The organism is Senegalimassilia sp., from assembly GCF_977052095.1.
Map to the genome: position 1 here is coordinate 26,012 of NZ_CDRSTZ010000001.1, position 57,145 is coordinate 83,156.

Genomic DNA, 57,145 nt, shown 5'->3' on the forward strand with positions numbered 1-57,145 from the left:
CAACGAGGCCATGGTGGGGTGGATGTAGCTGCCGCCTGCGGCAATGTCGTGCACGGCTTGGCGCAGCTGTTCGGGCGTCGAGTTTTTCAGCACGTAGCCCGCCGCGCCGCCGCGCAGGGTGTACAGCAGGTATTCCGGCTCGGCGAACATGGTGAGGATGATCACTTTCGTGTCGGGAAAGTCGCGGGCCACTTTTTCGCAGGCCACAAGTCCGCTTTGCCCGGGCGGCATGGAGATGTCAAGCAGCAGCACTTGCGGTTTGTGCTGCGCCACAAGCGAATAGGCTTGCGTTCCTTCGGCGGCTTCCGCCACCACGGCGATGTCAGGGTCCGCTTCAAGCAGAAGCTTAATGCCGGTGCGCACCACCTCGTGGTCGTCGGCAAGAATCACGTTGATCATTGCGGTTCCTCCTGGGCGCGCATGGGCGTGACCAGCGTGACGCGCGTGCCGGCAGCGCCTGATTCGATGGAAAGCGTGGCGCCGACCTGGTTTGCGCGTTCTTGCATGCCCAAAAGCCCGCAGCCGCTGCCTTTGATGGTGGGGTGGGCAACGTCGAAGCCGCATCCGTCGTCGGAAATGCAGATGTGCAGCCAGTCGCTTGCGGCCTCAACCTGCACGCGCACCGTGTCGGAGCCCGAATACTTGCAAGCATTCGTCATGGCTTCTTGGCAGATTCGGTAGGCCTGCGTTTCCAGCGCGCGGTCGAAACGCGGCAGCGTCAAATCGCCCTCGAACGCAACGGCCGAGCCATACGTTTGCTCAAGCACCAGCGCTTGGCTGCGCAGCGCGGGCACGAAGCCAAGGTGGTCAAGCGCGCTGGGGCGCAGCATGACGGAGATGTTGTGCAGCTCGTCGAGCACGGCGTTGATGCCGCCGTGAGCCTCGTCGAGGATGGCAATCCCCTCGTCGTCGAGGTGCTCGCGAAGCCGCTGCAGCGAAAACGTGACGGTGAGTAGCTCTTGTGCAACGCCGTCGTGCAATTCGCGCGATATGCGCCGGCGCTCATCCTCTTGAGCGCCGATGATGCGCGCAAGGTCGCTGCGAATAAGCCGTGGAGAGCCATCGTTTTTCGCGGGGCTGCTTTCGCCGCTATCGCCCGCCCGCCCAGACAAGATGCTGGCATCGTCGTGCAGGCTTGCGTCGAACCCGATGAATCCTTCGGAAACAACGGCCAGCTCGCAAAACGTTCCGCGCAGTTCATCGGCGATAAGCGAACGAAATGCCTGGGCGTGGCTTTCGCTGACATCGCGGAACGCGCATAGCAGCACGGCGATGACGTGGTGGTTGCGTTTGAGGGGCAGCGCGCACAGGCTGCGCAAGTCTTCGGCGAACACGATGGGGTAGGACGAGTATTCGCGTGGGTCAAGCTCGGAATCGATGTCGGTGAACAGCATGGGCTTGCCGGACTTCAGCACGATGCCGCCTACACCATGGCCGGGCGCCAACGCGATGCGCCGGTGCCGGTTGCTTGTTTCGCCGGCGCTGTACACCCACTTCAGCGGTGCGCCGACGAATGCGGTGATGCCCATGGTGACGAAGTCGAAGTTAAGTCGCGCGCGAAGCCGCTCGACGGCGCGTTGGAACGCTTCGTTGTTTCCGTCAAGCGTTGCCCGGTCGAAATTAGAAGCCCCCATGCTCTTCCTTTCCCGCTTGATGCTCCCCGCGCACATTATAGGACGCCGCTGCGGGGGATGACCAGTGCCTGCAGCGGTCAAGCACCGTGCGGTAAAGAAACAACAACCAGGCCAAAAGCCGTTCATGGGAAAACTATAGGGGTTTCCCCGCGTGTTTTGCCGGGCGTTTCCTATAGGGGGCCTTCGCCATCTTCGCCCGCGCGCAAAGGCGCGTAACGTGGCGTCGTGGAGAGATATCGCCCCAGAAGGGAGGAAAGCGGAAATGACGAAAGCGAAAAGGAACAAGTCGGTTGCGTGGGTTGCGGCCCTGTGCGCCTTCGGCCTGGTCGTTGGCCTTTCGGCATGCGCGCCGAACGCCGACAAGGCCGGTCGCGCCGACCAAAAGGCCACGGACAAGCCCGTGGCGCAGCAGGTTGAGCAGGTGCCCGAAGCCGACGAGTATGGCGTGGTGCACGCCGATCAGTGGGCGCAGGACTATCCGGACCAGTACGCGACGTATCGGGAAAACGACGCGAATGGCACGGAGGGCAAGCACGACTACCTGCAGCTGTATCCGGCGCTGAACACCATGTACAAAGGCTATGCCTTCGCACTGGGCTATGATGAAGCGCACGGGCACACCCACGCGCTTCAATCGGTGAAGGAAACGCCGCGCACGCAGAAGAAAGAGCAGCTGGCAAACTGCATCTCGTGCAAAACCCCGCAGTACACCGCGCTGGTGAACGCCGAGGGGGACACGGCTTATCAGGGCAAGTTCAAGGACATGATCGACCAGTTCGACGAGCCCATCAGCTGCTATAACTGCCACGAGAACGACCCGACCCAGCTGGTGGTGGGCAACAAGTTCTTCGTGCGCGCGCTTGGCGACGACGTGAACAACGAGAAGAAGGCGCCGCTTGCCAGCCAAACGTGCGGCCAGTGCCACAACGAGTACTACTTCGACCCCACGACGAAGGCAACGACGAACCCTTACACGGGAACCGATCAGATGACGCCCGACGCCATCCTGGCGTACTACGACAACATGGGTTTCTCTGACTGGAACCACGCCGACACCATGGCGCCCATGATCAAGGTGCAGCATCCTGAGTTCGAAACCATGTACGGCGGCGAGTCCACCACCATGGCGCGCATCGGTTACACGTGCGCCGATTGCCACATGGGCACGCAAACTGCCGAGGATGGCACGGCGTATACCTCGCACAATTGGATCAGCCCGCTTGAAAACGAGGACATGCTTGCCAACGACTGCAACAACTGCCACGCCGACCTGAAGAGCGAAGTGGCTGCCACGCAGGCAAAAGAAGAGCAGCGCGTGACGTCGATCAGCGAGAAGATCGAGAACCTGACGAACAAGATCGCCGCGCAGTATGCCGACGAGATTGCCGCCATCAAGGCCGCTAAGGACGCCGGCGGCAAGCAGGATCCCTCTGCCGAGCTGGCCGCGCTGTGGAAGCTGCAGCGCAACGCGCAGTTCTACTGGGATTTCGTGATGGTTGAAAACAGCGAGGGTGCTCATAACCCCGACCTGACGTTTGAAACCCTGGACAAGGCGGAAGCGGCCGCTGACCAGGCATTGTCGATGCTTGCGTAACAGCGCAGGCGGCGATTCTCTCCGATGGGCTTTAGGCGGCGCGTTGCCGGGAGTGCGTGTGAAATGCGGGGCGCGGGCTCCGCTGCGGTGCTCCGGCGGGCTGCCGCACAGAAGCGAAACCGCTGTAAAGTTCGAACCTTTTTGGGAAAGGAGGTTCCGCGTATATGAGCAAGCAAGAGGCAAGCGGCGGCATGGCGCCGTCGAAGAAGCGCAAGACGGACCGCAGGTGGCCCATCGTGGCTGTGGTGGTTGCGGTGGTGGTTGCCGTTGCCGGCGGAGGGTTCTGGGTATGGCACGAGCAGCCCAGTTTCTGCAACGCTATCTGTCACACGCCGATGGACCCTTACGTTGCGGCGTTCGATCAGCAGCCGGGCACGGCAGGCGTGGACAAGTGGGGCAACGAAGTGTCGAACACCAGCTCCATGCTGGCCGTGGTGCATGCTGCGTCGAAAGACGAAGGCGGTGCGGACGCGAACTGCCTGAGTTGTCACAAACCCACCATCGCCCAACAGCTGACCGAGGTGAGCGAGTGGTCTACCGGCAACATGCCCCTGTTCGCCAACGAGGCGTACGGGCTGGTGCTTGGCGAGCGCGACACCGAGCAGCTTGGCGAGTGGCTTGGCCAGGAAGGCGACGCGTTCTGCCTGAACGAGGCGTGCCACAACATAACCCGCCAAGACCTGGTGAAGAAGACGGCGCACTATGGCGAGCGCAATCCGCACATGGCCATGCACGGCCAGCAGCGCGATTGCGGCGATTGCCACAAGGCGCACCGCGCTTCGGTGAACGCGTGCAGCCAGTGCCACGAGGATGCTCCCATCCCCGATGGTTGGCTGACATACGACCAAGCGCAGGAAACAGCGCAGCGCGCATAAGGCGCGTGTGAGGGGGGAAAGGGTCGCGAACGCGGCCCTTTCTTCGGTAAACGGGTGGTTTAGCGGTGTAAATTACACTATCTGGGTGATAGCGCGCCCATTTCGTTTTCGATAAGGTTAGCATTCGGAATTAGCCTTGAACGGACGGAAAAGGGAGGGTTTGTGAATACGAAGACGAAGCGCCGCATGATTGCCGTGACTGGCATCATCGTTATCGTGCTTATCGTGATCTTGGCGGTTGTCGGCAGCTCGGGCGCCGCGAAATCGGCCACCATCGCCGACGCGCTTGCCGGCAAGTTTCCGGACCAGAAGATTCAGGTCACGGGCAACGTGGTGGAAAACTCCTACGCCACGAACGACAACGTCCTGACGTTCGCCATCTACGACAAGGACGGCAACCCCACCGAACAGCTTAACGTCCGTTACGAAGGCGGCGTGTCGGCCACGTTCGGCAACGATGTCACCGCCATCTGCACGGGTAAGATTGCCGAAGACGGTGTGCTGCATGCCACGGAGCTGGTGACGAAGTGCCCCTCGAAGTACGAGAACGCGTCGAACGCGCTGACCATCGAAAGCCTGCTCGGCTACGGCGAGTCGGTGCACGACAAGCCGGTGAAGGTTTCGGGCACGGTGCAGGCGGGCTCGCTGAAGGCAGCGGGCGCGGGCGATCGTTTTGTGCTGGCAGACCCTGATTCCGACAAGACGCTTCCCGTTGCATTCGACGGCGCGCTGTCTGACGAGATTGCCGAGGGAAGCTCGCTGGTGGTTACCGGCAGCCTGTCGGCAGATGGCAAGTTCACCGCCACCGACGTGGCGCTTGAAGGTTAAGCAGAAAGGTAACGTTTCATGTCTACTATCGGCCTGATGGGCCTGCTGGTGGCGTTCGCCGGCGTGGCCATTTCGGTGCTGTGCCTGCTTGCGGGCGCCATCCTTGGCCGCAAGCAGGAAAGCTCGCTTGCGGAAACCCTCACGTGGGGCGGCCATGTTGCTTCCATCCTGACCACCATCGCGCTGACCGTGTGCTGCGGCATCCTGGTGTACTGCTTCTTTGCAGGCGATTATTCCATCGAGTACGTGCTGAAGCAGCACAGCAGCGCTGACGGCGCGCTGGGCTGGCTGTACAAGCTGTCCGGTTTGTGGGCCGGCCGCGAGGGCTCGCTTCTGTTCTGGGCGTGGCTTATCAGCGTGTTCAACTCCGTTGTGGCCATCCGCGATCTGAAAAGCCCGCGCAAGCTGGACTCCATGGCGCTTATGGTGTCGCAGCTGGTGCTGGCGGCGTTTGTGGGCGTGCTGCTGTTTAGCGAAAGCAACATGCCGTTTACCGTGACGCCGGACAAGTACTACAACTCCAACGGCACGCTGACCAACGCGGCCACCATGCTGGGCATGAACTCGCTGTTGGAGCACTGGGCCATGGCCATTCATCCGCCCACACTGTTCGTGGGTTATGCGGGCTTGACCATTCCGTTCGCGTACGCCATCGCCGCGCTTATCGTGAACGATTCGTCGAAGGAATGGGTGGTGCGCAGCCAGCGCTATGCTCTGTTCTCGTGGCTGTTCCTGGGCATCGGCATCGGTTTGGGCTCCGTGTGGGCTTACGTGGTGCTTGGCTGGGGCGGCTACTGGGGCTGGGACGCTGTGGAAAACGCCAGCTTGCTTTCGTGGCTGGTGGGCGTGGCCTTGATCCACAGCTTCACCGTGTACCGCCAGCGCGGCGCGTTCAAGCGCTGGAGCGTCATGTGCGCCTGCATCACGTTCGCGTTCGTCATCGTGGGCACGTTCATTTCCCGCTCTGGCCTGGTGCAATCCGTGCATGCGTTTGAGGGCGACCCGGTTTCGCTCGTGCTGTTCGGCGCGCTTATCGCGGTGGCGCTGCTTGCGGGCATCGTGGGCCTGATCGTGCGCTGGAAGAGCTTCGGCCCGGCGGCCGACGGCTCCGACGAGGTGGAGCACCTGCTGTCCAAGGAGGGCGCGTACTACTTCAACAACGTCATCATGGTGGTGTTCGCCACGCTGCTGGCATACCTGACCATCTCCTCGGCGCTGCCCGACTTCCTGCCGTTCGGCGGCCAGACCGTGTCCTCGGGCACGTTCAACGCCATCGCCCGCCCGCTTGGCGTGGTGTACCTGGCAATCCTGGCCATCTGCCCGCTTCTGGCGTGGGGCACCACGCTGCGCGCGAAGTTCCTGAAGCAGGCGCGCATTCCCGCCATCTGCGCGGTGGTGCTGTTCGTGGTGCTGGCGGTGTACTGGGGCACGTACCTGGTGCCCAGCTACGATGCCATCATCGCTGCTGGCGGAACCACGGCCGAAGAACTGGCAAGCGACGGCCCGGCCTGGTACTACAACGGCTTGGCGCTTGTGGGCTTCTTCGTGGCCAGTGTGCTGTTCTTCAACTCGCTGTTCATGCTTGGCCGCGCCATCGGCGCGTACAAGAAGGCGCACGGGTGCGGCGCGCTGGCGGCCTTCGGCGGTTGCCTGCGCAACAACGCGGCGCGGTTCGGCGGCTTTCTGTCTCACGCGGCCATGGCCGTCATCTTGGTGGGCCTTATCGGCTCGTCCATGTACGTGACGGAGAAGGTGGCCTACATCGGTTACGACGAGTCCACCGACACCGCGGCGGAGAACTTCACCATCAAGGACTACGAGCTTGCGTACACGTCGAACTCCGTGACCGAGGTCAACGGCGGCAACGACATTCTGTACACCGTGAACTACGACGTGTACAAGGATGGCAACTATATCGGCTCGGTTAGCCCCGCCGTGCAGCTGGCGCAGAAAACCCAGCAGCAGAAGCTGGTGGCCAGCGTCATCTCGCTGCCGGGCGAGGACCTGTTCGTGGTGTACCGCGGCGTGAACAACGACGGCGCGTTCTCCATGGACGTGCGCGTCAACCCGCTGATCTCGCTGGTGTGGGTGGGCTTTGGCTTGCTGATGGTGGGCGTGTGCGTGGCCACGTTGGGTCGCCGTCGCGCAAGCCGCAAGCTTACCGACAGCCAGCGCACCGCCGCCGACGCCGCTGCAGGCGAATCGGCCAGCGTGGATGCTGCATAACAGATGAAGCAAGGCGCGGCTGCCGATTCGGTGGCCGCGTTTTTGCGCTAGACTAGCGGCAACTGTTTGATTGCCGGCAGGGACGCGGGGAAGGAGAGCCAGTGGGAGAAGCATCGGCCATTCGCACGAAGAAGCTGTCGAAGGTGTTCGGCACGCGCAAGGCGGTGGACAAGGTTTCCATCGACGTGCCTCAAGGGGCGTTCCTTTCCATTTTCGGTCCGAACGGCGCGGGCAAGACCACGTTGTTGCGCATGCTGTCCACGCTGGCGCGCCCCACGGACGGCTCGGCGCAGCTTATGGGCATCGACCTGAAGGAAGAGCCCGATGCTGCCCGCCAGCACATCGGGCTTATTTCGCACAATGCCATGCTGTATCCCGACCTTACTGCCGAGCAGAACCTGCTTCTGTACGCGAAGCTGTACGGCTTGGCCGACCCGCAAGCGCGTGTGTCGGAGCTTTTGGAGGCCGTGGAGTTGAAGCATCGTCGCCTTGACGTGGTGCGCACGTTCTCGCGCGGCATGACGCAGCGCCTGTCCATTGCCCGCGCGCTTATCCACGACCCCGACGTCGTGTTCCTTGACGAGCCGTATTCGGGCCTTGACCCGCACGCTGTCGATATTTTCGACCAGCTTATTGCCAAGCATCGCGAGGGCCGCACGTTTGTCATGGTCAGCCATGACCTGCAGAAAGGCTTCGACATGTGCACGCACGCGCTGGTGCTGGCGCGCGGGCGCGTCGTGACGTTCGGCCCGAAGGAGGACTTCGACTTCGCCGAGTTTTCCGAACTGTACCGCTCGACCGTTGGAATGGGGGTGGCGTAAATGGCGCGCAAGCAAGCCGCGAAGGCCGCGCCGGCGCGCGTGGGCTCGGTGGCGCTTTCGGTGCCCAGCACGTTCGCGCAGTACAAGACCCTGCTGGCCAAGGACCTGCAGCAGGAGTTCCGCACGAAGGAGATGCTCACGTCCATGGGCATCTATGCGCTGCTGGTGCTTATCGTGTACGGCGCTTCGCTGGGCCAGACCGCGCAGGCAACCGATGTGCTGCAAATCTCCGGCGGCCTTTTGTGGGCGCTTATCGTGTTCACGTCGCTTCTGGGCCTGAACCGCTCGTTTGGGCACGAGAAGGAGCAGGGCTGCATGGAAGGCATTTTGCTGGTGCCTATGGACCGCAGCGTCATCTTTTTGGCGAAAGCCACGTCCAACCTGCTGTTTTTGCTGGTGGTGGAAGTGGTGGCCGTGCCGCTGTTCTGGTTCTTCTTCCTGACCACGGCAACGCCGGGCCCCGATTTCATGCTGATGGTGGCGCCGCTTTTGGTGGGCACTATCGGCGTTGCGGGAATCGGTACGTTGCTTTCCGCCATCACCGTGAACACGCGCGGCAAAGATGTTATGCTTGCCGTACTTTTCGTGCCGTTGATTTTCCCGCTGCTGTACGCATGCGCGTCGGCCACCACCGCCGTGGTGGTGGGGTCGGAAGGCTACTTCGACGTGTTCGTGCAGTCGCTGGCGCTTGCCGGCGGCTACGACGTCATCATGCTGCTGCTCAGCTGGGTGCTCTACGACTTTGTAATTTCAGCCTAACGGTTCCGCCGGCCTGCCGGCCGGCGAACCTGCTCGACGCTGTGGCAGCTTGTGGCACGTCGCCTAGCCGCTCAGCTGCACGGGCATGGCCAAAAGGCTAATGCCCGCTTGCTTTGCGACCATGCGATGCACCGCAAGCGTCCTCGCTGACTTTGATTGACCTGCGACTATATCGAAAGGAAGGACATGACGAACAAACCCGTGAAGCTGCCTGAGGCGGGGCAGTGGCCTGACAAGGTGGCGCCGTGGGCGCTGCTTGCGGGCATCGTGTTCTCTACGCTGGGCTTTCTCATGGCGTTTCTGTACGCCGGCCCCGTGAACGGCGCCGCCGTCGACGGCGTGGAGCTGATCGGCGGGCAGATGGTGGCGAACAAGCTGCTGCTGTCCCAGAAGATCTTCTACTTCCACATGCCGGCCGCATGCGTGTCGTTCATCGCCATGGCGTTCGCCTGCTACTACTGCGTGCGCTTTTTAGCTACGAAGAACCAGCGATTCGACACGTGCGCGAAGGTGGCCATGGAGATTGCGCTGGTGTTCGTCATCATGACCATGATTACCGGCGACTTGTGGACGCGCTTCGAGTGGGGCGTGTGGTGGACGTGGGAGCCGCGTCTGACCACGTACCTTATTCTCATGCTCATCATCATCGCTTACTTCGTGCTGCGCAATGCCATCGACGAGCCCGAGCGTCGCGGCACGTACGCGGCCGTGCTTGGCATCATCGCAACGGTTGACGTGCCCATCTGCTTCATGATCACCCGCCTGATCCCTTCAAGCATCCATCCCGTGGTGCTGCGCGAAGGCGGCATGAGCGGCGACATGGGCATGACCGTGGGCGTGTGCATGATCGGCCTTCTGCTGGTGGGCTTCGCGCTGTATCGCTTCCGTTTCCGCCAGGTGCGCTTGCAGGAGCGTCTGCGGGCCCTGAAAGACGAGGTCGAGATCCTGGAAGAGGACCGCTAAAGGCACCGTTTCGTTATGCGGGCGCAAAATCCGCTTTCCGCTTGAACGCCCCGGCGCCCGGCGCGCCGCTTACCGCAAAGGAGAATCACCATGAATCCCGTGCTTGTCGAAATCTACAGCACCGTTATCCCGTCCATGCCGTTCATCATCGCTGCATACGCCCTGCTTTGGGCCGTGCTGCTCATCTACGTGTTCGTGTCCATGCGAGGCATGAAGAAAACCGAGCAGCAGATCGCCGTGCTTGAAGAGGCTGTGGCGGAACTGAAGGCCAAATAGCCTGCGTGCTACAATTGCCGAAGCGAATCGACGAGGCGTCGCCTTTGCGCGGCGCCTCGCGTCTATTCCCCCGAAGAAAGGTATGTCCCATATGAAGGCAATCATCCCTGCCGCTGGCCTGGGCTCGCGTTTCCTGCCCGCCACGAAGGCTCAGCCGAAGGAAATGCTGCTCGTTGTCGACCGCCCCGTCATCCAGTACATCGTGGAAGAGGGCCTGGCATCGGCCGCCGATGAAGTGGTTATCGTTAACAGCCACGACAAGAAGTCCATCGAGGAGCACTTCTCCCCGAACCCCGAGCTTGTGGCCATGCTGCGCGAGCGCGGCAAGGACAAGTACGCCGATGCCGTGGAGCATGCCGGCGATCTCAACGTCAGCTACGTGTACCAGGACGAGCCGCTTGGCCTGGGTCATGCCGTGCACTGCGCCGCTGAGAAAACGGGCAACGAGCCGTTCTACGTGCTGCTCGGCGACGTGCTGGTGCCCGACAACAAGATGCTGCCCGCCATGCAGAAGGTGTCCGATGAGCACAACGGCGCTTCGGTCATCGCGGTTATGCCCGTGCCTGACGACCAGGTCAACCGCTTCGGCGTCATTGCCGGCTCCGCCATCTCCGACGACGTGTGGAAAATCGACAGCCTGGTGGAGAAACCTGCGCTTGAGGACGCGCCGTCGAACCTGGCCGTGTTTGGCCGCTACCTGCTTTCGCCGCGCGTTATGGAGCTGCTGGCCGAGGTGAAGCCGGGCGTGGGCGGCGAAATCCAGCTGACCGACGCGCTTGATGCAGTGCTCAAGGAAGAGGAAATGTACGCGCTCATCATCGACCCACAGGACGGTTTCGACACCGGTACCGTGGAAAGCTGGCTTGAGACGAACAACATCCTGTACGAGCGCAAGTACGGCAAGAAGGCGTAAGGCCTCGCTTTCGAAAATGCTTGGCTCGTAGCGATGCCGTCCGGGTGGGTCCGGGCGGCATCACTTTTTTTGACAGCGAAGGCGAAGGAGAGGGCGCAGATGCGCCGGCTGCCGGGGCCAAGAGGGCGGCGTTGCGCGATGCTGCGGAAACATGCTGCTATCGGCCGATGATGTGTTGGGGTGGATGCCGGCACGCGCCGGCTTGCGATAGGCGCACGCGCTGATTGCAAGGGGGGAATGCGTCCCGGAAAAAGAATCGGCCCCGGCGGGAGGGGAACTCGCCGGGGCCACAAGGAGGGGATGGACGGTACCACTTCGGAATGGGGTACCGATTCTGCTTAAGGGATAAAGCAGATGCAAACGTTCAAGGAGGGGAACCTTTCGTTTGCTGATACGCAGTATAAGGGTTGACATTGAAGGCGATATGTGAGCGGCGTGCACGTTTTGTGAAACGATCCCTGTTTTTCGTTAAGAATTCGTAAAGCCTATCGGAAATGTAGGGATACGAAGCGTCCTGATGAGCAGTGCAACCTTTCGGCTGTCAGGCGCGTGGCGCAGGCGGTGGATGATTCGGCATGCTCCGGCCATGCGCTCGGCGAAGCCTGCGAAGAGCTTACTGTGCGGTCGAATCAGCTGGGCGGCCTCAAACGGCGGTTTGCCATGAAAAGGAAGCGAGCCGTCGGCAAGGGGGGGGGCTGCCGGCGGCTCTGAAGAGGAGGGGAGGAGCGACGCTTGTATTCAAGCGCCGCGAACTGCTATGGGAAGCAGGCAAGCGGTGGAAAGGGGATGTCCCGCTTGCAGGTCTTATTATAACGGCGGGTCTTGAAATGCACGTGTGCCGCAGGTGACTTTGGGATGATTCGCGCGTGAACGGTTGGTGAATGCCCAGGTTGTGCCGTTACCTTTTCGTTGCCGTTTTCTTCCCGGTGGAGAAAGTCGCCAGCATTTCCCCAGGTAAAAGCTGAATTTGGGGCATTGCTAAACATGAAGTCCCTGTGATGGTCCCTTTCGCCCGCTTTGCCCGTGCTCGCGCATCGTTTATGTGCGCCCGCGCTGCGCGGCGCATCGCGTGGGCGGCCTTTGGTATCATGGACGGCGTCGAAAGGATATTCCCATGCCTGATATTCAGTTGCGGTTCCACCGCGATATGTTGGTGCTTTCCAGCCCTGTTGCGCCCGTGCTTGCCCGCCAGGGTTTCACGGAGGCGGGCGACGTCGAGTACGCTACGCTTATGGAGCCGGAAGCCGTTGAAGATGCGCTGCGCTTGAACCTGGTTGCCGGCGCGCAGTGCCTGGTCACCGAAACGGCGGGCATGACCCCGGCGCGCTTGGCGCACCATGGCATGGCCGACCGCATGCCCGAGCTTGCGAAGGCCGCGCTGGACACGGCGAACAAGCTGCGTCCGCAGCACGTGCTGGTGGAAATCGGCCCGTGCGGGTTGCCGCTTGACCCTTCCAGCAAAGCTTCGCTCAACGAAAACCGTGATCAGTATGCGCGCGCGGTGCGTGCGTGCGAGGGCATGCAACTTGACGCGTTCTTCTTGAACGGATTTGCCAACCCCAGCGACCTGAAGTGCGCGCTTATGGGCGTGCGCCAGGTTAGCGGCCTGCCGGTGTTCGCATCGGTGGACGTTGCGGCGGACGGCACGCTTGCCGACGGCCGCTCCACGTTTGCCGAGGCCCTTTCGGTCGTGGCAGAATTCGAGGCCAGCGTGGCGGGCTTCTCCACGAAGGCCCCGCTTGCGGATGCGTGCGCGCTTGCGAAGCAGGCGGCAACCACGCCGCTGCCCGTGCTTGCGCAGCTTGACGTTGTGCGCCACGACCCCAAGCAAGGCCAGGCCACGGACGAGAACCCCTATTATTGCCCCGACGTTGCGGTGGATGCCGCCCTGGCGCTGCGTTCGGCCGGCGCGCAATTCCTGCGCGCAACCGGCGCTGCCACGCCGGCGTATGCCGGCGCGCTTGCTGCCGCCGTCGACGGCACCGATGCGCACCGCCCGGACGTGGAGCTGTAGCATGGCGGCCAACCCGCGCACCAACACCATGCGCAGCGAGCATTACGGCCAGCTGCAGCGCGTCATCGACGCGGTGTTCGCCGATGGGTGCAAGTTCGTTCGCCGGCTTGACGTGGTGGTTGTGGCCGAATCGTTCGACCTGCCCGACGACCTTAACGAGATCATCGGCTTGCTGCCGCCGTCCACGTTCACGCGTCAGCGCCTGTGCGACCAGCTGAACTCCGCCATCGGCGGCCACGCATGGGGCCAGGTGTACGGAACGGTCGAATAGCCTCAGGCGGCAAAGGCCATCGTGCGCTTGCTGGCGGTTTTGCGCCGGCGCCTATAACTCACGTAATCGTGCCCGCAGCGTTTGCCTGCGGGCATTGCTTTCCCGAAAGGTTGGTTCATGGAAGATTTCGAGCAAGACATCAGTCGCTTTGTGGGAAGCGAGTGGCTGGGCACGCTGATCACGGCGGTGCTCATCCTCACGCTGACGGCGGTGGTGGGGCATCTACTCACGAAGTTTCTGCGCAAGGTGCTGAACTACTCGGACGAGTTGCCGTCGTCGTCAATCTTCATCAACATCGGCCGCGCCATCGTGTGGGTGGTGGGCGGCTCGGTCATGCTGTCCACCTGTTTCGGTATCGATGTTTCGGCGGCCATCACGGCGCTGGGCATTGGCGGTATTGCCATCTCGTTGGGCTTTCAGGACACCATCTCCAACCTTATCGGTGGCGTGCAGGTCAGCTTGCTGCGCATTGTGACGCCGGGCGACAACATCTCCATTGGCGGCTCGAAAGGCGTGGTGAAGGACGTGAGCTGGCGCCACACCACCATCACGAACGCCAAAGGCGAAACGGCGGTCATCCCGAACTCCGTCATCAACAAGAATTCGCTGACGCACTTGCCGCCAACGGGCAAGGTAGTGCTGACGCTGGTGGTGGAAGGCAACGGCGAAGATCTTGACGCGGTCGCGTCGAGGATGGAGGCCGCGGCGCTTGAGGCCGCGCACAAGGTGGGCGTGGTGGAAAAGCCGCCGCGCATGTGGTTCACCGAAGCCATCGACGCGGGCTTCGTCGGCGATTTGATCTTCACCATGGAAGACGGCTCCACGGCAACGGAGGCCAAAGACGCGGTGCTGCGCGCGGTGGCGCCGTTCACCAGGCACGGCGCCTAGCAGCAACGAATACCGGCGGAATAGGAAGCGGGGGACCCTGGCTTGTCAGGGTCCCCCGCTTTGCTTTGCTAGTCGTCGATGCCGATCATGACGTCCGAGGCTTTCACCACGGCGTACGCTTGCTGGCCTACGCGCAGGTCCAAGTCCTTAAGCGCCTGGATGGAAATGCTTGACGTGACAAGCTGCCCATCGGGAAGCTCGATGATCACGATGGCGTTCACCGCGCCGGGCTGGATGGAAATGACCTCGCCTTTCAACGTGTTGCGTGCTGAAAGCTTCAAAACGTCCCCCTCAATTCGGTATTTTTGTGGCAAGTGTGCCAAGCTTCGAAAGAATGCCTGCCACAGAGCCGTTGCGTGCGCCCTCTCCCTTTAAGCGCATAACAGCTTATTGTAGCGTACAAGCGCCGCGCGCGCTTCCGTAAAGCGCGCGTTGTGCCCGCCTGCGTTGTGTAAAAGGCGCGCCGCAGGTTTCGTAAACGCGGCGTAAAACATCGTCAAACCTGCGTCATACCTGGTCATTGCCGCGAAAATTGGCAAGTCAAGCGCGTACCATCCTCCCTTGCAAGCCCGCTTGCTGGGCTTCGATGAAACCATCCGAAGGGAGAAAACGTACTATGCAGGGTTCCTATATCAGCCGCCGTCGCTTCATCGGCATCGCCGGCATGTCCGCATTGGCAGTCGCCGGTTTCGGCCTGACGGGTTGCGGTAGCTCCAACAGCTCCACGGACACCACGTCCGCGGGCACGTCCGGGGCTTCGGCTGAGAAGAAGGCGCTCGCGGGCACCATCACGGCAGTGGGTTCCACCGCGCTGCAGCCGCTGTGCGAGGCCGCGGCCGAGCAGTTCATGCAGGAAAACCCCGGCGTGCAGATTACCGTCCAGGGCGGCGGTTCCGGCCAGGGCATCACGCAGATTACGCAAGGCGCCGTGCAGATCGGCAACTCCGACGTGTTCGCCGAGTCGAAGGTGAAGGATTCCTCCGACCTGACCAAGATCACCGACAACAAGGTGTGCATCGTGGGCATGGGCCCCATCGTGAACTCCGACGTCACCATCGACGACATCAAGCTTGACGACCTCAAGAAGATCTTCATGGGCGAGATCACCAACTGGAGCGAGGTCGGCGGCGCTGACGAGCCAATCACCGTCATCAACCGCGCTTCCGGCTCCGGCACGCGCGCCACGTTCGAGGACGCCGTGCTTGCCGGCGACAAGGTGCCGGACTCCTTCAAGCCGCAGGAGCAGGATTCCTCGGGCACGGCCGCCAAGATGGTTGCCAGCACGCCCGGCGCCATCTCCTACGTGGCGTTCTCCTACTACGACAGCAGCTTCAAGGCGCTGAAGGTCGACGGTGTGGAACCGAACGAGAAGAACGTCGAGGACAACTCCTGGAAGATCTGGTCCTACGAGCACATGTACGTCTCCACGTCTGCCGACGAGGCCACGAAGGCCTTCATCGAGTACATGATGGGCGACGAAGTGCAGGGCGGCCTGGTGGAGCAGCAGGGCTACATCCCCATGTCCGGCATGAAGGTGGAGAAGGACGCTTCCGGCAAGGTCTCGTCTAAGTAGTTTGCGAGTTGCATTCGATTCCAGAGTTGACCTCATCATTTGAAAGGAGACGCGCGCAATGGCCTTGATGGCGAAGGCACGCGTCGAGCGGATCGGACAAGGCGTCACGGGCGCGTGCATCGTGCTCGTGGCGCTTCTTGTCGTCACGCTTGTCGCCATGGTCGCCGGGCGCGGTATCGCAACGTTTACCGCCGACGGTATCGACCTCGGTTCGTTTTTGGCGGGAACCACGTGGAACCCGCATCAGGATGACGCAAGTGGCATGCCCACGGTGGGTGCGCTGCCCATGATCACGGGCTCGTTTTCCGTCACGCTGCTGTCCACGCTGTTCGCGCTGCCCATCGCGTTCGGCAGCGCCATCTTCGTGGTGGAGGTGGCGCCGCGCTTCGGGCGCAAGGTGTTCCAGCCGCTGGTGGAGCTTCTGGTGGGCATCCCGTCGGTGGTGTACGGCCTTATCGGCCTGACGGTTATCGTGGCCGCCGTGCGCGGCGCGGCCGATGCCATGGGCCAGACCATCACCGGCTTCGGCATCTTCTCAAGCGCCATCGTGCTGGCGGTCATGATTCTGCCTACCATCACCAGCCTGTCCATCGACGCGCTGGCCGCGGTGCCGCAGGAATATCGCGAAGGCAGCTATGCGCTTGGTTGCACGCGTTGGCAAACCATTTGGAACGTGGTGCTGAAGTCCGCGGCGCCGTCGCTGATGACGGCGGTGATTTTAGGCATGACGCGCGCGTTCGGCGAGGCGCTGGCTGTGCAAATGGTCATCGGCAACGCCATCCAAATGCCGTCGGGCCTGTTCACACCCGCATCAACGCTTACCAGCGTGCTGACTATGGGCATGGGCAACGAAGCTATGGGCACGGTGTACAACGACGTGCTGTGGTCGCTGGCGCTGCTGCTGATGGCCATGTCGCTGGTGTTCATCCTCATCATTCACCTTATCGGCCGAAAGGGGGCGGCAAAGCGTGGCTAACTTCGATATGTCGGCGCATGTGCGCCGCATCAACCGGCAAGACCGCATTGCCACGGGCGTCCTTACGGCCATTGTGGCGTTCGTCATGATCATGCTGGCCGCCATCGTCCTCTACATCCTGGTGGCTGGCGCGCCGAAGCTGTTCGACATCAACTTTTTGACGGGCCGCCCGCAGCAGTTCAAGGAAGGCGGCGGCATCGGCCCCGAGCTGTTCAACAGCTTCTACCTGCTGGTGCTCACGCTGCTTATCAGCGTGCCGCTGTCGCTGGGCGCGGCAATCTTTCTGTCGCAATACGCGCCCGACAACGCGGTTACCGCGGTGGCGAAAACAGCCATCGAAACGCTTTCGAGCTTGCCGTCCATCGTGGTGGGCCTGTTCGGCTTTCTGTTCTTTGTGCTGTACATGGGCTGGGGTTTCTCCATCATCGCGGGCGCGGTGGCGCTCACCATGTTCAACATCCCCATCTTGGTGCGCGTTATCCAGCAGGCGCTTGAGGACGTGCCGCGCAGCCAGCGCGACGCCGGCCTGGCCATGGGCCTGACGCGTTGGGAAACCACCATCCACGTGCTGCTTCCCGCCGCCATGCCCGCCATTGTCACGGGCGTGGTGCTGTCGGCTGGCCGCGTGTTCGGCGAGGCCGCGGCGCTGATCTTCACGGCCGGCCAGTCGGCCCCGGTGCTTGACTTCACCAACTTCGACCTTTCAAGCCCCGCTTGCCCGTGGAACGTGTTCCGCCCGGCTGAAACGCTGGCCGTGCACATCTGGAAGATCAACAGCGAAGGCGTGGTGCCCGACCTGACGGCCATCTCGAACGGCACGGCCGCTGTGCTGATGGTGTGCATCCTGGCGTTCAACATTTTGGCGCGCGTTGTCGGCAAGTATCTGGAAAGGAGGCTGACGAGCGAATGACGAAGGAAAACGAACTCGCGAACGCTACTGCGCAGGCGTCTGCATCGGGCGAAGCGCTGGTGCGTACGCACGACCTGACCGTGTCCTATGCGGGCAACGAGGCGCTGCATCCCACGTCGCTTTCGTTCTCGGCGGGCCAGGTGACGGCGCTTATCGGGCCTTCGGGCTGCGGTAAGTCCACGTTTCTGCGCTGCTTGAACCTTATGAACCGCGAGATCCCCAAGTGCAAGATCGGCGGCGAGGTGCTCTACCATGGGCGCAACACCAACACGCGCAAGGAAAACCTGTTCGAGCTGCGCAAATCCATCGGCATGGTATTCCAGCAGCCCACGCCGTTTCGCAAGTCCATCCGCGACAACATCCTGTTCGCGCCGAAGCGCCACGGGCTGGTGCGCGGCAAGGACGAATGCGATGCGTTGGTGGAGGAAAGCCTGCGCGCCGGCGCCTTATGGGACGAGGTGAAGGACAAGCTCGATCACAGCGCCATGGCGCTTTCCGGCGGTCAGCAGCAGCGTCTGTGCATTGCGCGCACGCTTGCCATGCATCCCGACGTGGTGCTGTTCGACGAACCGTGCAGCGCGCTTGACCCCATCTCCACGTTCGTGGTGGAGGAAACCATCCGTTCCATCGCCGAAGCCGGCATCTGCGCCATCATCGTGACGCACAACATGGAGCAGGCCACGCGCACATCCGACAACACGGCGTTTTTCTACGTGGGCGACATGGTGGAAACCGGCCCCACAAAGCAGCTGTTCAGCCAGCCAAAAGATGCGCGCTTGCAGGATTATCTGATGGGAAGGTTCGGCTGATCCATGACGAATTACGAACAAGGAAGCGAAGCGGTAAGCCCGGCGCAGGCGTCTGGCGTAGACGCGGAGCCCATGATTTCCATTCGCGACTTCAACCTGTGGTACGACGATTTCCAGGCGCTGAAAAACATCACGCTCGACATCCCGAAAAACCGCGCTACGGCGTTCATCGGGCCTTCGGGCTGCGGCAAGTCCACGCTGCTGCGCACGTTCAACCGCATGTGCGACTTCGTGCCCACGGTGCGCTGCGAAGGCTCCATCAAGCTGGCGGGAACCGACATTTTCGCCGGCGATGCCAACGCGCTGCGCGTACGGGTGGGCATGGTGTTCCAGCACCCCAACCCGTTCCCTATGAGCATTCGCGACAACATCCTGTACGGCCCGCGTCGCATGGGCAAACTCGGGCGTTCCGAAGCCGATGAGCTGGTGGAACGTTGCCTTACCGACGCCGGGCTGTTCGATGAGGTCAAAGACAAGCTGGGGCAATCGGGCCTGGGGCTTTCCGGCGGCCAGCAGCAGCGCCTGTGCATTGCGCGCGCTTTGGCCACCAAGCCCGAGGTGCTGCTGATGGACGAACCCACCAGCGCGCTCGACCCGCTGTCTACGGCGCTTATCGAGGAGCTGATGGTGCAGTTGGCGCGCGAGCGCACCGTGGTGGTGGTTACGCACAACATGCAGCAGGCCACGCGCGTGGCCGACAAGACGGCGTTTTTCTACCTGGGCGAGCTTATCGAGGCCGGCCCCACGAAGCAGCTGTTCGGCAACCCGCGGCAGCAGAAAACGAGAGACTACCTGACAGGAAGGTTCAGCTGATGCAAACGCGTACGAAATATCTCGAGAAGCTGGAAGACCTCAGCGCGCTTTTGGGGCAGCTCGGCGAGAAGTCGGTGCTTGACGTGCGCGCGGTTGGTCGCGCCTTGGCGGGCGAGGAGCAGGCTGCGGAAGGCGTGGTGGCGGGCGACAAGGCAAGCCGTCATTTGCGTTCGGCCATCGAGGATAGGTGCCTTGACATCATGTTGATGCAGCAGCCGCTGGTGGCCGATGATTTGCGCGAGGTAACGGGTGCGTTCCGCATCGTCAGCGACCTGGCGCATATCGAGGAGATGGCGCGCGATGTGGCGTATCTGTCGCAGCAGCTGACGCCGAAGGCAACCTCGCACCTGTCTGACGAGTTTGCGCAGGCCACGGACAAGGTTTCGAACATGGTGGCCCTGGCGGTGAAGGCGTTTGCGGACGCGGACGTTGCGCTTGCGCAGCGCGTGTTCGCTATGGACGACGCCGTGGACGACCTGTACGATCGCTGCGAGCAGGTGATCGTCGAGGTGATTCGCAGCGAAAGCTCGGGTGCGCGCCACCTCACGGAGCTTTTGATGGTGGCGAAGTATTTCGAGCGCATGGGCGACGATGCCGAGCGCATTGCCGGTTGGGCAGTTTTCCGCGCAACGGGCGAGCATGCGTTACACTCTGCAGATACGGAAAAAGACTAGCAAAACGCTAGGTCGGGCGCAGCGGCGCAGCGGCAGCGTTTCGGAAACGGTTGAAGGTGCAGCGATGATTTACTATCTAGAAGATTCGAAGGTCCGGTGGACCTTCGAACCCCGAGCACGGCGGAGCCGGGCGCAGGGGCGCGGTGGGGTCGTCGCTGCCAGTCTGTTTGGGGTGCAGCGATGATTTACTATCTAGAAGACGATACCAATATTCGCGACCTGACGGTGTATGCGTTGCATCAGACGGGGCTTGATGCCGTGGGGTTCGCTAATGCGCGCGATTTCTTCGCCGCTTGCCGTGAAACGCTGCCTGAGCTTGTGCTGCTTGACATCATGCTGCCCGAAATCGACGGCCTTGAGGTGCTGCGCCGCCTGCGCGAAAATCCCGCAACCAAAACGCTGCCCATCATGATGCTTACGGCGAAGGGCACCGAATTCGACAAGGTGACGGGGCTCGACTCGGGCGCCGACGATTACCTGGCGAAGCCGTTCGGCATGATGGAGCTGGTCAGCCGCGTGAACGCGCTGCTGCGTCGCGCGGCAACGCCAACGGTTGCCCCAGGCAACGACTTGGTGTGCAGCCCCGTTGAGCTGCACGTGCTGGCTCACACCGTTGCAGCCGGCGGTTCGCCTGTCGAGTTGACGCTGAAGGAGTTCGACCTGCTGCGCGCGCTGATGCAGAACGAGGGGCGCGTGCTTTCGCGCGGCCAGCTGCTTGAGGACGTGTGGGGCATGACGTTCGTGGGCGAAACGCGCACGGTCGATGTGCACATTCAAACGCTGCGTCAGAAGCTCTCCGCCGCCTGCCCCGGTGCCGACGGACTCATCAAAACGGTGCGCGGCGTGGGTTATTGCATCAAGCGTTCTGAATAGGAACAACCTATGGGACCTTCAAGCGAGCGCCTCAGGAGTCTTTCGGGGCGCATCTTCACAAGCGTGCTCGTGTTCACGCTTGGCATCGTGCTGGTGTTCGCCGTGGCCTTGACCAGCATCTTCTATTACTCATACGAGCGCGATGCCGAGCAGGCGCTGTCCGAGGCGGCTTCGCGCGCGGCGTCGTATCTTGACGACGCCCCTGCCTCCGACGTTACCACGTTGCTTTCCCAGCAGTTCAGCGGAGTGACGCGCTACACGCTTATCAGCGAAAACGGCCTGGTGCTCTACGATAGCCAGGCAAACGCCGATCAAATGGACAACCATGCGTCGCGCCCTGAGGTTAGCCAGGCCGCCCGCACGGGCGGGGCGGTAAGCATGCGCTATTCTGACACGCTTGGCACCGACACGGTATATGCCGCCGAAAAGCTGTCCGACGGCCGCATCGTGCGCCTTTCGGAAACGCGTCACTCGCTGTTCGCGTTCTTGGGCGAAATGCTCTTGCCCGTTGTGGTGGCGCTGGTCATGGCTGCCGGCCTGGTGTTTCTGCTTTCGCGCATCCTGACGAAGCATATCATGAAGCCCATCGATGCGCTTGACATGGTCGAGCCGCTTGAGAACGAGATTTACGAGGAAATGGTGCCGCTGCTGCAGCGCATCGACGATCAGCAAACGCTGCTCAAGAAGCAGAACAAAGAGCTTGCCGAGGCCGAATCGATGCGCCGCGACTTCTCCAGCAACGTCAGCCACGAAATGAAAACGCCGCTGCAGGTCATTTCGGGATACGCCGAGCTCATGAAGAACGACATGGTGCTGCCGGGCGATCGCCAGAAGTTCGCGGGCCTTATCTACGACGAGGCCCAGGCGATGCGTGGGCTTATCAATGACGTGCTGACGCTGTCGAAGCTCGACGAAAGCGCGTTCACGCGCGAGGACCTTCCCATCGACGTGCGCGGCGTGGCCGACCGCATGGCCGACCGGCTGTCCTCGTTCGCCTCTGACCGGGATGTTTCCGTCAAGGTGGAAGGCGATTCCGCGTTCATCCGCGGCAGCGAGACGCTGGCCGAGGAGATGTTGTACAACCTTATCGAAAACGGCATCCGCTACAACCGCGAAGGCGGCACGGTAAGCGTGCGCGTGTCGCGCCGGCCCGCCCAGGCTGTCGATGTCGTGGCGTTTCGCGAAGAGGGTGCGGAGGGCGTCATCCGCGAATTGGTGGAAGTGCGCGTGTCTGATACGGGGCCAGGTGTTCCGGAAAATATGCGCGAGAAGATTTTCGAGCGCTTCTTCCGCCTGGATAAAAGTCGTTCGAAGGAAACGGGCGGCACGGGCCTTGGCCTGGCCATCGTGAAGCATGCCGTGCAGTATCACCATGGTGTGATTGCCGTTGAGGGCAAGCTTGGCGAGGGAACTACGTTCGTTTTGATGTTCCCCGGCGCGTAGGGCGAAAAAGGGCGCAAAAAAGTTCCGCCCCTGGCCGGAAGGATGAACCCACCTCAGTCAAGGTGGGTGCTCGCAGCATGCTTCCCGGCTTTCGTGCCAACGGGCACGAATCTCCGTTCCACAGGCTATCTTGAGCTCCCTCAGAAATAGCATCGGTCCATCGCAAAAGTACGGCGACAAGGGCGGAACCTGTCTTTGAGTATATGAGGCTTCAAGCCAAAGTAAAGTCTTGACACAATCGGCGAAACGTAGCAGAGGGCTACCTTGTTTCGCCGATTGTTTTTGGACGGGTTTGTGTGGCTGCGAAGTTGCTGCCGAGGTTGGAGAATTGCCCGCTAGGCAAACAAACGTTCGCATGGTATCATGGGTGCCCAATCAAGAAGCGAGGTCGGGCATGGACACATTATTCACGGCAATGGAAAACGAGCGGAAACAGCAGGTCGCGCCGCTGGCGGTGCGCATGCGTCCGCGCACGCTTGAAGATGTGGTGGGGCAGGCCGACGCCGTGGGCCCGGGCAGCTGGCTGCGCACGGCCATCGAACAGGACAACGTCAGCTCCGTTATTTTGTACGGCCCTGCCGGAACGGGGAAAACATCTATCGCGCACGTTATCGCGGAAACAACGAAAGCGGCGTTCGTGGAGGTTTCCGCTATCGGCGGCACGGTGTCTGATCTGCGCCGTGAAATCGACGCGGCAGAAAAGCGCTTGGCGCTCAACGGCTCGCGCACCATTTTGTTCGTCGACGAGATCCACCGTTTCAACCGCAGCCAGCAAGATGCACTGCTGCATGCGGTGGAGAACCGCGTGGTGGTGTTGGTGGGCGCTACTACCGAAAACCCGTTTTTCGAAGTGAACTCGGCGCTTATCAGCCGTTCGCGCGTGGTGGAGCTGCACGGGCTTTCCGACGGCGATATCGCGCGTTTGGTCGACCGCGCTGTGGCCGACCCGCGTGGGCTTGACGGCTGCTACACGCTTGAGCCTGCGGCGCGCAGCGCCATCGTGCTTTTGGCGGGCGGGGACGGGCGTGCGTCGCTTACCACGCTTGAACTTGCGGCGGGCATGCAGAAGCCAGGTACGCGTCAAAAGCCTGCGGTTATCACGAAAGCCCAGGTGGAAAGCGCCACGCCGCATCGCGCTTTGCCGTACGACAAGAACAAGGATATGCATTACGACATCATATCCGCGTTTATCAAATCCATGCGAGGTTCCGATCCCGATGCGGCGCTGTACTGGCTTGCCCGCATGATCGACGGCGGGGAAGACCCGAAATACATTGCGCGGCGCATGTTCATCCACGCGTCTGAAGACGTTGGCAACGCCGATCCTCAAGCGCTGCTGGTGGCCGAGGCCGCATTCAAGGCTGCCGAGGTCATCGGGTACCCGGAGTGCCGCATCAACCTGGCGCAAGCGGCGGTGTACATTGCGCTTGCGCCGAAAAGCAACGCCGCGGAAGCTGGCATCGACGCCGCGTTGGCTGAGGTGCGCCATGGGCCGAAACGTGATGTGCCCGACTACCTGCGCGATCGTCATCGTCCGGGCTCGGAAAGCTATGGGGAGTATAAGTACCCGCACGACTATCCAGGTGGCTGGGTTGATCAGCGCTATTTGCCGCAGGGCCTTGAACGTGGATGCTTCTACCATCCGTCCGAAAGGGGCTGGGAGGCGTATCGCGTCGAGGCAACGGCGCGCGACCGCGCTCAGGCAGCGCATGCGGCGGCCGTTCGCGCCAAGCAACAGCAGCAACAACAGCGGCCGGCCGAAGGGCAAAACCCCACGTCCGAGTGATGGTAACCGCTGGGCAACCGCTATGAATGGCCAGTGTAGACGAACGCGCCCAACAGGTAGAATTCTTGCTGGCGTGCTATAGTTGGCGCGGATAACGTGCAGGTAAAGGAGGCGCTCGGTGGAATTCGGCGAGGTTATGGGCATGGTGCTGCCCGTCGTGTACGTGGTGGTCGGCATCGCTTTGATTTGGTTCGTGGTCGAGTTGGTTGTGACGGTGCGTAAAACCCGCACAACAGTCGACGAGATGAAGCAGCAGCTGGACCCGACGCTTGAAAGCGTGCAGCGCATCACGAAGTCGCTTGAACCCGTGGCCGACAAAGTCGACCCGCTTGTCGACCGCGTGTCTTTGACTGTGGACGCGGCGAATCTGGAAATCATGCGCCTTGATCAAATTCTGGAAGACGTCGGCGAAATCACTGATTCCGCCTCTAATGCGGTCGGTGCGGTTGAAACCGTTACGAACGCCCCTATGGAAATCATGAACAACGTCACGTCGAAGGTGCGTGACAAGCTGAAGACGAAGCGCGCAAGCGACGAATCCGTTGCTTTGGGCGAAGCGAAGGCGAAAGCGCAGGCCGCGGCTTTGGCCGGCGCCGCCGATGCAGCTGCGGACAAAGCGGGCAAGCAAGAAGATGCGCCTGCAAGCGAAGCCGCTGCTCAGGCAAAAGAGCTTGCGGATGAAGGCCCTGCCTATTTCACGTACGGTCAAGAGGGCGGCAAAGCCGAATAGCACTTCGTTGCATGCGTTAAGGGGTTGATTGAGGTGTCGGACAACGCGGATCTTCGCATGGAGAAGACCAAGCGCTGGTTTTTGGTGGTGTGGACGTGCGTGGGCGGCATCTTGCTCACCGGCGTTTTCGTGTACCTCATCAACATCTTAAGCGTTCCGGTTGCCATCCTTCTTTGGACGGTCGTCATTGTGTTTTGCCTGCGCGGCACGGTGAACAAGCTGGAATCGAAAGGAGTGCCGCGCATAGCGGGAACGGCCATCGCATACGTGCTCATGGTCGTTGTCCTGGCACTGGTGTTCTTCTTGATGTTCTCGCCGGCGTTCGGCTTTGGCGATCAGTTTAAGGATCTGCTTCAAAGCATCCCTGGATACATCAACGATTTGATGAGCTTAGCGAACGGCGTGTATGCCCAATACTCCGACGTATTTCAGAACGATTCCGTGCAAAAGTATCTCAATGATGCGCTTTCCGCCTTGGGCTCGGCAGCGTCGGATGTTGCGCGTCAAAGCGCTACGGGTATGGTTGCCTTTGGTACTGGCCTGGTGAACACATGCATGGCAATAGGCTTTGCGCTGGTCATTGCGTTTTGGATTCTTATCGAGTTGCCCGCCCTTGGTCGCGAAACCATGCGGCTCGCCGGTCCGAATCGCGCCGAGACCATGGCCATGCTGCATGTAACGTTCACGCGTGTCATGGGCGGTTACATCAAGGGCACGCTTATCCAGTGCGGCATCATCGGTGTGGGCTGTGGCATTCTGTTTGCCATTCTTGATATTCCTAACTATGCCGCTCTGGGCGTTATCGCGGGTATCTTGAACATTATTCCCATCGTGGGTCCCTGGCTTGGCGGCGCCTTGGCGGCAATTGTCGGCGTGTTCGTCAGCCCTTGGATTGCGGTGGCGGCGCTGGTGGGCACCATCGTTATCCAACAAGTGGTGTACACGTTCGTTTCGCCGAAGATCATGGCGTCTTCCGTTGATACCCACCCTGCATTGACATTGATTGCCTTGATGGCCGGCAGCGCTATCGGTGGCGCCATGAGCGGCTTCACCGGCTCGCTTGTGGGCATGCTGGCATCTATTCCCGCCGTGGCGGTTATGAAGTCCGTTTTCGTGTATTATTTCGAAAAGCATACCGGGCGTCAGCTGGTGGCGGAAGACGGCGTGTTCTTCCAGGGAACGCCAAAATCCGATGGCACGCTCGACCCCATTGCGGACGCCACATCGCCGCATCCGGATATATCGGCGGCAATAGAGCGCGTGAAGGTTGATGGCGGCAAAGGCCCGTTCGGCAAGCGCAAAGGAAAGCAATAAGCTCGCACAAGCTGCGGGTATGCAATAAGGCAGAGTTAGAAAGACAGGCACATGAAGTACATGACAAGCGCGGAGATCCGCGAGAAGTACTTGAAATTCTTCGAGGAAAAAGGCTGCAAGCGATTGCCGTCCTCCTCGCTTATCCCCGACGATCCGTCGCTGCTGCTCACCAGCGCCGGCATGGTGCAGTTCAAGCCCTACTTCCTGCATCAAAAGGAGCTTGACCCCACCTACATCGGCACCACCACCGTTCAGAAGTGCGTGCGCACGAACGACATCGACAACATCGGCGATGCCCGTCACCTTTCGTTCTTCGAAATGCTTGGCAACTTCAGCTTCGGCCGCTATTTCAAGAAGGAAATGTGTGCATGGGCCTTCGAGTTCTCCACTGAGGTTCTGGGGCTGCCGAAGGAAAAGCTGTACTTCACCGTCTTCGAAGACGATGACGAAACCATCGAAATCTGGAAGTCTTTGGGCGTTGCCGAAGACCACATCTCCAAGCTTGGCGAAGAGGATAACTTCTGGCGCGCCGGTCCTACCGGTCCGTGCGGGCCGTGCTCCGAGATTTATTTCGATCAGGGTCCCGAGGTTGGCTGCGGCAAGCCCGATTGCAAGCCCGGCTGTGATTGCGACCGCTTCCTCGAGTACTGGAACTGCGTGTTCACACAGTTCGACGGCCAGGAAGACGGCACGCTTGCTCCGCTGCAAACGAAGAACATCGATACCGGTATGGGCCTTGAGCGCATGGCTGCCATCATGCAGGGCGTTACGAACAACTACGATACCGATGTGCTGCGCAGCCTTGTTGCGGTGGGCGAGCGCTTGGCGGGCGTGGAGTACGGCAAGGACGAAGCAGCTGACTTGTGTCTGCGCATCATCGCCGACCACAGCCGTTCGGTCACGTTCATGATTGCCGACGGCATTCTGCCGTCTAACGAGGGCCGCGGCTACGTGCTGCGTCGTCTGCTGCGCCGCGCGGTTATGAAGGGCCATATGCTCGGCCTCGACAAGCCGTTCCTGAACGAGTACGTGGACGAAGTCGTGAAGCTTATGGGCAGCGTGTATCCTGAAATCGTGGAGAACCGTGAGCTTATCCGCGGCATCATCCTGTCCGAGGAAGAGCGCTTCGGCGCCAACCTGCGCCAGGGCCGCGCGTTCCTTTCCGACGCGCTTGATAAGCTTGATGGCACGGTGCTGCCGGGCGATCAAGCATTCACGCTGCATGACACTTACGGCTTCCCGGTCGACATCACGCGCGAGCTGTGCGAAGAGCGTGGAGTTGAGGTTGATATGGATGGCTTTGAGCGTTGCATGGAACAGCAGCGCGAGCGCGCCCGTGCCGCAAACGTGAAGGACGCGGAAGCGGCCTGGAGCACGTACGGCGGCGTGCATGCTGACCTACTCAAGGAGCTTGGAGCGACGAAGTTCGTCGGTTATCAAGAGCTTTCCGCCCAGGCAACCGTGAAAGCTTTGGTGAAGGATGGCACTCGCGTAAACGAGCTTGCTGCTGGTCAGCAGGGCGAGGTTGTGCTTGATGTCACGCCGTTCTACGCCGAAATGGGTGGCGAGGTCGGCGACACGGGCGTTATCGCTTGCGACGGCGTGAAGGCCGAGGTCATCGATACGAAGGCTCCCGAAAAGGGCCTGGTGTGCCACGTGGTGAAGGTGGTCGAGGGCACGCTGTGCGCTGAACAGGTCGTCACTGCCACCGTGGAAGCCGGTCGCCGCGCTCGCGTTACGCGCAACCACACGGCTACGCACATTCTGCATGCGGCGCTTCGCCAGGTGCTTGGCGAGCATGTGTCCCAGGCAGGCAGCTACGTCGGTCCCGATCGCTTGCGTTTCGACTTCACGCATTTTGCCGCGGTCACGCCCGAGCAGCTGGCCGAAGTTGAGCGCGTTGCGAACGAGTTCATCATGTCCGCTACGCCTACGAACATCTACGAGACGTCGCTTGATGCTGCCCGCGAAGGCGGCGTGATGGCGCTGTTCGGCGAGAAGTACGGCGAGCAGGTGCGCGTTGTCGAGTGCGGCACGTTCTCTCGCGAGCTGTGCGGTGGCTGCCATGTTGCCAATACTGCCGAAATCGGCCTGATGAAGATCACCAGCGAAACAAGCGTCGGCGCGAACGTGCGCCGCATCGAGGCTGTCACCAGCTTTGGCGCGCTTGAATACATCAACAAAGTTGAGTCCGAGCTGAAGGAAACCGCCGAGGAGCTGCGCGTGCCGCTGTTCGACGTGTCCGAGCGTACGGCTGCTAACATCAAGCAACTGCGCGAGTTCACAAAGAAGGCAAAGCAGAGCAAGGGCATCGTGTCCGACGACAACATCACGAAGCTTGTGGATTCCGCAGTTGCATCTGCTGCTGGCTATCCCGTCATCATCTCTCGCGTGAAAGTTGCCGATGCAGGAGCTCTGCGCAACGGCTGGGATATCTTGCATGCACGTATGCCCAAGCCGGGCGCATGCGTGCTGATCGGCGAGAAAGACGGTAAAGCCGTGCTCATGGCTGCCGGTTCGCCTGAAGCGGTTGAGGCAGGCTTTAACGCTGGTGCCATCATCAAGGTCATTGCCCCTTGCGTGCAGGGTGGTGGCGGCGGCAAGCCTTCCATGGCGCAGGCTGGCGGCAAGAACGCCGCGGGCATCGATGATGCTCTGGAAGCTGCTCGCAAGATGCTGCTGTAGCTTTAGCTTTCGCAATGTGCGCCCCGCAGCAACAAGCTGCGGGGCGTTTTCGTGTCTAAGGTTATCTGGTAAAGTAAGGATTACTATGAGAATTCTTGCATTGGATATCGGCCAAACGCGTATCGGCGTTGCCGTCAGCGACCCACGCGAGCGCGTGGCGTCTCCTGTATGCGTACTTCCTGCAAACGATGCGCTGGCAAATGCGAAAAGCTGGCGTCGCGTGTTGGAGGATTGGGAGCCGGAATTGCTGCTCTCCGGCCTTCCGTACACGCTTTCGGGCGAAGAAGGCCCGCAGGCGGCGCGTATCCGAGAGGTTGCCGGCAAAATCGGCAAGGCCGCAAGCCTCCCCGTTGAGTTCACCGATGAGCGTTTAAGCTCGCAGGAGGCCAAGCGCAGTTTGCGTGAAAGCGGCATGTCGGAACGCGATATGCGCGGCAAAATCGATATGATTGCAGCAAGCGTGTTCTTGCAAGCATGGCTTGACGCACGCAATTCCAGCGAAAGGTAAGTAATCTATGCCCCTTCGTAAGCAAGTGACGTATTCCCGTCGTCCGAACCACGCAGCCCGTTCTGCCCACGCACGCGGCGACCGCATGTTCCGCACGTATGATACCAGCTATATCCAGCCGAAACGCAGCAAAGTGCCCGCAATCGCGTTCACTGTGGTGCTGGTGCTGGTAGTGCTGGCCATCCTGTGGTTTGTCGGCTCTTCAGTGGCAAGCTGCATGTCGCCGAAGGCGGAACTTTTGGCCGATGGCGAACAGGCAACGGTTGTGGTCAGCGATGGCGAAGGGGCCAATGACATTGGCAAGGCGCTTGTCGACGCTAAGCTGGTGTCCACTTCGAAGGACTTCACCGACCGCGTAAACGCGTTAGGCGCCGCTGCGGATCTGAAGCCGGGCACGTATGTGTTCACTGGCGGTGCATCGGTCGACGACATCATCTCATCGCTGCAGGCGGGTCCTGTTACCGCAACGCTTACCATCCCCGAAGGTTATCGCCTTAGCGAAATCGCTTCGGCGGTGGAAGCGGCGACGAACGGCAACGTGACCGCGGACGATTTTACGAACGCAGCTTCAAATGCAAGCGTGTATGCGGGCGACTTCAGCTTCCTGGAGTCGGCAGGCGCGAACAGCCTGGAGGGATTCCTGTTCCCGAAGACGTACGACATCTCCCCTGACGCTACGGCCGACAGCCTCATTCGCGCCATGCTTACGCAGTTCCAAACCGAAACGGCGGGCCTTGATTGGTCGTATCCGCAATCCCAGGGCCTGTCGCTGTACCAGGCAGTCAACCTTGCTTCTATCGTTGAAAAGGAATCCAGCGGCGATGAAGGCGTGCGCGCGCAGGTGGCCTCGGTGTTCTACAATCGCTTGACCACGCAAGGCGAGCCGAGCAACGGTCTTTTGCAGTCCGATGCCACCACGGCTTATGTTGTCGGTCACGATCCCACGCCTGAAGAGGTGCACGCCGATTCCCCGTACAGCACATACACGAACCCGGGTCTGCCGCCTACGCCCATCTGCTCGCCTTCCATCGAGTGCTTGCAGGCGGTGTGCGCACCGAACAAAGACGCACTGGGCAAGTACTACTTCTTCTATTTCGAGGGCGACAACTATCAGTTCAGCGAAACGTACGACGAACATCAGGCCACGTATTCCTCGTAGGTGACCATGTCGTATCTGCAGCCCGAACGGTATTTCTCGCGCATCTCTCACATCAACATCAAACGGGACCTGCTTGATTGTGGGTTCCGTTTCGTGTTGCTTGACATCGACAACACTATCCTTTCGCGCGCCACGCACGACGTGCCGCGTGACGTGGGGCTATGGCTTGCGCAGGCGCGCGATGCCGGCGTGCAATTTTGCTTGGTGTCGAACAACTGGCACGAAAACGTGCATCAGCTTGCCAACAGGCTGTCCATGCCCATCGTGGCGAAGGCCATGAAGCCCATACCGGCCGCCTTGTTCGTGGCTATGCACAAGCTGGGTGCGAAGCGTGCCGAAACGGTGATGGTGGGCGATCAGCTGTCCACCGATGTGCTTGCTGCGCATAACGCGGGCATTTCCGCGTATCTGCTGGCCCCGCTGGTTGAGCAAGACCTTAAGCATACGCGCTATGTTCGCATGGTCGAGCGCGCTATCTTGGGCGATGCGCTTCCCGAAGGCGGCGTGCCGCAACCAGCGCATGCCGAGTCCGGAAACGCTGCCTTGTGCGAATGCGCAAGCGGCACGGAAGCCGCCTCTCCAAAGCTCTAGCTCGCCGCTCAGGATTTAACGGTGCGAGAGCCGATGACATTGGTATGATGGAATCCCTGCAAATCTGCAGGCTCTTTTGCAATGAGGAAGGAATTCCATGACCGAGCAGAGCGAAGGCGAACGCCTCTATATTCTGGGGCACCCTGTTGCGCATTCGAAATCGCCGGTAATGTACAACGCCGTGTACGGTGCGTGCGGTCTTCCGTGGACGTACGATTTCGCCGATTATGCGGAGCTGGACGATGCCCGTACGTTTCTGGATGAACGTCAATTCCTGTCGATCAACATCACCACTCCGTATAAGCCTTTGGCCTTCGAAGCCGCAACTCGCAAAGATCCTAGCGCCGTGCTGGCGCAAGGGGCGAACGTGCTGGTGCGCGAAGACGACGGGCTTGCGGGCTACAACACCGATGGCGCGGGTTGCGTGCGTTTCCTGGAGTTGATGGGCGTGCGCTTCGAAGGCAAGCGCGTTGCCGTGTGTGGCACAGGCCCCACGGCGCTTTCCATCATGCACGCATGCGCCGTTGCCGGCGCCGACTCGCTCATGCTGCTGTCGCGCGACGAGCAGCGCGCTCGACGCGTGCTTGAAGGCTATATCGATCGGTTTGGCCTGCTCATGAGCACGGCCGAGGGGGAGGCGCCCGGCAGCAATGGCAAGCGAAGCCTGCGCGAGGCGTACGAGGTCCCCACGTTCCGCTTTGGTTCTTACGGAAGCGCGGCCGATTTTATCGCGTCGGCCGATATCATCATCAACGCAACGCCGCTTGGCATGAAGCCCGGTGACCCGGCGCCGTTCGGCACGAAGTTGTTGAGCGCGCGCCAGGTGGTCATGGACGCCGTTTACGCTGCAGGCCGCACGAAGCTGGTCGAGGACGCTTTGGCGGTTGGATGCCAGGCGTGCAACGGCGGCGGCATGTTGGTTGCCCAGGCTGTGGCAACGGCGCGCATCGTTTCCAAAGCGCAAAGCGTTGACCTGGCTATGAGCGATGCTGACATGTTCAACGCCATGGCGGATGCGGCGGGTTTCGACTGCCCCCGCGCGTAGCACAAACAACTCCGACGGCGCAACGGCATGCACCCGCCGCGCCCGATGCACGAAGGAATACACATGCGTTACTACACTGCAGGCGAAAGCCACGGACAAGGGCTTGTTGCCATCATCGAAGGCGTTCCCGCGGGCTTGAAGGTGTCCGAACAGCAGATCAACATCGACCTTGCGCGCCGCCAATCGGGCTATGGGCGCGGCGGTCGCCAGAAGATCGAGCGCGACACGGTGCAGGTTATCTCCGGCATCCGCTTCGGCCGTACCATGGGCAGCCCCGTTGCCATGATCGTGAAGAATCGCGACTGGGAAAACTGGACCGACCGTATGGCGCCGTTCGGCGAAGCGCCGCTTGACCTGGTGCGCGAGGTGACACCGCGTCCCGGCCATGCTGATTTGGTGGGCGCGCTGAAAACGAACACAGACGACTGCCGTAACATCCTAGAGCGCTCAAGCGCCCGCACCACGGCCCCGCGCGTGGCGGCCGCAGGCATTGCGCGCGAGTTCCTGGCCGAACTGGGCGTCGACATCTTCTCGTACGTCGTGTCCATCGGCAGCGTGTCCATGCGCGAGGAAGACCCGTACATGAACGCCGCGCAGTATACGCCGCTTGCCATTGAAACCAGCGAGGTGCGCTGTCCCGATGCCGAGGCAACCGAGGCCATGAAGCGCGAAATCGACCGCGCCATCAAAACGAAGGACAGCCTGGGCGGCACGTTCCGCGTGGTGGTGCGCGGCCTGCTTCCCGGCGTGGGCGATTACGCCGTGCCTACCGAGCGCCTCACGTCCACCATCGGCGGCGCGCTGTTCAGCATTCCCGCCATCAAGGGCGTGGAATTCGGCATGGGCTTCGAATGCGCCCGCCGTCCCGGCTCGCAGGTGCACGATCCCATCGAGCTTGATCGCGTGAACGCGAACTTCACGCGCACGTCAAACAATGCCGGCGGCCTTGAGGGCGGCATGACCACGGGCATGCCGCTGGTGGTCACGGCGGCCATGAAGCCCATTCCCACGCTGATGCAGCCCCTGCAAACGGTGAACCTCGACACGCTTGAGGTGGCGCAGGCCTCCAAGGAGCGCAGCGACGTGTGCGCCGTGCCCGCTGCCGCGGTGGTTGCGGAAGGAGAAGTGGCGTTTGCCCTGGCAGATGCCTATATGCGCAAGTTCGGTTCCGACAACATGGCCGATATCAAGGCCGCCATCAAAGCGTACAAGCAGCGACTGAACACCATGTCGCGCTAGCAAGTTAGGAAGGAAGTCCCATGGAAACGAAGGACGCGGAAAACCAGACCATCACGCCGGAAACGAATCCGATTGCCTATACGCTTTCGGTCACCACGCCCGACGAGGTTGTTGCCGTTGTGAACAGCCCCGAGCTCAAACCGGCAAGCCGCCCGGTGTACGAGCTTACGCGCAACGTGTTCTTCGTCGGCTTCATGGTTGCGGGTAAAACGTCCACGTCGCGCCGCTTGGCGCGCCAGTGCGGCTTGGCCACCATTGACCTTGACGCCTACATCGAGCGTCGCGAACGCCGCGCCATCAACCAGATCTTCGCCACGGAAGGCGAAGATGCGTTCCGTGCTATGGAAACCGAGGCGCTAGCCGAGTTTGCGCACAAAGGCCCCATGCTGGTGTCGTGCGGCGGCGGCATCGTGCTGCGCGAAGAAAACCGCGAAATCCTGAAGCAGAACGGCTTCGTGGTGTACCTGCAGGTCACGGCCGAGCAGGCTGTTGAGCGCGTCAGCGATGTTTCCACGCGTCCGCTGTTCAAAGACCTGGAAACGGCGCGCAAGACCATCGCGGGGCGCTTGCCCATGTACGAAGACGTTGCCAGCGTGTCCATCGATACGGTGGGCAAGTCCATCAACGTTGTTGCGCAGGAAATCCAGGACATCCTTGAGAAGGAGGGCGTGCTGTGCCTGCGACAAAAGTAGTGGTGAACATTCCCGGCGAGGTTGCGTACAACGTGCGCATCGGCGCGGGCGTGCTGGCCTCGCTGGGCCAGTCCATGCGCAACGTGCCGTTGCTTGCCGGCGCCGAGCAGGTGCTTGTCATCACGGACGCCAACGTTGGCCCTCTGTATCTCTCGCGAGCGAAAGCATCGCTGACCGAGGTGGGCTACCATGTGTCCGATATCTGCGTTCCCGCAGGTGAAGAGGCGAAATCCATCGCGGTGATCGGCGAGGTGTGGGAGGCCATGGCCGCGTTGGCGCTTGAACGCGACTGCGTGGTGGTAGCGCTTGGCGGCGGCTGCGTCGGCGACCTGGCGGGTTTTGCCGCGGCCACGTACATGCGCGGCGTGCAGGTGGTGCAGGTGCCCACTACGTTGCTATCCATGGTGGACTCAAGCGTCGGCGGCAAAACGGGCGTGAACCTGACGGCGGGCAAGAACCTTGTCGGCGCGTTCAAGCAGCCCGCATTCGTGTGCGCCGACACCGACGTGCTGGCAACGTTGCCGCCGCGCGAATGGGCGTGCGGTTGCGGCGAGGTGGCGAAGTCGGCGCTCATCGACGGCGACGAGTTCTTCTTCTGGCTTTCCGACCAGGCGCAGGCCATGGCAGCGCGCCAAGCCGACGTGGTTGCCGAGGCCATCGCGCGCTGCGTGGTGTTCAAGGCCGACGTGGTGGCGCAGGACAAAACGGAAAGCCGCGGTGTGCGCGAATGCCTGAACTATGGGCACACGTTGGCACACGCCATCGAGAAGCTGTCGGGCTACGGCACGTATTCCCATGGCCACGCCGTGGCGGAGGGCATGCGCTTCGCGGCGCTTTTGGGCGAGAGCCTGGTAGGCACACCGGCAGAGCTTGCCGAAGCGCAGGCACAGCTGCTTGATGCGTTGAACTTGCCGGCGCTTGACTGGAAGGCCACGCCGGAAAACGTGCTGGAAACCATGAAGCGCGACAAGAAGGCTCGCCACGGGCAGGTGCGCTTCATGCTGCTTGAGGACGTGGGCGCGTGGAAGCTCGTCGACGTGGACGATGCCACCATTTTGCGCCATCTGCAAACCTACTTCGCGGGCAAATAGCCTGCGCAACGCAAACGATACGGGCCGGGCGCATCGCCCGGCCTTTGCATTTCCCGCAAGCGGCGCCAAGCGCGGCATGCCGCCGCGGGGTGAAAGGAGCGTTTCGTGAAGAAAATCCTGCTGATGAACGGCCCGAATCTCAACATGCTGGGCATTCGCGAGCCGGGCGTGTACGGCAACAACACGCTGGCTGAGCTTGAGCGCCAGGTAATCGAGTACGGCGCGGCGCACGATTGCGAGGTGGAGTGCTTTCAGTCCAACCATGAAGGCGACCTGGTGGAGAAGATTCACGCCATGCACGGCGCGTGCGACGGCATCATCTACAATCCCGGTGCGCACACGCACTACTCTTACGCGTTGCGCGATGCGCTTGGCAGCGTCAGCACGCCGTGCGTGGAAGTGCACATCTCCGATGTTGATGCACGCGAGCCGTTTCGCCGCATCTCGGTGATTGCCCCGGCGTGCGTGGCGCAGGTGAAAGGGCGCGGCTTTGCGGGATATTGCGATGCGCTCGACATCTTGCTGGAAGGCGTGACCGAGCGCTTGGGCGAAGGGTATGAAAACCGCTATAAAAGCGGGCAAGTGATTATGGCAGGTCGTGATTATCGTGACGAATAGTATGAAAGCCCAGGCCGCAGGACGTCTGGCGCGTTTGCGCGAAGCGGCAGCACAAGCTGGCATCCGTACGTTTTTGGTGCGTGACACCGCAAGCATCGAATGGCTGACGGCGTTCGATAACGTGTTCGACGACGAGCAGGCGCATGCGCTGTTGGTCACGCCGCACGATGCGGTGCTGCACACCGATTCGCGCTATGCGGGCGCCGCGCGCAAGGCAGCTGCCGGCGAAGGCGTTATCACCGTTGACGATGCGCGCACGGGCCACGGCGCCTGGGTGGCCGATGTGTTCGCGGCGCGCCATGCGAACGCAGCGGGTGGCGTAGCGCCCGCCGACATCGTGCTGGGCATCGAGGACAGCATAACGCTTGCGGGTTTCCGAGCGCTCGAGCGCGCGCTCGCCGAGGCGCCGGCTGCCCCCCAGCTGCGCGAAACCACCGATTTCGTGCGGGCTTTGCGCGCGGTGAAGGAGCCGGCCGAGGTGGCGCGCATGAAGGCGGCGCAGGCCATCACCGACGCGGCGTTCAGCTACATCATCACGTTCATGAAGCCGGGCATGACCGAACGCGAAGTGCAGGTTGAGCTAGAGGATTGGATGCTTCGCCACGGCGCGTCGGGCCTGGCGTTTTCGTCTATCGTGGCCACGGGCGCAAACGGCGCAAGTCCGCACGCCATTCCCGGTGAAACGAAGCTTGAGGCGGGGCAATGCGTGGTCATGGACTTCGGCGCGCGGGCGCACGGCTATTGCTCCGACATGACGCGCACGGTGTTCATCGGGCAGCCGGACGCGAAGATGCGCAGCGCCTATGATGCCATGCGCCAGGCAAACGAGCAGGTTGAAGTTGCAATTCGCCCCGGCGTTACCGGTGCGGACATGCACCAGCTGGCCGAAGACGTGCTGGCGGCGGGCGGTTTTGCCGGCAAGATGGGCCACGGGCTTGGGCACGGCGTGGGCATCGACATCCACGAGGAGCCGGTGTTGTCGCCGCGCAACACCGCGCCGCTTGCGCCGGGCAACGTGGTCACAGTGGAACCGGGCATCTACCTTGAAGGCGAATTCGGCATGCGCTTGGAAGATTTCGGCGTGGTCACCGAAGAAGGCTTCGACGTGTTCACGCAATCTACGCATGAGATGGTTATACTGTAAAGGTTGAACTAAAGGGGCGGCCCCGGTCGTCTGAACGTTTGAAAGGAACTACCAGTGGCAATCTCTACCGCCGACTTCAAGAACGGCATGTGCATCATCAACAACAACAAGATGTGCACCATCGTCGAATTCCAGCACGTCAAGCCTGGTAAGGGCGGCGCATTCGTGCGCACGAAGCTTCGCGACATCAAAACCGGCCGCGTTGTCGACTACACGTTCAACGCCGGCACGAAGTTCGACACCGTGCGTTTGGAAACCCGCAAGATGCAGTACCTGTACAACGACGGTTCCGACTACTACTTCATGGACCCGAACACGTACGACCAGATGAGCATCCCCACCGAAACCGTGGGCGACACGGCGAAGTGGCTGAAGGAAAACGACGAGGCCAGCCTGCTGTACGCCGGCGACGAGCTTATCAGCATCGAGCCGCAGATGTTCGTCGAGCTTGAGTGCACGCACACCGAGCCGGGCTTCAAGGGCGATACCGCCACGAACACCACGAAGCCGGCCACGTTCGAGACCGGCGTTGAGCTGCAGGTCCCCACGTTCGTCGAGATTGGCGACGTGCTGCAGATCGACACCCGTGATGGCCGCGTCATCAAGCGCGTTTAATAGTTTCGCCGGCCTGCCGGCCGGCGAGTTGACTCGACGCTGCGGGCTGCTCTGGCACCCGGCCTTCGCCTTCAACTGCGCGAGCATGGCCCAAAAGGCCTATGCTCGCTTGTTTCAGGCGAATTCCGGGCACCAGAGCGGCCCTCGCTGACTTTGGTGGCATCCCGGAGTTTCAATATGCGCCCTTTGGGCGCATTTGTTGTGTATGGGGTCTCTCGCGTCTGCGCACTTGAATCGTTACGTGCGTGAAGGGTTGGCTGGGGCGGTTCGCGCTTCTGGGCGCCGCCGGGGTGCGGTTTCTGTTTCTTGCCCGTGAATTCGCCGTATGCGGCCGGCAACGCTGCCGCCTTCTTCTATAATCCTGGTTTCGATCTATACGGTCATATACCACTTGATAACGAAGGGGGTGCGAGTTCATGCCAAGGCTTCAGATCATGGATACCACCATCCGTGACGGCCAGCAGAGCCTGTGGGCGACGCGCATGAGCATCGGCGACATGCTGCCGATCCTGCCAAAGATGGACCGCGTCGGATACTGGGCAATCGAGGCATGGGGCGGCGCAACGTTCGACTCATGCATGCGTTTCTTGGATGAGAATCCCTGGGACCGCCTGCGCTCCATCAACGCGGCAACGCCGAACACGCCGTTGTCCATGCTCACGCGCGGCCAGAACCTGGTTGGCTATAAGCATTATTCTCGCGAGATTGTGAATCGCTTCATCAAGGCGTCGAAGCGCAACGGCGTGCACGTGTTCCGCGTGTTCGACGCGCTGAACGACATCCGCAACGTCGTGGACACCGCCGAGGCGGTCAACGAGTGCGGCGGCCATTTCGAGGGTGCAATCTCTTACACTATTTCCCCTGTTCATACGCTTGACAGCTATCTGGAGTACGCGCAACAGCTCAAGGAGCTGGGCGCCGACTCCATCTGCGTGAAGGACATGGCCGGCCTTATGACGCCGTACCGCGCCGAGCGCATCGTCAAGGCGCTGAATGCCGAAATCGGCCTGCCGGTGCATCTGCACTGCCACTATGTTGGCGGCATGGCTCCGGCAAACTACATCAAGGCTGCCGAGGCGGGCGTGTCCATCGTCGATACCGCGTCCGCGCCGCTGGCCTTCGGCAACTCCCAGCCCGCCGTCGAGATGTTGGTGGCGGCGCTGCAGGAAAGCCGCTACGACACGGGGCTTGACCTCAACCTGCTGTTCGAAATCGCCGAATACTGGGAGGAAGTGCGCAAGCGCAGCCACTACAAGCGCGGCGTGTCCTCGCTTATCCATATGCAGGTGTACTCGCACCAGGTGCCCGGCGGCATGATGTCGAACCTCATGAGCCAGCTTGAGGTGCAGAACGCCTCCGACCGCCTGCCCGAGGTCATGAAGGAAATCCCGCGCGTACGCGCCGAGGTCGGCTATCCGCCGCTTGTTACACCCATGTCGCAGATCGTCGGCACGCAGGCTGTGTTCAACGTGCTTACCGGCAAGCGCTGGGGCGTTGTATCCAAGGAAATGAAGGACTACATCTGCGGCTACTACGGCAAGGCGCCGGGCCGCATCGATTCTGAGATCATGAAGAAAGTCGCGGGCAATTCGCAGGTGCTGCCCGACGACGTTGCGCCGTCAAGCCTGGTCACCACCACTTACGACGAGGTTGCCGAGGAAATCGGCGATTTGGCGCAAAGCGAAGAGGACGTGCTCATGTACGCGCTGTTCCCGAACGAGGCGCGCACGTTCTTGAGCAAGCACCGTGCATCCGAGAGAGTCGACTTCCTTATGCAGGAAGAGTCGAGCAATACCAAGGAGGACGATTACGTGGATATCAACCAGATTCGCGAGCTGGTTCGCGTTGCCGAGGAAAGCGGCGTCGGCGAAATCGTAGTTGAGGAAGAGGGCACGCGCATCGCCGTGCGCATGCCGGGTGCAGCTCCTACAGCCGCTCCGGCCGCCGCTGCGGCTCCTGCCGTTGCCGCTGCTGCCGCACCTGCAGCTGCTCCGGCGGCACCCGCTGCCGCCGAGCCCGAGCGTCCTGCCAACTGGTATGCCGTGAAGGCTCCCATGGTCGGCACGTTCTACGCGGCTCCTGCTCCGGGCGAGCCGGCGTTCGTGAAGGTGGGCGACGAGGTTGCCGCCAACCAAACGCTGTGCATCGTCGAGGCTATGAAGCTTATGAACGAGATCACGGCCGAGGAAATGGGCACCGTGCGCGAGATTTGCGTGAAGGATGCCGATCCGGTCGAGTTCGGTACCGTGCTGTTCTACATCGAGCCCCACTCCACCACGCCCATCTCGGAGCAGTAGTATGTTCAAGAAAGTACTCATTGCCAATCGCGGCGAAGTGGCCCTGCGCGTCATGCGCGCCTGCAAAGAGCTGGGCGTGAAAACCGTTGCGGTCTACTCCGCGGAGGACGAGAACACCTACCCCGTGCAGTACGCGGATGAGAAGGTGTGCATCGGCCCTGCTCAGGCGGCGAAAAGCTACCTGGTTATGTCCAACATCATCGAGGCGGCCCGCATCACCGGCGCCGAGGCCATTCACCCCGGCTACGGCTTTTTGGCCGAAAACGCCGACTTTGCCCGCGCGTGCGTCGACAACGACATCGTGTTCATCGGCCCGTCGGCCGAGTGCATCGAGCGCATGGGTGACAAGTCCTCTGCGCGTGAAACCATGAAGGCGTGCGGCGTTCCCACCGTGCCCGGCTCCGATGGCTGCATCGACACCGTCGAGGAAGCACGTCAGTTCGCCGAGCGCGTGGGCTATCCCGTGCTCATCAAGGCAACGGCCGGCGGCGGCGGCAAGGGCATGCGCGAGGTTCACGACCCCGCTGAGCTTGAGTCGCACTACAAGGCCGCCCGCGCCGAGGCCGGCGCGGCATTCGGCAACGACGAGGTGTACCTGGAGAAGCTCGTGCTGCGTCCGCGCCACGTCGAGGTGACTTCGGCAACAACGTTGCCCTGTGCGAGCGCGACTGCTCTGTGCAGCGTCGCCACCAGAAGCTTATCGAGGAAGCCCCCTCGCCGGCGCTGACCGATGAGCTGCGCCGCGCCATGGGCGTTGCCGCCATCAAGGCTGTCCGCGCGGTCGATTACCGCAACGCGGGTACCATCGAGTTTCTGCTTGATACCACGGGCAAGTTCTACTTCATGGAAATGAACACGCGCGTGCAGGTGGAGCATCCGGTGTCCGAACAGATCACGGGCACGGATATCATCAAAGAGCAGCTGCGCATCGCCTCCGGTGAGCCTATGAGCTGCGCTTCCCGCGCTCCGTTCACGCCGTTTGGCCACGCCATGGAGTTCCGCATCAACGCCGAGGACCCCGAGCACGGCTTCCGTCCGTGCCCTGGCACCATCACGCGCTTCGAGCCTCCCGCGGGCCCGGGCGTGCGCGTTGAGGCATACGTGCACTCGGGTTCGAAAATCAGCCCGTACTACGACTCCATGGTTGCTAAGCTTATCGTGTCCGGTCAGGACCGCGAGGAATGCCTGGCGCGCGGTCGCCGTGCTTTGGATGAGTTCGTCATCGAGGGCATTCAAACTACGCTGCCGTTCCATCGTCGCGTGCTGGACAACGAAGTGTTCTGCGCAGGTGAAGCCACTACCGACTTCATCGAAACCCAGATGGGAGATGTGCTATGAGCGATTTGAACGTTGACGGTATGGCGCTTGCGCCGGGTGTCGTCGAAACCATCGTTTCCATTGCCGTTGCCGAAGTCGACGGCGTTGCAAGCGTTGGTGGCGCTTCTGCTGCGAACCGCGGCATCCGCGCTGCGCTTGGCAGCAAGCCCGCTACGGCAGGCATTCAGGTGGCGCCGGGCGAAGATGACGCGCTGCAGATTTCCGTGCGCATAGACGTATACTATGGGCACGTGCTGCCCGACGTGGCGGCGGCGGTGCGCCAGTCCGTGGTCGATGCCGTGGCAAGCCAGGTTGGCGCAACGGTTGAATCGGTTGACGTGTACATCGACGGCATCCAGTTCAACAAGTAAGAGAAAAGAAGAGGCACAGGGGATTTATCGCATATGGCAATGAAACGACACGAGCGCACGACGGCACGCCGCGTGGCGCTGCAGGTTCTGTACACCGCTGAAATCAAGGGCATAACCGCAGCTGAGGTGGTTGCGGAAGGCACGTTTCCCTCTGAAGAGGGAACGCTGACCGACTATGCGCTTGATTTGGTGCGCGGCGTTGAGAACAACCGCATCGCCATTGACGGCAACCTGAAGGCTGCTGCCGAGAACTGGTCGCTGGGGCGCATGCCCATCGTGGACCGCTCCATCCTGCGCATTGCCACGTACGAGATCCTGTTCGTGGAAGACGTTCCCACCAGCGTCGCCATCAACGAGGCCGTTGAGCTGGCGAAGGACTTCGGCGGCGAAGACGAGTCCCCGCGTTTCGTGAACGGCGTTTTGGGCCGCATTGCCAAAGACGTCGACGCCGAGGCTTCCGCGCCGCGCGGCGACGACCCGGCGCAGCCGCTCGTGCTGTAAGCGGGTGCGTTCGTGGCGTACGAGTCTTACGAGTCGTTCGAATCGGTCAAAGGGCGTCTGGCTGAGATCGTCGATGCGGTAAGCAACGACGATCTTCCGCTTGACCAGGCGCTCTCGCTGTACGAGGAAGCCGTTGGCCTGGGGCTGCGCGCAAGCGATTTGCTGGAGCAGGGCATCGACGAGCGTCGTTGCGAGCAGGCGTTGGCCGAAGAGGACGGCGTGCAAGAGGGCTCGGCGCAGCCCGCAGATGCGGCGGGGCAGGCATCGGCCGCTGCAACCGATGCCGAAAACCCTGATCAGGAATGAAAGGCGTTGCATGAGCGATAATCGCATTCTGGACATAATTTCATCACCTGCTGACTTAAAGCTCCTCTCCAACGAGGAGCTCTCCATACTTGCAAGCGAAATTCGCCAAGAGATCGTTTCCGTCACGTCGAAAACGGGCGGTCATGTGGCTTCGTCGCTTGGCGCTGTGGAGATCATCCTTGCGCTGCACAGCCTGCTTGATTGCCCGAAGGACAAGATTGTGTTCGACGTGGGGCATCAGGCGTATGCGCATAAACTGGTTACGGGCCGACTGAAGGATTTCCCCACGCTGCGCACGTACGGCGGCATGTCGGGTTTTCCGAAACCGTCCGAAAGCCCGTACGACGTGCATTATTCCGGCCACGCTTCCGATTCGCTTTCCGTGGCCCTTGGCTTGGCCGAGGCTCGCGATCTTTCGGGCGCAGACAACAAGGTTGTTGCCCTTATCGGCGACGCGGCGCTTTCGGGTGGCATGGCGTTTGAGGCCCTGAACAACATCGGCCAGGCGCAAACGCCCATGGTCATCATCTTGAACGACAACGAGATGTCCATCTCGCACAACGTCGGTGCGCTTATGAAGCATCTTGGGTACATGCGCGCTTCGTCGCAGTACCGCCAGGCGCGCGACACTATGCAGGAGCATCTGGAAAGCTCGGGCCCGGTTGGCAAGGCGCTGACCAGCTTCGGCCGCAACATGAAGGAATCGATGAAGCAGTTCGTCATTCCGCATTCCATGATTTTCGAGCAGCTGGGCATTGTGTGCACGGCGCCGGTTGACGGCCACAACATCGCTCAGCTGCGTGAGACGCTGCGCGCGGTGCTGGCGGCAAATGGGCCGGTGCTCATGCATGTGGTCACGCGCAAGGGCGAAGGCTACATGCCTGCCGTGCGCAACCCCGAGAAGTTCCACGGCATCGGGCCGTACAACATTGCCACGGGCGAGGTTATCAAGTCCGACAAGCCCTCAGCGCCGAAGTACACGAACGTGTTCGGCTCCGCGCTGGTGAAAGAAGCGGAAACGAACCAGGATATCGTGGCCATCACGGCAGCGATGAAGGGCGGCACGGGGCTTGATGCGTTCGCCGAGAAGTTCCCGAAGCGCTTCGTGGACACGGGCATTTCCGAAGAACACGCCGTGGGGTTTGCCGGTGGTTTGGCCGCGGGCGGCAAGAAACCCGTTGTTGCGCTGTACTCCACGTTCATGCAGCGCGCCATCGACCAGATGATCATCAACGTGGCGCTGCCGAAGCTTGACGTGGTGTTCGCCATCGATCGCGCCGGCATCGTGGGCGCCGACGGCCCCACGCACCATGGCGTGTTCGACTTGGTGTATGCCCGCATGGTGCCGAACATGCGCGTGCTGGCCCCCTCGAACGAGGCTGAGCTGGTGCATGGCCTGCATACGGCGCTTGCCATGGGCGGCCCGTTCGCCATTCGCTACCCGCGCGGGGAAGCGGAGGGCGTGCCGCTGCCTGAAGTGCCGGAAGTGCTGCCGGAGGGCAAGGCGCGCATGGTACGCGAAGGCGACGACGTTGCTCTTTTGGCGTTTGGCCGCATGGTTGGCTACGCTTGCAAGGCCGCAGAGGCGCTGGAGCAGCAGGGCATCAGCGTGCGCGTGGTGGACATGCGCTGGGTGAAGCCGCTTGATGCGGATGCCATTCGCGAAGCGGCGGGCACGAAGCTGGTGGTTACCGTCGAGGAAGGTGTTATTGCCGGCGGCGCTGGCGAGGGCGTGTTGGGCGAGATGGCTTGCATGGGCCTGCATACGCCCGCTCTGAACCTGGGCATTTCCGATGCGTTCGTCACGCAAGGCGGCGTTGGCCAGCTGCTGCACGAGCAGGGTCTTGACGCCGAAGGCATTGCCACCAGCGTAAAGGACCGCTACCAGCAGTTGACCTAGCGGCTTATAGCGGCTAAACAAAAGGCGCCGAACAGTAGGAATATAAGAAGGCGAGGCCGGATAAGCCTCGCCTTCTTTGTGCTTCACGCATGATGGCGCCGTGCTCACGTAGAATCTTTCGTCATGCTTTGTCGAAGGTCCTGCCCGGTATCTCGAGCGTTATCATGCACGCGCGTCAAGGTGAGCAGGGCAATCGCAAGGCCATTGCGTCCTTGAGGCCGACTTCTTGCGCGGCGGTTCTCCAAACAAAATCACCCGGCAGTTCGTGCGAGCTGCCGGGTGATTTCCTGCGAGGCGTGCTCGGGAGGTTTCCTTACGCTTCCTTCTCCATCACGTAGTCGTCCATGACAAAGCCGTTGCCGATGTCGGTTTCCACGGACTCGATGGTGACGAAACCCTTGCCCAAATAGCAGCGCACACCCAGCTCGTTGTGTTTGTTCACCGTCAGGTACATGGCGTGCAAATCGCGCGAGTGGCACAGCTCCACGTAGAACTCGATGATCTTCGAAGCGTAGTGCTTGCCGCGCTCTTCGGTCAGCAGGTAGATCTTCGAGATGAAGTAGCGGCTGGTTTCCGGCTCCTCATGGCCACCGGTGTAGCCCACGGTTTTGCCGGCTTCGTCGACGACGAACCAGTATTCGTAGGCGTTTTCGGCCATGTCGCGCTTGATGGCTTCAAGGTTTTGGAACTGCTCCACCATGTAATCCGTTTGCGCAGCCCCGATAAGCGCGGGCCAGTATTCGTGCCAAATCTCACCGGCTAGCTTCGCCAGCGCTTCTTGGTCCTCAGCGGTTTCAACGGGTACGAAACGCACGTCCATGAGCAATCCCCTCGACATCGATTTGGTCTGTTTCCACATTGTAACACCGGCGTCTCGGGCGCGTTACAAAGCGTTTCCCAGCGCGTTAACAATGCATTTGCGGGAAAAAGGCCAGGTCAAACAGTGGCACCATGAACCTTGTCAAATGCGGGTGCCCCAATGGCGGGCACAAAGGAAAGAAGGAGGTATCACGATGTTTGACACAGGTTCAACGGCGTTCATGCTTGTGTGCGCCATGCTCGTCCTGTTGATGACGCCCGGACTCGCGTTCTTCTACGGTGGCTTGTCGCGCCGCAAGAACGTGGTGAACACGATGGTCATGGTGTTTGGCGTCATCGGCATTGTTGCCATCACTTGGACGATCTGCGGTTGGTCGTTCGCGTACGGCGGAGACGGTTCGATCCCTTTTTTCGGGGGCTTTGATCAGCTTGGCTTCCTGAACGGCACCAGCGATATGCTTGCTGAGGCGGAAGCAGTTCCCGAAGACGCGGTTTACCCGTCCATCATCGACTTCGTGTTCCAGATGGCGTTCTGCATGATCACCACCGCCATCATCACCGGCTCGCTTGCCGGCCGTATGAAGTTCGGCGCTGTGTGCGCGTTCGTGGCCATTTGGACCATCGTGGTGTATCCGCCGTTGGCTCATATGGTGTGGGGCGGTGACGGCAGCCTGATCGGCGACACCATCGGCGCGCTTGACTTCGCCGGCGGCGATGTTGTGCACATCTCCTCTGGCTTGACGGGCCTGATCCTGTGCCTGATTCTGGGCAAGCGCAAGGGCTTCGGCATGATGAGCTACCGTCCGCATAACGTTCCGTTTGTGGCTTTGGGCGCAGCGCTTCTGTGGTTCGGCTGGTTCGGCTTCAACGCCGGCTCTCAGTTCGCTGCCGACGGCGTTGCCGGCCTGGCGCTTATCAACACCGTGGTGGCATCGGGCGCGGCGCTGGTTTCCTGGATGATTGTGGAGCGCGTGAAGGTGGGCAAGCCCACGCTGGTCGGCGCTGCAACGGGTCTGGTGGCTGGCCTGGTTGTCATCACGCCGGCAGCTGGCTTCGTCGAGCCTTGGGCGGCGCTGGTCATGGGCCTGATTGTTTCCCCCATCTGCTACTTCGCCATCTCGTTCTGCAAGGCGAAGATCGGTTACGACGATGCGCTTGACGCGTTCGGGTGCCATGCGGTCGGCGGTGTTGTGGGCGGCATCTGTACCGGCATCTTCTGCGTGCCCGAGCTGTCCTGGACCGACTTCGGCGGCCTTCTGTACACGGGCGACGTCAGCCTGCTGTGCAGCCAAATCGCCGGCATCGCCATCACCATCGTGTTCGTGGGCGTGCTTGACCTGGTGATCGCGTTCATCGTGAAGGCGCTGTTCAAGGGCAACCTGCGCGTTAGCGAGGAAGAGGAAGCGCAAGGCCTTGACATCGCGGCCCATGGCGAGTCCGCATACCCGGCCTACATCGGCTTGGATTAAGCTGGCAGCGAGCGTTTGAAAGGAGCAAGCAATGAAGAAAATCACCGCCATCGTGCGTCCCGAAAAGCTCGAGCCGCTGAAAGAAGCGCTGTTCGCAGCGAAAGTTTCCGGCATGACCATCTCGCAGGTGCAAGGCTGCGGCAGTCAGCACGGCTGGAAGGAATACTACCGCGGCACCGAGGTGCTGCTGAACATGGTGCCGAAGGTGAAGTTCGAGATCATCTGCGATGACGCCCAGGTTGACGCGCTTATCGACGTGATTACGAACACGGCGCGCACCGGCAACGTCGGCGACGGCAAGATCTTCGTCTTCCCGGTCGACGAGGTGGTGCGCATCCGCACCGGCGAGCGCGGAGACGCCGCGGTATAACGCCGCAACGAAATATTCGCAGCTAGAAAGAGGCCTGCTTTCCGAAAGGGAAGCAGGCCTCTTGTCGTTACGGGGGTGCTTGGGGTTTGCGGCGTCGCGTTCGCGCATCGACGTCATCATAGTTTATACATCTTAATGAGATATACTACTAATAGTAATCACGATGGACAGGAGGACGGCATGGCACAGGCCAGCGCAGCGGCTTGCGAAACGGTTGGCACGCGCAACACCAAGCAGCGGGCACTTGTGCTCGATGCGGTTCGCTCGCTGCACAACCATCCTACGTCGGCGGAAATCTACGAAGCGGTGCATCAGCAGAACCCGAACGTGTCGCGTGCTACGGTGTATCGCAACCTTGGCGTGCTGTCCGACCGCGGGGAAGTGCTGCGCATTCCCGTTCCGAATGCCGCGGATCGCTACGATTTTCGTTGCGACAACCATTTTCACGCGAAGTGCGAACAGTGCGGCGGCGTGTTCGATATTGAAACGGAGGGCATAGACCCCTTCGCGCGCATCACCAAGGACTATGGGTTCCAGGTAACCGGCTTCGACCTGGCCTTTTCCGGCATTTGTCCCCAGTGTGCAAACGGTGAAGCTGACTGCTAGCGCTTGATGCCCCGTTGGCGTTCCGCGAAGAAATCGTGCATCGCAAAATCACGGGGGCAGCGCGGTCTTCGCATGGTATACTCAATTGGCTTATGGGAAGGTCCCGTAAGCATTGGTAATGTAGGCCCCCGAGACATGTTTGTTGCACTGCTAAAAGGGAATACCCCCTGCAAGCGAACATGGTTAATGTAGCAATCATTCATGACGAAGGGTCCCCGGCAAAGTATGGAAGGGGTCCGTTTTGACCGACATTAAGAACACGTCTGTCATCGACTTCGAGGACATCTCCGACGATCAGATGAACCAGATGATCGACGGCACGCTGACCGAGTTCGACGAGGGCGACCTGGTCAACGGCACGGTCGTTAAGATCGAGCATGACGAGGTGCTGGTGGACATCGGATTTAAGTCCGAGGGCGTTGTGCCCGTCCGCGAGCTGTCCATCCGCAAGGATGCCGATCCGTCTGAGATCGTCAGCCTGGGCGAGCCCATCGAGGCTCTCGTTCTGCAGAAGGAGGACAAGGACGGCCGTCTGATCCTCTCCAAGAAGCGTGCCGAGTACGAGCGTGCTTGGATCAGCGTCGAGGAGAAGTTCAAGGCTGGCGAGACCGTCACCGGCGAGGTTATCGAGGTTGTCAAGGGCGGCCTGATCCTGGACATCGGCCTGCGCGGCTTCCTGCCTGCGTCTTTGGTCGACCTGCGTCGCGTCAAGGACCTGGACATGTACCTGCACACCGAGATCGAGGCTCGCGTCATCGAGATGGACCGCAACCGCAACAACGTTGTTCTGTCCCGCCGCGTGCTGCTTGAGGAAGGCCGCAAGAACGAGCGCGCCGAGATTCTCTCCAAGCTGTCCAAGGGCATGCGCCTCAAGGGCACGGTTTCCAGCATCGTCGACTTCGGCGCCTTCGTTGACCTGGGCGGCATCGACGGTCTGGTCCACATCTCCGAGCTGTCCTGGAACCACGTCAACCATCCGTCCGAGGTCGTCAAGGTTGGCGACGAGGTTGAGGTTGAGGTCCTGGACGTCGACCTGCAGCGTGAGCGCATCTCCCTGGGCCTGAAGCAGACCACCGAGGATCCGTGGATCAAGCTCGTCGAGAGCTATCCGGTTGGCTCCATCGTTGACGGCAAGGTCACCAAGACCGTTCCGTTCGGCGCCTTCGTCGAGCTGGGCCAGTCCATCGAGGGCCTGGTGCACATCTCCGAGATGGCTATGCGCCACATCGACACGCCTGCTCAGGTTGTCAAGCCTGGCGACATGGTGAAGGTCAAGGTCATGGAGATCAACCCCGATCGTCGTCGCATCAGCCTGTCCATGAAGGCTGCTGCTGCTGAGATGGGCTTCGAGATCCCCGTGGACGAGTCCATCCAGGCTGAGGAGAAGCCGGCCAAGAAGCGCGAGAAGAAGGCTGACAAGCCCGCTGAGGCCAAGGCTGAATAACTTGAACGTTAGCGTTCAAGCTTCCGCTTAACAGCGAACGAGCCCCCGGTTGTTACCGGGGGCTCGTATTGTATCGGGGCACGAAAGAGTCGGCGGCATGGTGCGAGTTCAACGTACGGATTCAGGGCTGTCGCTTTGCTGAGAACGGGTAGGGAAGTTATTGCGGGGGCATTTGCAGCGAAAGGCGTGGCCTTGGCGCTTTCCGTTCCTGAAATGTCGGTATCGACCGTAAAAACGAAGGGCCCGAAACGATGCGACATCGTTTCGGGCCCTTCGCAATAATGCGGTAACGCCGGCTAGTTTTGATCGGGCTGTTCCCCAAGGGTGTTGGCTAGGTTGTTGGCGAGCGTGCGTGCGGCGGACTCTTGGGCGCTGATGGCGGCGTTCGTTGCCTGCTCGTAGGGCGTTTCGATTTTCGCTACCTCGTCGTTGGGCTTGTGCTCGGGAAGCAAGTTGGCAATGGCGTCGTGCACCAGGTCGATGTAGGCTTGGGCACCGTCTTGGGACAGATGGGTGCCGTCGCCGTCGAACCAGTCGCCGTGCGGCGCGCTGGCGCTGTACCAGTCGATAACTTGCACGTTGCCGTAACGGTCAGCTGCGCGTTCAAGCGCGGCGTTCGTTTCGGCCATCCAAGTTTGCGGACTGCGCGTGTTCACGAAGAACACGTGCTTATCGGTGCCCACTTCGCCCAGCAAATCGTCAAGCTGTTCATCGGTTACCTGGCCGTTTGTACCCAGCGCGAATACGACAATATCGCCGACGATGCCCTGTTCGGCATAGGAGCGGTACACGTCTTCACCCACGGTAAGCTGACGGTTCACGGCGGCGTCGATGGCGCCGTAGGGGAACGTTTCCGTGAAGTTCGGAATGGCGCGCACGGAAACGGAATCGCCGATCATCAGCACGTCAAGCTTGGCTTTCTCGGCGGTGGCGGCATCGTTTGCAGCGGGAACGCCGGCAACGTGAGCGCTTTCGTCCTTCAGCAAGTCGCCGCCTTCAAGAGCCGACGTGTTCGGCACGAAGATAAGTCCGCCAACGCATACGAGCGTAACGGCTGCGGCTGCGGCGGTGGGGATGGCGTGATCGCGCAGCCAGTCGGCCAGGTACACCTCGCCCGAGCGCACGCGGCCCACGAACGCGCCAATGGAGCCGTGGCGAATGGGGTCTTCCACGAACTTGTAGGAAAACGCCGCGCAGGCGAACATAACGGCAAGCTCCACCAGGTACATCCACCAAGGAGTGTCGGCGATGTTGCTGCGCGGGTTCATCAGCAGCAACAGGGGATAGTGCCACAGGTAGATGCCGTACGAACGCAGGCCGATCCACACTAGGGGCTTCGCGGAGAACACCTTGCCCAGGATGGACGACGGATGCACGATAACGGCGATGATTACCATGGTGATGATGGATGCCAGCAGAATGCCGCCGCGATACATGATGGCCGACGTGCCCTCGATGCAGCCCATCATGGCAATCAGCCCGATAAGCGCGATGCCGCCCACGGCGTCAAGGGCGATGCGCACGTTGCGGTCAAGCTGCACCTCGTTATTGGCGCCCAGCAGGTTAGAGGGCCACACGAAGGCAAGCCATGCGCCGATGAGCAGGCTAAACGCGCGCGTGTCGGTGCCGTAGTACACGCGCGAGGGGTCGGCATCGGGGTTGAACAGCAGCGCCATCTCAAGTGCTGAAGCCAGCACCAGCACCAGCGTGGCGTTGCGCATGTGGCTGCGCTTCACGCCGAACTTGTGGGCCAGAATCAGCATCACGGGCCACACGACGTAGAACTGCTCCTCGATGGCCAGCGACCAGAAGTGCGTGACGGGGCTTGGCGCGCCCAACGCATCGAAGTACGACACGTCGCGCAGGATGTACCACCAGTTCGTCACCCAGCACAGCGCGGCCCACATGTCCTCGCGCAGCTTGGTAAGCAAGCTGTGGTCGAAGATGGTGCACAGCGCGGCCACGCAAATAATGACGAACGCGATGGCTGGGAACAGGCGTTTTACGCGCCGCAGCCAAAACTGCGGCAGGTTGATGGTGCCGGTGTTGTCCCATTCGATTAGCAGAAGGCTGGTAATAAGGTAGCCGGACAAGACGAAGAACACCGTGACGCCAAGCAGGCCACCGGGTGCCCATGCCATGCCCATGTGATACGCGATGACGCCGAGCACGGCAAGCGCGCGCAGGCCGTCGAGCGCGGGAATGTAGCGTGACTTCTTCTTGGGAGCGGGTTGCGCGCCGCGCTTACGGTTGGCGGAAGGAGTTTGGGCGCGTTCCGAGGCATGGGTGCATGCATGTGCGTTTGTGCCAGTCGCAGATGCCGTGCGCGTGTGAGCGCTTGCGGTACGCGAATGGTTTGTCGAAGCGGCTGGACGTGTGGCGCTATGCTGCGAGTGAGCGTGGCGAGATGCGTCGTTGCCGGCGGTGCGAGCGGAGTATGAGCATTGCTGAGCTTGCTGAGCTTCGTGTGCGGAACCAACGTGCGTGCGGTTCCCGTAGTGCCTGGTGGCCGGCGTTTCCGGCATGTTCGATCCCTTCTCATTTGCTGCTCTCCCAAATTTGCAGCATAGCCCTCAGTATACCAGCGCCGCCCACCGCGCCTGTTGTCAAATGGTTGCTTGCACCCGGACTGTCGGGCACGGTTTACGTGTATCATGGAAACGTGATGGTGCAAGTGAAGGAGGCAAGGCATGGGCATGAAAAAGCTGTTCATTATCGGCGGCATGGGTTCTGGCAAGTCCACGGCTCGCAAGGTGCTGGCCGAGCAGGGCGTTCCGTTTATCGATCTTGACAAAGTTGGGCATGATGTCCTTGAGTGGGATACGGTGAAGGACGACTTGGTCGAGGCTTTCGGCGCGGATATCTTGGGCCCTGATGGGCGCGTCGTTCGCTCGAAGGTTGCGGCGAAGGCGTTCACCACGCCGGCGGAAACGCGCAAGCTCAACCGCATTTCCATGCCGCGCATTGAGGAGTCGTTCACCGATCAGCTTGACGAGCTGGAGCGCGAAGGCAACAAGGCCGTGGTGGTGGAATACTCCGTGTTCAAGAACCGCCAAACGTCCATGGCCAATGGCGCCGACGTGGTTATTGCGGTGCTTGCGCCGCTTGACGCGCGCATCGAGCGCGCTGTGAAATCTGGTTGGGACGAGACGGACGTACGCAACCGCATTGCGCGCCAGATCAGCGATGCCGAGCGCATCGAGCAGGCCGATGTGGTGTTCAACAACGACGGCACGCCCGAGCAGCTGCGCGAGAAAGTTATCGCGTGGTGGACGGAATACGCTAAAACGTTGGACTAGCGCTTCGTTGGAAAAACGAGAAAGGCTGCTAAGGCGGCCTTTCTTTTTAGTTGCAAAAACGTACACTTGTTCTTTTCTTGGCGACATGCTAGACTGCAAGACCTAAACCGAATGCAAGGTAGGGTGCGTATGTCCAGTCATCTCAGGAACATCGAAGGCGTTGAAATGGAAGGTAAACTGCCGGAAGTGCGGCTTGCCAACACGCCGTTTCACGTGGTTAGTCCGTACGAGCCGTCGGGCGACCAGCCGCAGGCCATACAAAAGCTGGCGTCGGGCATCGAAGAGGGCTTGCGCTATCAAACGCTGCTGGGCGTGACGGGGTCGGGAAAAACGTTCACCATGGCGAAAACCATCGAGGCCGTGCAGAAGCCCACGCTGGTCATGGCGCCGAACAAAACCTTAGCGGCGCAGTTGGCAAGCGAGCTCAAGGAATTTTTCCCCGACAACGCGGTGGTGTACTTCGTTTCGTACTACGACTATTACCAGCCTGAGGCGTATGTGCCGTCGTCGGACACGTTCATCGAGAAAGACGCGTCTATCAACGAAGAGGTGGAAAAGCTGCGCCATGCGGCAACAAGCGCGTTGTTGTCGCGCCGCGACGTCATCGTGGTGGCTTCGGTCAGCTGCATATACGGCATTGGCAGCCCTATGGACTATGCGGGCATGGCGGTGTTTCTGGACAAGCAAAAGGAAATGGACCGCGACCAGGTTATTCATGACCTTATTGACATCCAGTACGATCGCAACGACTATGAGCTGAAGCGCGGTACGTTCCGCGTGCGCGGAGACAACCTCGATGTGTTTCCTCCTTATGCCGACAATCCCATACGCGTTGAGTTTTGGGGCGACGAAATCGAGGAGATCGCCGAAATAGACAACGTCACGGGCGAGGTGCTGCAAAGCTTCGAGGCGTTGCCGGTGTGGCCGGCGTCGCATTACGTCACGGCGCGCCCGAAGATGGAGCACGCCATCAAAACCATTCAAGAAGAGTTGCGCGAACGCCTGCAGCAGTTTAAAGACGAAGGCAAGCTGCTTGAAGCGCAGCGTTTGGAAATGCGCGTGAACTACGACCTTGAGATGCTGGAAACTATGGGGTTTTGCAGCGGCATCGAGAACTATTCGCGCCATCTTGATGGGCGTGAGCCGGGCGAGCCGCCGTACACGCTTATCGATTACTTCCCGAAAGACTTCCTGTGCATCATCGATGAAAGCCATGTGACGGTGCCGCAGATTCGCGGCATGCACGAAGGCGACCGCAGCCGCAAGATCACGCTTACCGAGCACGGGTTCCGCTTGCCAAGCTGCTTGGACAACCGTCCGCTGCGCTTCGATGAGTTCGAGGAGCGCATTCCGCAGTTCGTGTACGTTTCGGCCACGCCAGGCGACTACGAGCTGAAGGTGAGCCAGCAGCGTGTTGAGCAGATCATTCGTCCTACCGGCCTGCTTGACCCTGAAATCATCGTGCGCGGCAGTGCCAGCCAAATCGATGACATCGTCGACGAGGCGAAGGAGCGCGCTGACCGTAGCGAACGCGTGCTGATTACTACGCTTACGAAGAAGATGGCCGAGGATTTGACAGACCATTTGCTCGACCGGGGCATCCGCGCGCGCTATATGCATAGCGATATCGGCACGCTTGAACGCGTCGACATTTTGCGTGATTTGCGCTTGGGCAAATTCGATGTGCTGGTGGGCATCAACTTGCTGCGTGAAGGCCTTGACTTGCCCGAGGTCACGCTTGTGGCCATCCTAGACGCCGACAAAGAGGGCTTCTTGCGCAACCAGCGCAGCCTTATCCAGACGATTGGCCGTGCAGCACGTAACGCAAAAGGCCAGGTCATCATGTATGCCGATAAAACAACGGATTCCATGGAGCTGGCAATCAGCGAAACCCGGCGCCGCCGCAGCATCCAGATGGCGTACAACAAAGAGCATGGTATCACGCCGAAAACGGTGACGAAGGCCGTTACCGACATCATGAGCTATGTGCATGGGGAAATGGGCGACGTGTCTTCTGAAGAGGTGAACAAGCAGCTTGCCGAGCTGTCGCGCGAAGAGGTGCTGCGCGTTATTTCCAGTATGGAAGACGATATGGCCGAGGCCTCGCGCAACATGAACTTCGAGGAAGCGGTGCGCTTGCGTGACGAGGTGGTGCGCCTCAGGGCAAGCGTGGAAGGCGAAAGCGAAGCCGACGTGCTGAAGGACCTGAAGAAAACGGCGCGCAAGGGAAGCGCGTTCGGCAACCGCAAAAATGCTGCGTATGGTAGCTCGCGGCGGTCGTGATTTGCAGGCGGATTGCATCGCAACTGCTTCGATCGAAGCGTGGATATGCGTGGCGTGGTATGGCTGCCGCGAGACGGGGTTCGTTGGGCTGTCGCGGCCTAGGGGGCTGGAGCGCTTGCAGAGGCGTGTGCTTGCGGGCGCTCCAGCGTAGTTGCTGGCGTTACTCGATCGCGCGATTCAGGCTGCCCGATTGGTAGCCTTCGGCATCAACGGAAACGTAGTCGAACCCTGCGCTGCGGATGCGCGCTGCAAGGTCGCTGGTGGTGAAGGCTTCCATAAGCGCAACGCGCTGAGCAGGCGGTACCTCAATGCGCGCGAGCTTACCGTGCGCGCGACAGCGGACCTGCGCGAACCCGGCTTCGATGAGCAGGTCTTCGGCGGTTTCGATGGCGGACAGCTTTTCGGTGGTGATGGTGCCGCCGTAGGGCACGCGGCTTGCAAGGCAGGCGTAGGAAGGCTTGTTCCAGGTGGGAAGGCCCAGCGCGTGCGAAAGCTCGCGCACGTCGGCTTTGGAAAGGCCGGCTTTCAGCAAGGGGCTTTCAACGGACAGCTCGGCAAGCGCCTTAAGGCCGGGGCGATAGTCGCCAAGGTCGCTAGTGTTCGTGCCTTCGGCAACGTGGGAAAACCCCAGGTTGGCAGCTTTTTGCAGGATGCAGCCGAACAGGGCGGTTTTGCACACGTAGCAGCGGTTGGCAGGGTTTTCCGCAAAGCCATCGATGGCAAGGGCGTCAACGTCCATGATAATGTGACGGATGTGCTCGATGTTGCAGAAGTCGCTTGCTTCTTGCACTTCGCGGGTTGGAATCATCTGCGCGCGGGCCGTGATGGCAACGGCGTTTTCGCCAAGCGCGTCGTGGGCAACTTTGAGGAGCAGCGTTGAATCGACGCCGCCGGAAAAGGCGATGGCAAGGTGCCCGAGCTGCTTGATGTTGCTTGCGAGCGCATCGTATTTCTGCTGAAGTTCGGGCGACAACGGCGTTGCCGAAAGCTGTGTTTGCATGAACGATCTCCTTTGCGGCTTGTTTTCGCCACCGTATCACATGAAGTTGGCTTCAAGTCTTGCGGGGGCGGTGTTGCAACTTGCAAACACCATCACAAGGCGTCGGTGAATCTGAGGTTCAGATCAACGGGGGTCGATATGCCGGAAACGCTACCGCTGTTCGTGTATTGCCACAGTGCGAAATCGAACTGCCCGGAAGGCTGGTTTGCGTTGTATTCCGCGAACCACACAAGGCGACCTTCCAAATCGCTGAGGTTAAGGCGGGCGATGTCCACTTTGTTGCCGTAAATCATCGACGTGTACCCGGCCGCCTCGACGCGTTCGCAAAATGCCCTTGCGGCGGCCGTGAGCGTGGCGCGGTCGACGTTGTTGCCGCGCGCACCTGTGGTGGTGTCCTGCTCGTGGTCGAACACGATGGGCAAATCCAAGTTGCGCCCGTTCAGCAGGCTCAAGACAAGGTCGGCTTCCTGCTGCGCTTCTTCAACGCTGGTTGCCTGCGAGTAGAAATACGTGCCAACTTGCAGGCCGGCTGCAGCGGCGTTGCTGAGATTTTCCTCGAACATGCTGTCGGTGAACAATCCGCCTTCGGTGGTGCCGCGATATCCTGCGCGCAAGAATGCAAACGAGATGCCGTCGTTTTTCACAGCTGGCCAATTGATGGAGCCCTGAAGTTCGGACACATCGATGCCTACCTGTGATTTCTGCACGCCGTTTTCCGTATAGGTCATGCGGTCGCCTGAAAGCGCAAGGCCGGAAAAGTCGTAGGGACTGACGTAGGCAGTGCGTGATGAGCTGCTAGGGGCTTCGGCATTAGAAGCAGGCTGGCTCAGAAATGTGGTTGTGGCAATTCCCGTAACAACCGCAAGTGCCACAAGGGCTGCAACTGCAAGCGGGATGCGCGGAAGCGAGGGCTTCGACTGATGTGCACGCGTACGCGTAGGCGCAGTGCGCGTGCGGGATGCGCTCGCGCGTCCACGCGAAGATGCTTGTCGATTGCGCGCTGCATGCTGCTGGTTTGTTGGCCGGCGTGTTGCCGGAGTGCTGTTTCGTTTTTTATCCATAAGATAATCCTAGCAAACGCAATGAATTACAACCGTTCTACAGCCGCTATAGACGCGGGGATTTCAGATGCCGTTCACAGCCATTTCACGCCGCTTGAACGCATCTTTTCAATGACAGAACTATTACAGACCCGCTTTCAATAAGTTAACTATATAATTATAAGTAAAATGCACAGCAAGATTCTCAACCGCCATATGCAGGGATTCACCGTGAAGGAATGACCTTGTACTCGCGGAGCAAGCGCATCCAGGTTCGTCCAAAGGCGACGAACGGCAATAAAGGTGGATCGATACGTATGATGGTTTCAACTCGTGGGCGCTATGCGCTCCGTCTCATAATAGACATTGCAAAGCAGGGGCAAGCCGGCGCGCTTGTTACCATGCGCCAGTCCGCCGAACGGCTGGGCTTGTCGGTGAAGTATCTCGAGCAGCTTGGCGGTGCGCTTGTGCGCGGCGGCGTGCTGAAAAGCATTCGCGGCGTGAATGGCGGGTACTACCTTGAACGCCCGCCTGCCGAAATCTGCATTGGGGATGTGCTGCGGGCAACGGAAGGATCGTGCATGCCCGTAAGCTGCTTGGACGACGAAGCCGTGTGCGAACGGGTTGATGCGTGCGAGGCGCGCGAATTCTGGCGCGGCATGGGAGACGCCATCACGGACTACATGGATAGCATGACGCTGGCCGACGTGCTGAAACTTGGCGAAGAGCAAGAGCGTCCGGAATAGGGCGTTGCGGGGCTAGTGGGGCGCGGC

The 57,145-nt window shown here is 60.9% G+C and carries 55 protein-coding genes and 1 other RNA gene; 48 read left to right on the forward strand and 8 right to left on the reverse strand.

Going from position 1 to position 57,145, the window contains the following annotated elements; translation table 11 throughout:
* Nucleotides 1-399, reverse strand: a 399-nt coding sequence (locus ACWI6D_RS00100; RefSeq protein WP_449133199.1) for a response regulator, incomplete at its 3' end; no start/stop codon positions are given.
* A complete protein-coding gene (locus tag ACWI6D_RS00105) occupies nt 396-1,634 on the reverse strand; it encodes a GAF domain-containing sensor histidine kinase (RefSeq protein ID WP_449133200.1) in 1,239 nt (412 codons plus the stop codon). The genes ACWI6D_RS00100 and ACWI6D_RS00105, both read right to left, overlap by 4 nt.
* 262 nt (nt 1,635-1,896) lie before the next feature.
* Here ACWI6D_RS00105 and ACWI6D_RS00110 point away from each other — a divergent pair, with 262 nt between their 5' ends.
* From ACWI6D_RS00110 to ACWI6D_RS00165, 12 genes are all read left to right on the forward strand, one after another.
* Nucleotides 1,897-3,228, forward strand: coding sequence for an ammonia-forming cytochrome c nitrite reductase subunit c552 (locus tag ACWI6D_RS00110; RefSeq protein ID WP_449133201.1), 1,332 nt, complete (start codon nt 1,897-1,899; stop codon nt 3,226-3,228).
* Between the two features lie 164 nt (nt 3,229-3,392).
* On the forward strand, nt 3,393-4,103 hold the full coding sequence (locus tag ACWI6D_RS00115) for a cytochrome c3 family protein (RefSeq protein WP_449133202.1): 711 nt from the start codon (nt 3,393-3,395) through the stop codon (nt 4,101-4,103).
* Between the two features lie 162 nt (nt 4,104-4,265).
* Nucleotides 4,266-4,931 (forward strand): cytochrome c maturation protein CcmE domain-containing protein, encoded by a 666-nt coding sequence (locus ACWI6D_RS00120; RefSeq protein ID WP_449133203.1) that lies wholly within the window; start codon nt 4,266-4,268, stop codon nt 4,929-4,931.
* Between the two features lie 18 nt (nt 4,932-4,949).
* Complete coding sequence (locus tag ACWI6D_RS00125; RefSeq protein WP_449133204.1) at nt 4,950-7,157, forward strand: heme lyase CcmF/NrfE family subunit; 2,208 nt, start codon at nt 4,950-4,952, stop codon at nt 7,155-7,157.
* A 101-nt stretch (nt 7,158-7,258) separates the two neighbouring features.
* Nucleotides 7,259-7,978 (forward strand): ABC transporter ATP-binding protein, encoded by a 720-nt coding sequence (locus ACWI6D_RS00130; protein ID WP_129423975.1) that lies wholly within the window; start codon nt 7,259-7,261, stop codon nt 7,976-7,978.
* The gene (locus ACWI6D_RS00135; protein WP_449133205.1) at nt 7,979-8,737 is read left to right on the forward strand and encodes a heme exporter protein CcmB; all 759 of its coding nucleotides are present in this window, start codon (nt 7,979-7,981) and stop codon (nt 8,735-8,737) included.
* Nucleotides 8,738-8,923: 186 nt separating this feature from the next.
* Nucleotides 8,924-9,700: a cytochrome c biogenesis protein CcsA gene (ccsA, locus tag ACWI6D_RS00140; RefSeq protein WP_449133206.1), complete on the forward strand. Its 777-nt coding sequence runs from the start codon at nt 8,924-8,926 to the stop codon at nt 9,698-9,700.
* 90 nt (nt 9,701-9,790) lie between these two features.
* Nucleotides 9,791-9,976 (forward strand): hypothetical protein, encoded by a 186-nt coding sequence (locus ACWI6D_RS00145; RefSeq protein WP_129423981.1) that lies wholly within the window; start codon nt 9,791-9,793, stop codon nt 9,974-9,976.
* Between the two features lie 91 nt (nt 9,977-10,067).
* The gene (locus tag ACWI6D_RS00150) at nt 10,068-10,889 is read left to right on the forward strand and encodes a UTP--glucose-1-phosphate uridylyltransferase (protein ID WP_288285327.1); all 822 of its coding nucleotides are present in this window, start codon (nt 10,068-10,070) and stop codon (nt 10,887-10,889) included.
* 1,114 nt (nt 10,890-12,003) lie between these two features.
* On the forward strand, nt 12,004-12,903 hold the full coding sequence (locus ACWI6D_RS00155) for a homocysteine S-methyltransferase family protein (protein ID WP_449133207.1): 900 nt from the start codon (nt 12,004-12,006) through the stop codon (nt 12,901-12,903).
* Nucleotide 12,904: 1 nt separating this feature from the next.
* The gene (locus ACWI6D_RS00160) at nt 12,905-13,174 is read left to right on the forward strand and encodes a hypothetical protein (RefSeq protein ID WP_337368330.1); all 270 of its coding nucleotides are present in this window, start codon (nt 12,905-12,907) and stop codon (nt 13,172-13,174) included.
* Between the two features lie 117 nt (nt 13,175-13,291).
* Nucleotides 13,292-14,062, forward strand: a complete 771-nt coding sequence (locus ACWI6D_RS00165) for a mechanosensitive ion channel family protein (protein ID WP_449133208.1) — start codon at nt 13,292-13,294, stop codon at nt 14,060-14,062.
* Nucleotides 14,063-14,130: 68 nt separating this feature from the next.
* On the opposite strand, the gene ACWI6D_RS00170 is transcribed toward ACWI6D_RS00165, so the two are convergent.
* Nucleotides 14,131-14,343: a TOBE domain-containing protein gene (locus ACWI6D_RS00170; RefSeq protein ID WP_129423991.1), complete on the reverse strand. Its 213-nt coding sequence runs from the start codon at nt 14,341-14,343 to the stop codon at nt 14,131-14,133.
* Nucleotides 14,344-14,678: 335 nt separating this feature from the next.
* On the opposite strand from ACWI6D_RS00170, the gene ACWI6D_RS00175 reads away from it, so the two are divergent.
* The 8 genes from ACWI6D_RS00175 to ACWI6D_RS00210 all read left to right on the forward strand — a co-directional run bounded on the left by ACWI6D_RS00175 (nt 14,679) and on the right by ACWI6D_RS00210 (nt 22,133).
* Complete coding sequence (locus ACWI6D_RS00175; protein ID WP_449133209.1) at nt 14,679-15,635, forward strand: phosphate ABC transporter substrate-binding protein PstS family protein; 957 nt, start codon at nt 14,679-14,681, stop codon at nt 15,633-15,635.
* A gap of 58 nt (nt 15,636-15,693) precedes the next feature.
* The gene (gene pstC, locus ACWI6D_RS00180; RefSeq protein WP_449133210.1) at nt 15,694-16,611 is read left to right on the forward strand and encodes a phosphate ABC transporter permease subunit PstC; all 918 of its coding nucleotides are present in this window, start codon (nt 15,694-15,696) and stop codon (nt 16,609-16,611) included.
* Nucleotides 16,604-17,521, forward strand: coding sequence for a phosphate ABC transporter permease PstA (gene pstA, locus ACWI6D_RS00185; RefSeq protein ID WP_302936658.1), 918 nt, complete (start codon nt 16,604-16,606; stop codon nt 17,519-17,521). The genes pstC and pstA overlap by 8 nt, the downstream gene beginning before the upstream one ends.
* Nucleotides 17,518-18,330, forward strand: a complete 813-nt coding sequence (locus ACWI6D_RS00190) for a phosphate ABC transporter ATP-binding protein (protein WP_449133211.1) — start codon at nt 17,518-17,520, stop codon at nt 18,328-18,330. Before pstA ends, ACWI6D_RS00190 begins: the two co-directional genes overlap by 4 nt.
* 3 nt (nt 18,331-18,333) lie before the next feature.
* Nucleotides 18,334-19,143 (forward strand): phosphate ABC transporter ATP-binding protein PstB, encoded by an 810-nt coding sequence (gene pstB, locus ACWI6D_RS00195; protein ID WP_449133212.1) that lies wholly within the window; start codon nt 18,334-18,336, stop codon nt 19,141-19,143.
* Nucleotides 19,143-19,817, forward strand: a complete 675-nt coding sequence (locus ACWI6D_RS00200; protein ID WP_449133213.1) for a phosphate signaling complex PhoU family protein — start codon at nt 19,143-19,145, stop codon at nt 19,815-19,817. The genes pstB and ACWI6D_RS00200 overlap by 1 nt, the downstream gene beginning before the upstream one ends.
* A gap of 180 nt (nt 19,818-19,997) precedes the next feature.
* Nucleotides 19,998-20,690 (forward strand): response regulator transcription factor, encoded by a 693-nt coding sequence (locus ACWI6D_RS00205; protein ID WP_449133214.1) that lies wholly within the window; start codon nt 19,998-20,000, stop codon nt 20,688-20,690.
* A 9-nt stretch (nt 20,691-20,699) separates the two neighbouring features.
* Nucleotides 20,700-22,133, forward strand: coding sequence for an ATP-binding protein (locus tag ACWI6D_RS00210; RefSeq protein ID WP_449133215.1), 1,434 nt, complete (start codon nt 20,700-20,702; stop codon nt 22,131-22,133).
* Between the two features lie 17 nt (nt 22,134-22,150).
* On the opposite strand, the gene ssrS is transcribed toward ACWI6D_RS00210, so the two are convergent.
* A non-coding RNA gene (gene ssrS / locus ACWI6D_RS00215) (6S RNA) lies at nt 22,151-22,325 on the reverse strand.
* Between the two features lie 202 nt (nt 22,326-22,527).
* On the opposite strand from ssrS, the gene ACWI6D_RS00220 reads away from it, so the two are divergent.
* From ACWI6D_RS00220 to dxs, 21 genes are all read left to right on the forward strand, one after another.
* Nucleotides 22,528-23,919, forward strand: coding sequence for a replication-associated recombination protein A (locus ACWI6D_RS00220; protein ID WP_288285317.1), 1,392 nt, complete (start codon nt 22,528-22,530; stop codon nt 23,917-23,919).
* 118 nt (nt 23,920-24,037) lie between these two features.
* A complete protein-coding gene (locus tag ACWI6D_RS00225; RefSeq protein WP_449133216.1) occupies nt 24,038-24,649 on the forward strand; it encodes a hypothetical protein in 612 nt (203 codons plus the stop codon).
* A gap of 33 nt (nt 24,650-24,682) precedes the next feature.
* Nucleotides 24,683-25,963 carry an AI-2E family transporter gene (locus ACWI6D_RS00230; RefSeq protein ID WP_449133217.1) on the forward strand — a complete coding sequence of 427 codons (1,281 nt, stop codon included), beginning with the start codon at nt 24,683-24,685 and terminating at the stop codon, nt 25,961-25,963.
* A gap of 51 nt (nt 25,964-26,014) precedes the next feature.
* Nucleotides 26,015-28,648, forward strand: coding sequence for an alanine--tRNA ligase (alaS, locus tag ACWI6D_RS00235; protein ID WP_449133218.1), 2,634 nt, complete (start codon nt 26,015-26,017; stop codon nt 28,646-28,648).
* Between the two features lie 85 nt (nt 28,649-28,733).
* A complete protein-coding gene (gene ruvX, locus ACWI6D_RS00240) occupies nt 28,734-29,156 on the forward strand; it encodes a Holliday junction resolvase RuvX (protein ID WP_449133219.1) in 423 nt (140 codons plus the stop codon).
* A 7-nt stretch (nt 29,157-29,163) separates the two neighbouring features.
* Nucleotides 29,164-30,315, forward strand: a complete 1,152-nt coding sequence (gene mltG / locus ACWI6D_RS00245; protein ID WP_449133220.1) for an endolytic transglycosylase MltG — start codon at nt 29,164-29,166, stop codon at nt 30,313-30,315.
* Nucleotides 30,316-30,321: 6 nt separating this feature from the next.
* On the forward strand, nt 30,322-30,906 hold the full coding sequence (locus ACWI6D_RS00250) for a YqeG family HAD IIIA-type phosphatase (protein WP_449133221.1): 585 nt from the start codon (nt 30,322-30,324) through the stop codon (nt 30,904-30,906).
* 97 nt (nt 30,907-31,003) lie between these two features.
* Nucleotides 31,004-31,951, forward strand: coding sequence for a shikimate dehydrogenase family protein (locus ACWI6D_RS00255; RefSeq protein ID WP_449133222.1), 948 nt, complete (start codon nt 31,004-31,006; stop codon nt 31,949-31,951).
* Nucleotides 31,952-32,014: 63 nt separating this feature from the next.
* Nucleotides 32,015-33,190 (forward strand): chorismate synthase, encoded by a 1,176-nt coding sequence (aroC, locus tag ACWI6D_RS00260; RefSeq protein WP_449133223.1) that lies wholly within the window; start codon nt 32,015-32,017, stop codon nt 33,188-33,190.
* A 20-nt stretch (nt 33,191-33,210) separates the two neighbouring features.
* Nucleotides 33,211-33,882, forward strand: coding sequence for a shikimate kinase (locus tag ACWI6D_RS00265; protein WP_449133224.1), 672 nt, complete (start codon nt 33,211-33,213; stop codon nt 33,880-33,882).
* A complete protein-coding gene (aroB, locus tag ACWI6D_RS00270) occupies nt 33,864-34,973 on the forward strand; it encodes a 3-dehydroquinate synthase (RefSeq protein ID WP_449133225.1) in 1,110 nt (369 codons plus the stop codon). Before ACWI6D_RS00265 ends, aroB begins: the two co-directional genes overlap by 19 nt.
* A 105-nt stretch (nt 34,974-35,078) precedes the next feature.
* The gene (aroQ, locus tag ACWI6D_RS00275; protein WP_449133226.1) at nt 35,079-35,591 is read left to right on the forward strand and encodes a type II 3-dehydroquinate dehydratase; all 513 of its coding nucleotides are present in this window, start codon (nt 35,079-35,081) and stop codon (nt 35,589-35,591) included.
* Complete coding sequence (locus tag ACWI6D_RS00280) at nt 35,581-36,735, forward strand: M24 family metallopeptidase (RefSeq protein ID WP_449133227.1); 1,155 nt, start codon at nt 35,581-35,583, stop codon at nt 36,733-36,735. The genes aroQ and ACWI6D_RS00280 overlap by 11 nt, the downstream gene beginning before the upstream one ends.
* Before the next feature lie 54 nt (nt 36,736-36,789).
* Entirely contained in the window at nt 36,790-37,350 is a 561-nt protein-coding gene (gene efp, locus ACWI6D_RS00285; protein ID WP_129424027.1) for an elongation factor P, read from the forward strand.
* A gap of 416 nt (nt 37,351-37,766) precedes the next feature.
* On the forward strand, nt 37,767-39,647 hold the full coding sequence (gene accB / locus ACWI6D_RS00290) for an acetyl-CoA carboxylase biotin carboxyl carrier protein (protein WP_449133228.1): 1,881 nt from the start codon (nt 37,767-37,769) through the stop codon (nt 39,645-39,647).
* 1 nt (nt 39,648) lies between these two features.
* Entirely contained in the window at nt 39,649-40,374 is a 726-nt protein-coding gene (locus tag ACWI6D_RS00295; protein WP_449133229.1) for a biotin carboxylase N-terminal domain-containing protein, read from the forward strand.
* Complete coding sequence (locus ACWI6D_RS00300) at nt 40,323-40,985, forward strand: ATP-binding protein (protein WP_449133230.1); 663 nt, start codon at nt 40,323-40,325, stop codon at nt 40,983-40,985. The genes ACWI6D_RS00295 and ACWI6D_RS00300 overlap by 52 nt, the downstream gene beginning before the upstream one ends.
* Complete coding sequence (locus ACWI6D_RS00305) at nt 40,982-41,335, forward strand: Asp23/Gls24 family envelope stress response protein (protein WP_129424034.1); 354 nt, start codon at nt 40,982-40,984, stop codon at nt 41,333-41,335. The genes ACWI6D_RS00300 and ACWI6D_RS00305 overlap by 4 nt, the downstream gene beginning before the upstream one ends.
* A gap of 33 nt (nt 41,336-41,368) precedes the next feature.
* Nucleotides 41,369-41,836 (forward strand): transcription antitermination factor NusB, encoded by a 468-nt coding sequence (nusB, locus tag ACWI6D_RS00310; protein ID WP_129424036.1) that lies wholly within the window; start codon nt 41,369-41,371, stop codon nt 41,834-41,836.
* 12 nt (nt 41,837-41,848) lie between these two features.
* Nucleotides 41,849-42,142, forward strand: a complete 294-nt coding sequence (locus tag ACWI6D_RS00315) for an exodeoxyribonuclease VII small subunit (RefSeq protein ID WP_288285642.1) — start codon at nt 41,849-41,851, stop codon at nt 42,140-42,142.
* Nucleotides 42,143-42,152: 10 nt separating this feature from the next.
* On the forward strand, nt 42,153-44,042 hold the full coding sequence (gene dxs, locus ACWI6D_RS00320) for a 1-deoxy-D-xylulose-5-phosphate synthase (RefSeq protein WP_449133231.1): 1,890 nt from the start codon (nt 42,153-42,155) through the stop codon (nt 44,040-44,042).
* A gap of 313 nt (nt 44,043-44,355) precedes the next feature.
* Here dxs and ACWI6D_RS00325 read toward each other — a convergent pair whose 3' ends face one another.
* Nucleotides 44,356-44,862: an N-acetyltransferase family protein gene (locus tag ACWI6D_RS00325; protein ID WP_449133232.1), complete on the reverse strand. Its 507-nt coding sequence runs from the start codon at nt 44,860-44,862 to the stop codon at nt 44,356-44,358.
* A 193-nt stretch (nt 44,863-45,055) separates the two neighbouring features.
* On the opposite strand from ACWI6D_RS00325, the gene ACWI6D_RS00330 reads away from it, so the two are divergent.
* The 4 genes from ACWI6D_RS00330 to rpsA all read left to right on the forward strand — a co-directional run bounded on the left by ACWI6D_RS00330 (nt 45,056) and on the right by rpsA (nt 48,750).
* Nucleotides 45,056-46,330 carry an ammonium transporter gene (locus tag ACWI6D_RS00330; protein WP_449133233.1) on the forward strand — a complete coding sequence of 425 codons (1,275 nt, stop codon included), beginning with the start codon at nt 45,056-45,058 and terminating at the stop codon, nt 46,328-46,330.
* 31 nt (nt 46,331-46,361) lie between these two features.
* A complete protein-coding gene (locus tag ACWI6D_RS00335) occupies nt 46,362-46,700 on the forward strand; it encodes a P-II family nitrogen regulator (RefSeq protein WP_288285646.1) in 339 nt (112 codons plus the stop codon).
* 180 nt (nt 46,701-46,880) lie between these two features.
* On the forward strand, nt 46,881-47,306 hold the full coding sequence (locus tag ACWI6D_RS00340; RefSeq protein WP_449133234.1) for a Fur family transcriptional regulator: 426 nt from the start codon (nt 46,881-46,883) through the stop codon (nt 47,304-47,306).
* A 298-nt stretch (nt 47,307-47,604) separates the two neighbouring features.
* Nucleotides 47,605-48,750, forward strand: coding sequence for a 30S ribosomal protein S1 (rpsA, locus tag ACWI6D_RS00345; protein WP_449133264.1), 1,146 nt, complete (start codon nt 47,605-47,607; stop codon nt 48,748-48,750).
* Nucleotides 48,751-49,046: 296 nt separating this feature from the next.
* Here the strand turns inward: rpsA and ACWI6D_RS00350 are convergent, their stop codons facing one another.
* The gene (locus ACWI6D_RS00350; protein WP_449133235.1) at nt 49,047-51,275 is read right to left on the reverse strand and encodes an acyltransferase family protein; all 2,229 of its coding nucleotides are present in this window, start codon (nt 51,273-51,275) and stop codon (nt 49,047-49,049) included.
* Nucleotides 51,276-51,440: 165 nt separating this feature from the next.
* On the opposite strand from ACWI6D_RS00350, the gene coaE reads away from it, so the two are divergent.
* Both coaE and uvrB read left to right on the forward strand, forming a co-directional pair.
* Nucleotides 51,441-52,049, forward strand: coding sequence for a dephospho-CoA kinase (coaE, locus tag ACWI6D_RS00355; protein ID WP_302716922.1), 609 nt, complete (start codon nt 51,441-51,443; stop codon nt 52,047-52,049).
* Nucleotides 52,050-52,214: 165 nt separating this feature from the next.
* The gene (gene uvrB / locus ACWI6D_RS00360; RefSeq protein WP_449133236.1) at nt 52,215-54,332 is read left to right on the forward strand and encodes an excinuclease ABC subunit UvrB; all 2,118 of its coding nucleotides are present in this window, start codon (nt 52,215-52,217) and stop codon (nt 54,330-54,332) included.
* A 160-nt stretch (nt 54,333-54,492) separates the two neighbouring features.
* Here the strand turns inward: uvrB and larE are convergent, their stop codons facing one another.
* On the reverse strand, nt 54,493-55,332 hold the full coding sequence (larE, locus tag ACWI6D_RS00365; RefSeq protein ID WP_449133237.1) for an ATP-dependent sacrificial sulfur transferase LarE: 840 nt from the start codon (nt 55,330-55,332) through the stop codon (nt 54,493-54,495).
* Between the two features lie 92 nt (nt 55,333-55,424).
* The gene (locus tag ACWI6D_RS00370; protein WP_449133238.1) at nt 55,425-56,060 is read right to left on the reverse strand and encodes a glycoside hydrolase family 25 protein; all 636 of its coding nucleotides are present in this window, start codon (nt 56,058-56,060) and stop codon (nt 55,425-55,427) included.
* A 629-nt stretch (nt 56,061-56,689) separates the two neighbouring features.
* Between ACWI6D_RS00370 and ACWI6D_RS00375 the strand changes: the two genes are divergently transcribed.
* The gene (locus ACWI6D_RS00375) at nt 56,690-57,118 is read left to right on the forward strand and encodes an RrF2 family transcriptional regulator (RefSeq protein ID WP_288285651.1); all 429 of its coding nucleotides are present in this window, start codon (nt 56,690-56,692) and stop codon (nt 57,116-57,118) included.
* Nucleotides 57,119-57,145 lie beyond the last annotated feature (27 nt).

Excerpts from the sequence above, each read along its gene's own strand:
- ACWI6D_RS00105 (WP_449133200.1), bottom strand. The coding sequence starts at position 1,634 with ATGGGGGCTTCTAATTTCGACCGGGCAACGCTTGACGGAAACAACGAA.
- ACWI6D_RS00110 (WP_449133201.1), top strand. The coding sequence starts at position 1,897 with ATGACGAAAGCGAAAAGGAACAAGTCGGTTGCGTGGGTTGCGGCCCTG.
- ACWI6D_RS00115 (WP_449133202.1), top strand. The coding sequence starts at position 3,393 with ATGAGCAAGCAAGAGGCAAGCGGCGGCATGGCGCCGTCGAAGAAGCGC.
- ACWI6D_RS00125 (WP_449133204.1), top strand. The coding sequence starts at position 4,950 with ATGTCTACTATCGGCCTGATGGGCCTGCTGGTGGCGTTCGCCGGCGTG.
- ACWI6D_RS00135 (WP_449133205.1), top strand. The coding sequence starts at position 7,979 with ATGGCGCGCAAGCAAGCCGCGAAGGCCGCGCCGGCGCGCGTGGGCTCG.
- ccsA (WP_449133206.1), top strand. The coding sequence starts at position 8,924 with ATGACGAACAAACCCGTGAAGCTGCCTGAGGCGGGGCAGTGGCCTGAC.
- ACWI6D_RS00145 (WP_129423981.1), top strand. The coding sequence starts at position 9,791 with ATGAATCCCGTGCTTGTCGAAATCTACAGCACCGTTATCCCGTCCATG.
- ACWI6D_RS00150 (WP_288285327.1), top strand. The coding sequence starts at position 10,068 with ATGAAGGCAATCATCCCTGCCGCTGGCCTGGGCTCGCGTTTCCTGCCC.
- ACWI6D_RS00155 (WP_449133207.1), top strand. The coding sequence starts at position 12,004 with ATGCCTGATATTCAGTTGCGGTTCCACCGCGATATGTTGGTGCTTTCC.
- ACWI6D_RS00160 (WP_337368330.1), top strand. The coding sequence starts at position 12,905 with ATGGCGGCCAACCCGCGCACCAACACCATGCGCAGCGAGCATTACGGC.
- ACWI6D_RS00165 (WP_449133208.1), top strand. The coding sequence starts at position 13,292 with ATGGAAGATTTCGAGCAAGACATCAGTCGCTTTGTGGGAAGCGAGTGG.
- ACWI6D_RS00175 (WP_449133209.1), top strand. The coding sequence starts at position 14,679 with ATGCAGGGTTCCTATATCAGCCGCCGTCGCTTCATCGGCATCGCCGGC.
- pstC (WP_449133210.1), top strand. The coding sequence starts at position 15,694 with ATGGCCTTGATGGCGAAGGCACGCGTCGAGCGGATCGGACAAGGCGTC.
- ACWI6D_RS00190 (WP_449133211.1), top strand. The coding sequence starts at position 17,518 with ATGACGAAGGAAAACGAACTCGCGAACGCTACTGCGCAGGCGTCTGCA.
- pstB (WP_449133212.1), top strand. The coding sequence starts at position 18,334 with ATGACGAATTACGAACAAGGAAGCGAAGCGGTAAGCCCGGCGCAGGCG.
- ACWI6D_RS00200 (WP_449133213.1), top strand. The coding sequence starts at position 19,143 with ATGCAAACGCGTACGAAATATCTCGAGAAGCTGGAAGACCTCAGCGCG.
- ACWI6D_RS00205 (WP_449133214.1), top strand. The coding sequence starts at position 19,998 with ATGATTTACTATCTAGAAGACGATACCAATATTCGCGACCTGACGGTG.
- ACWI6D_RS00210 (WP_449133215.1), top strand. The coding sequence starts at position 20,700 with ATGGGACCTTCAAGCGAGCGCCTCAGGAGTCTTTCGGGGCGCATCTTC.
- ACWI6D_RS00220 (WP_288285317.1), top strand. The coding sequence starts at position 22,528 with ATGGACACATTATTCACGGCAATGGAAAACGAGCGGAAACAGCAGGTC.
- alaS (WP_449133218.1), top strand. The coding sequence starts at position 26,015 with ATGAAGTACATGACAAGCGCGGAGATCCGCGAGAAGTACTTGAAATTC.
- ruvX (WP_449133219.1), top strand. The coding sequence starts at position 28,734 with ATGAGAATTCTTGCATTGGATATCGGCCAAACGCGTATCGGCGTTGCC.
- mltG (WP_449133220.1), top strand. The coding sequence starts at position 29,164 with ATGCCCCTTCGTAAGCAAGTGACGTATTCCCGTCGTCCGAACCACGCA.
- ACWI6D_RS00250 (WP_449133221.1), top strand. The coding sequence starts at position 30,322 with ATGTCGTATCTGCAGCCCGAACGGTATTTCTCGCGCATCTCTCACATC.
- ACWI6D_RS00255 (WP_449133222.1), top strand. The coding sequence starts at position 31,004 with ATGACCGAGCAGAGCGAAGGCGAACGCCTCTATATTCTGGGGCACCCT.
- aroC (WP_449133223.1), top strand. The coding sequence starts at position 32,015 with ATGCGTTACTACACTGCAGGCGAAAGCCACGGACAAGGGCTTGTTGCC.
- ACWI6D_RS00265 (WP_449133224.1), top strand. The coding sequence starts at position 33,211 with ATGGAAACGAAGGACGCGGAAAACCAGACCATCACGCCGGAAACGAAT.
- accB (WP_449133228.1), top strand. The coding sequence starts at position 37,767 with ATGCCAAGGCTTCAGATCATGGATACCACCATCCGTGACGGCCAGCAG.
- ACWI6D_RS00295 (WP_449133229.1), top strand. The coding sequence starts at position 39,649 with ATGTTCAAGAAAGTACTCATTGCCAATCGCGGCGAAGTGGCCCTGCGC.
- ACWI6D_RS00305 (WP_129424034.1), top strand. The coding sequence starts at position 40,982 with ATGAGCGATTTGAACGTTGACGGTATGGCGCTTGCGCCGGGTGTCGTC.
- nusB (WP_129424036.1), top strand. The coding sequence starts at position 41,369 with ATGGCAATGAAACGACACGAGCGCACGACGGCACGCCGCGTGGCGCTG.
- dxs (WP_449133231.1), top strand. The coding sequence starts at position 42,153 with ATGAGCGATAATCGCATTCTGGACATAATTTCATCACCTGCTGACTTA.
- ACWI6D_RS00325 (WP_449133232.1), bottom strand. The coding sequence starts at position 44,862 with ATGGACGTGCGTTTCGTACCCGTTGAAACCGCTGAGGACCAAGAAGCG.
- ACWI6D_RS00330 (WP_449133233.1), top strand. The coding sequence starts at position 45,056 with ATGTTTGACACAGGTTCAACGGCGTTCATGCTTGTGTGCGCCATGCTC.
- ACWI6D_RS00335 (WP_288285646.1), top strand. The coding sequence starts at position 46,362 with ATGAAGAAAATCACCGCCATCGTGCGTCCCGAAAAGCTCGAGCCGCTG.
- ACWI6D_RS00340 (WP_449133234.1), top strand. The coding sequence starts at position 46,881 with ATGGCACAGGCCAGCGCAGCGGCTTGCGAAACGGTTGGCACGCGCAAC.
- rpsA (WP_449133264.1), top strand. The coding sequence starts at position 47,605 with ATGAACCAGATGATCGACGGCACGCTGACCGAGTTCGACGAGGGCGAC.
- ACWI6D_RS00350 (WP_449133235.1), bottom strand. The coding sequence starts at position 51,275 with ATGCCGGAAACGCCGGCCACCAGGCACTACGGGAACCGCACGCACGTT.
- coaE (WP_302716922.1), top strand. The coding sequence starts at position 51,441 with ATGGGCATGAAAAAGCTGTTCATTATCGGCGGCATGGGTTCTGGCAAG.
- uvrB (WP_449133236.1), top strand. The coding sequence starts at position 52,215 with ATGGAAGGTAAACTGCCGGAAGTGCGGCTTGCCAACACGCCGTTTCAC.
- larE (WP_449133237.1), bottom strand. The coding sequence starts at position 55,332 with ATGCAAACACAGCTTTCGGCAACGCCGTTGTCGCCCGAACTTCAGCAG.
- ACWI6D_RS00370 (WP_449133238.1), bottom strand. The coding sequence starts at position 56,060 with ATGACCTATACGGAAAACGGCGTGCAGAAATCACAGGTAGGCATCGAT.
- ACWI6D_RS00375 (WP_288285651.1), top strand. The coding sequence starts at position 56,690 with ATGATGGTTTCAACTCGTGGGCGCTATGCGCTCCGTCTCATAATAGAC.